Source organism: Gluconobacter sp. GP1 (assembly GCF_032913585.1).
GTDB lineage: Bacteria > Pseudomonadota > Alphaproteobacteria > Acetobacterales > Acetobacteraceae > Gluconobacter > Gluconobacter cerinus.
On the sequence record NZ_JASGXC010000003.1, the window covers coordinates 1 to 56,742 of the forward strand.

Annotated in this window: 54 protein-coding genes, 2 tRNA genes and 1 other RNA gene (1 of these 57 only partly in view); 26 read left to right on the plus strand and 31 right to left on the minus strand. The window is 57.7% G+C overall.

All coding sequences use genetic code 11. From position 1 onward, the window contains the following. Positions 1-107 precede the first annotated feature (107 nt). Complete coding sequence (gene clpB, locus R5H23_RS08180; protein ID WP_264649167.1) at positions 108-2,708, minus strand: ATP-dependent chaperone ClpB; 2,601 nt, start codon at positions 2,706-2,708, stop codon at positions 108-110. A gap of 89 nt (positions 2,709-2,797) precedes the next feature. Then, entirely contained in the window at positions 2,798-3,877 is a 1,080-nt protein-coding gene (locus tag R5H23_RS08185; protein WP_317215472.1) for an aldo/keto reductase, read from the minus strand. A 186-nt stretch (positions 3,878-4,063) separates the two neighbouring features. Between R5H23_RS08185 and R5H23_RS08190 the strand changes: the two genes are divergently transcribed. Continuing rightward, positions 4,064-6,265: a DPP IV N-terminal domain-containing protein gene (locus R5H23_RS08190; protein WP_317215099.1), complete on the plus strand. Its 2,202-nt coding sequence runs from the start codon at positions 4,064-4,066 to the stop codon at positions 6,263-6,265. On the opposite strand, the gene R5H23_RS08195 is transcribed toward R5H23_RS08190, so the two are convergent. The 4 genes from R5H23_RS08195 to R5H23_RS08210 form a co-directional block, all read right to left on the minus strand. Next, positions 6,262-6,822, minus strand: coding sequence for a hypothetical protein (locus R5H23_RS08195; RefSeq protein WP_317215100.1), 561 nt, complete (start codon positions 6,820-6,822; stop codon positions 6,262-6,264). The genes R5H23_RS08190 and R5H23_RS08195 overlap by 4 nt on opposite strands. 16 nt (positions 6,823-6,838) lie before the next feature. After that, a complete protein-coding gene (locus tag R5H23_RS08200; RefSeq protein ID WP_317215101.1) occupies positions 6,839-8,230 on the minus strand; it encodes a M20/M25/M40 family metallo-hydrolase in 1,392 nt (463 codons plus the stop codon). Between the two features lie 124 nt (positions 8,231-8,354). Further along, a complete protein-coding gene (gene grxB, locus R5H23_RS08205; RefSeq protein ID WP_317215102.1) occupies positions 8,355-9,011 on the minus strand; it encodes a glutaredoxin 2 in 657 nt (218 codons plus the stop codon). Positions 9,012-9,061: 50 nt separating this feature from the next. Beyond that, positions 9,062-9,646 carry a YqgE/AlgH family protein gene (locus tag R5H23_RS08210; protein WP_046900835.1) on the minus strand — a complete coding sequence of 195 codons (585 nt, stop codon included), beginning with the start codon at positions 9,644-9,646 and terminating at the stop codon, positions 9,062-9,064. 70 nt (positions 9,647-9,716) lie between these two features. Between R5H23_RS08210 and R5H23_RS08215 the strand changes: the two genes are divergently transcribed. Beyond that, positions 9,717-10,472 carry an SDR family NAD(P)-dependent oxidoreductase gene (locus R5H23_RS08215; protein ID WP_211503549.1) on the plus strand — a complete coding sequence of 252 codons (756 nt, stop codon included), beginning with the start codon at positions 9,717-9,719 and terminating at the stop codon, positions 10,470-10,472. Then, a complete protein-coding gene (locus tag R5H23_RS08220) occupies positions 10,462-11,340 on the plus strand; it encodes a PPK2 family polyphosphate kinase (RefSeq protein ID WP_211508819.1) in 879 nt (292 codons plus the stop codon). Before R5H23_RS08215 ends, R5H23_RS08220 begins: the two co-directional genes overlap by 11 nt. A 63-nt stretch (positions 11,341-11,403) precedes the next feature. On the opposite strand, the gene R5H23_RS08225 is transcribed toward R5H23_RS08220, so the two are convergent. Both R5H23_RS08225 and R5H23_RS08230 read right to left on the minus strand, forming a co-directional pair. Then, positions 11,404-13,227, minus strand: a complete 1,824-nt coding sequence (locus R5H23_RS08225; RefSeq protein ID WP_317215473.1) for a DEAD/DEAH box helicase — start codon at positions 13,225-13,227, stop codon at positions 11,404-11,406. Between the two features lie 124 nt (positions 13,228-13,351). Next, a complete protein-coding gene (locus tag R5H23_RS08230; protein ID WP_174694804.1) occupies positions 13,352-14,002 on the minus strand; it encodes a class I SAM-dependent methyltransferase in 651 nt (216 codons plus the stop codon). A gap of 85 nt (positions 14,003-14,087) precedes the next feature. On the opposite strand from R5H23_RS08230, the gene dapF reads away from it, so the two are divergent. Together dapF and R5H23_RS08240 are read left to right on the plus strand one after the other, a co-directional pair. Further along, a complete protein-coding gene (gene dapF / locus R5H23_RS08235; protein ID WP_211503550.1) occupies positions 14,088-14,861 on the plus strand; it encodes a diaminopimelate epimerase in 774 nt (257 codons plus the stop codon). After that, positions 14,858-16,063, plus strand: a complete 1,206-nt coding sequence (locus R5H23_RS08240) for a MiaB/RimO family radical SAM methylthiotransferase (protein ID WP_317215103.1) — start codon at positions 14,858-14,860, stop codon at positions 16,061-16,063. The genes dapF and R5H23_RS08240 overlap by 4 nt, the downstream gene beginning before the upstream one ends. On the opposite strand, the gene R5H23_RS08245 is transcribed toward R5H23_RS08240, so the two are convergent. Both R5H23_RS08245 and R5H23_RS08250 read right to left on the minus strand, forming a co-directional pair. Beyond that, entirely contained in the window at positions 16,060-16,245 is a 186-nt protein-coding gene (locus tag R5H23_RS08245) for a hypothetical protein (RefSeq protein WP_317215104.1), read from the minus strand. The two genes, R5H23_RS08240 and R5H23_RS08245, sit on opposite strands and share 4 nt — an antisense overlap. A gap of 205 nt (positions 16,246-16,450) precedes the next feature. Beyond that, positions 16,451-16,669, minus strand: coding sequence for a hypothetical protein (locus tag R5H23_RS08250; protein ID WP_317215105.1), 219 nt, complete (start codon positions 16,667-16,669; stop codon positions 16,451-16,453). Between the two features lie 213 nt (positions 16,670-16,882). Between R5H23_RS08250 and ftsY the strand changes: the two genes are divergently transcribed. Continuing rightward, positions 16,883-17,848: a signal recognition particle-docking protein FtsY gene (ftsY, locus tag R5H23_RS08255; RefSeq protein ID WP_046900830.1), complete on the plus strand. Its 966-nt coding sequence runs from the start codon at positions 16,883-16,885 to the stop codon at positions 17,846-17,848. 14 nt (positions 17,849-17,862) lie between these two features. On the opposite strand, the gene R5H23_RS08260 is transcribed toward ftsY, so the two are convergent. The 7 genes from R5H23_RS08260 to argC form a co-directional block, all read right to left on the minus strand. Then, positions 17,863-18,324 (minus strand): hypothetical protein, encoded by a 462-nt coding sequence (locus R5H23_RS08260; RefSeq protein WP_317215107.1) that lies wholly within the window; start codon positions 18,322-18,324, stop codon positions 17,863-17,865. After that, complete coding sequence (locus R5H23_RS08265) at positions 18,321-20,291, minus strand: protein kinase domain-containing protein (RefSeq protein WP_317215108.1); 1,971 nt, start codon at positions 20,289-20,291, stop codon at positions 18,321-18,323. Before R5H23_RS08265 ends, R5H23_RS08260 begins: the two co-directional genes overlap by 4 nt. Positions 20,292-20,381: 90 nt before the next feature. Continuing rightward, on the minus strand, positions 20,382-21,671 hold the full coding sequence (locus R5H23_RS08270) for an adenylosuccinate synthase (protein ID WP_046900827.1): 1,290 nt from the start codon (positions 21,669-21,671) through the stop codon (positions 20,382-20,384). 53 nt (positions 21,672-21,724) lie between these two features. Then, positions 21,725-22,864, minus strand: a complete 1,140-nt coding sequence (locus tag R5H23_RS08275) for an ATP phosphoribosyltransferase regulatory subunit (protein WP_317215109.1) — start codon at positions 22,862-22,864, stop codon at positions 21,725-21,727. Further along, positions 22,861-24,018: a phosphoserine transaminase gene (locus R5H23_RS08280; RefSeq protein ID WP_317215110.1), complete on the minus strand. Its 1,158-nt coding sequence runs from the start codon at positions 24,016-24,018 to the stop codon at positions 22,861-22,863. The genes R5H23_RS08275 and R5H23_RS08280 overlap by 4 nt, the downstream gene beginning before the upstream one ends. Positions 24,019-24,073: 55 nt before the next feature. Continuing rightward, positions 24,074-24,157, minus strand: a tRNA-Leu gene (locus R5H23_RS08285). A 75-nt stretch (positions 24,158-24,232) separates the two neighbouring features. Beyond that, positions 24,233-25,138, minus strand: coding sequence for an N-acetyl-gamma-glutamyl-phosphate reductase (gene argC, locus R5H23_RS08290; protein WP_046900824.1), 906 nt, complete (start codon positions 25,136-25,138; stop codon positions 24,233-24,235). Positions 25,139-25,325: 187 nt separating this feature from the next. Between argC and mazG the strand changes: the two genes are divergently transcribed. The 7 genes from mazG to R5H23_RS08325 all read left to right on the plus strand — a co-directional run bounded on the left by mazG (position 25,326) and on the right by R5H23_RS08325 (position 33,471). After that, on the plus strand, positions 25,326-26,111 hold the full coding sequence (gene mazG / locus R5H23_RS08295) for a nucleoside triphosphate pyrophosphohydrolase (RefSeq protein WP_046900823.1): 786 nt from the start codon (positions 25,326-25,328) through the stop codon (positions 26,109-26,111). A gap of 53 nt (positions 26,112-26,164) precedes the next feature. After that, a complete protein-coding gene (locus tag R5H23_RS08300) occupies positions 26,165-26,953 on the plus strand; it encodes an SDR family oxidoreductase (protein WP_317215111.1) in 789 nt (262 codons plus the stop codon). A 97-nt stretch (positions 26,954-27,050) separates the two neighbouring features. Continuing rightward, positions 27,051-29,480, plus strand: a complete 2,430-nt coding sequence (locus R5H23_RS08305) for a membrane-bound PQQ-dependent dehydrogenase, glucose/quinate/shikimate family (RefSeq protein WP_317215112.1) — start codon at positions 27,051-27,053, stop codon at positions 29,478-29,480. Positions 29,481-29,534: 54 nt separating this feature from the next. Then, positions 29,535-30,023 carry an OsmC family protein gene (locus R5H23_RS08310; RefSeq protein WP_211497392.1) on the plus strand — a complete coding sequence of 163 codons (489 nt, stop codon included), beginning with the start codon at positions 29,535-29,537 and terminating at the stop codon, positions 30,021-30,023. A 115-nt stretch (positions 30,024-30,138) separates the two neighbouring features. After that, entirely contained in the window at positions 30,139-31,182 is a 1,044-nt protein-coding gene (gene queA, locus R5H23_RS08315) for a tRNA preQ1(34) S-adenosylmethionine ribosyltransferase-isomerase QueA (RefSeq protein WP_317215113.1), read from the plus strand. Further along, entirely contained in the window at positions 31,179-32,345 is a 1,167-nt protein-coding gene (gene tgt / locus R5H23_RS08320; RefSeq protein WP_086633348.1) for a tRNA guanosine(34) transglycosylase Tgt, read from the plus strand. The genes queA and tgt overlap by 4 nt, the downstream gene beginning before the upstream one ends. Before the next feature lie 67 nt (positions 32,346-32,412). Continuing rightward, positions 32,413-33,471: a purine nucleoside permease gene (locus R5H23_RS08325; RefSeq protein WP_317215114.1), complete on the plus strand. Its 1,059-nt coding sequence runs from the start codon at positions 32,413-32,415 to the stop codon at positions 33,469-33,471. 48 nt (positions 33,472-33,519) lie between these two features. Here R5H23_RS08325 and R5H23_RS08330 read toward each other — a convergent pair whose 3' ends face one another. The 4 genes from R5H23_RS08330 to R5H23_RS08345 all read right to left on the minus strand — a co-directional run bounded on the left by R5H23_RS08330 (position 33,520) and on the right by R5H23_RS08345 (position 37,871). Beyond that, the gene (locus R5H23_RS08330; RefSeq protein WP_317215115.1) at positions 33,520-34,128 is read right to left on the minus strand and encodes a nitroreductase family protein; all 609 of its coding nucleotides are present in this window, start codon (positions 34,126-34,128) and stop codon (positions 33,520-33,522) included. Positions 34,129-34,254: 126 nt separating this feature from the next. Then, positions 34,255-35,346 (minus strand): purine nucleoside permease, encoded by a 1,092-nt coding sequence (locus tag R5H23_RS08335; RefSeq protein ID WP_317215116.1) that lies wholly within the window; start codon positions 35,344-35,346, stop codon positions 34,255-34,257. Then, positions 35,343-36,887, minus strand: a complete 1,545-nt coding sequence (locus R5H23_RS08340) for an adenosine deaminase (protein ID WP_317215117.1) — start codon at positions 36,885-36,887, stop codon at positions 35,343-35,345. Before R5H23_RS08340 ends, R5H23_RS08335 begins: the two co-directional genes overlap by 4 nt. A gap of 75 nt (positions 36,888-36,962) precedes the next feature. Continuing rightward, a complete protein-coding gene (locus tag R5H23_RS08345) occupies positions 36,963-37,871 on the minus strand; it encodes a PhzF family phenazine biosynthesis protein (protein ID WP_317215118.1) in 909 nt (302 codons plus the stop codon). 109 nt (positions 37,872-37,980) lie between these two features. On the opposite strand from R5H23_RS08345, the gene queG reads away from it, so the two are divergent. Both queG and R5H23_RS08355 read left to right on the plus strand, forming a co-directional pair. Further along, on the plus strand, positions 37,981-39,045 hold the full coding sequence (gene queG / locus R5H23_RS08350; protein WP_317215119.1) for a tRNA epoxyqueuosine(34) reductase QueG: 1,065 nt from the start codon (positions 37,981-37,983) through the stop codon (positions 39,043-39,045). Continuing rightward, positions 39,042-39,266, plus strand: coding sequence for a ribbon-helix-helix domain-containing protein (locus tag R5H23_RS08355; RefSeq protein ID WP_317215120.1), 225 nt, complete (start codon positions 39,042-39,044; stop codon positions 39,264-39,266). The genes queG and R5H23_RS08355 overlap by 4 nt, the downstream gene beginning before the upstream one ends. 5 nt (positions 39,267-39,271) lie before the next feature. Here R5H23_RS08355 and R5H23_RS08360 read toward each other — a convergent pair whose 3' ends face one another. Continuing rightward, positions 39,272-39,640, minus strand: a complete 369-nt coding sequence (locus tag R5H23_RS08360) for a hypothetical protein (protein ID WP_046900813.1) — start codon at positions 39,638-39,640, stop codon at positions 39,272-39,274. Positions 39,641-39,747: 107 nt separating this feature from the next. Here R5H23_RS08360 and R5H23_RS08365 point away from each other — a divergent pair, with 107 nt between their 5' ends. After that, positions 39,748-40,578 carry a TerB family tellurite resistance protein gene (locus R5H23_RS08365; protein ID WP_046900812.1) on the plus strand — a complete coding sequence of 277 codons (831 nt, stop codon included), beginning with the start codon at positions 39,748-39,750 and terminating at the stop codon, positions 40,576-40,578. Here R5H23_RS08365 and R5H23_RS08370 read toward each other — a convergent pair. Further along, positions 40,575-41,645: a YeiH family protein gene (locus R5H23_RS08370; RefSeq protein WP_317215121.1), complete on the minus strand. Its 1,071-nt coding sequence runs from the start codon at positions 41,643-41,645 to the stop codon at positions 40,575-40,577. The two genes, R5H23_RS08365 and R5H23_RS08370, sit on opposite strands and share 4 nt — an antisense overlap. A gap of 107 nt (positions 41,646-41,752) precedes the next feature. On the opposite strand from R5H23_RS08370, the gene R5H23_RS08375 reads away from it, so the two are divergent. Beyond that, entirely contained in the window at positions 41,753-42,637 is an 885-nt protein-coding gene (locus tag R5H23_RS08375) for a LysR substrate-binding domain-containing protein (RefSeq protein WP_317215122.1), read from the plus strand. An 81-nt stretch (positions 42,638-42,718) separates the two neighbouring features. Here the strand turns inward: R5H23_RS08375 and R5H23_RS08380 are convergent, their stop codons facing one another. The 4 genes from R5H23_RS08380 to R5H23_RS08395 all read right to left on the minus strand — a co-directional run bounded on the left by R5H23_RS08380 (position 42,719) and on the right by R5H23_RS08395 (position 47,734). Beyond that, positions 42,719-44,176, minus strand: coding sequence for a mannitol dehydrogenase family protein (locus tag R5H23_RS08380; RefSeq protein WP_211503571.1), 1,458 nt, complete (start codon positions 44,174-44,176; stop codon positions 42,719-42,721). A gap of 123 nt (positions 44,177-44,299) precedes the next feature. Next, the gene (locus R5H23_RS08385; RefSeq protein WP_249206657.1) at positions 44,300-45,370 is read right to left on the minus strand and encodes an FUSC family protein; all 1,071 of its coding nucleotides are present in this window, start codon (positions 45,368-45,370) and stop codon (positions 44,300-44,302) included. Between the two features lie 45 nt (positions 45,371-45,415). Next, complete coding sequence (locus R5H23_RS08390) at positions 45,416-46,168, minus strand: glycosyltransferase family 25 protein (RefSeq protein WP_317215123.1); 753 nt, start codon at positions 46,166-46,168, stop codon at positions 45,416-45,418. A 30-nt stretch (positions 46,169-46,198) separates the two neighbouring features. Next, positions 46,199-47,734: a Do family serine endopeptidase gene (locus tag R5H23_RS08395; protein ID WP_317215124.1), complete on the minus strand. Its 1,536-nt coding sequence runs from the start codon at positions 47,732-47,734 to the stop codon at positions 46,199-46,201. Positions 47,735-47,851: 117 nt separating this feature from the next. Between R5H23_RS08395 and R5H23_RS08400 the strand changes: the two genes are divergently transcribed. From R5H23_RS08400 to R5H23_RS08410, 3 genes are all read left to right on the plus strand, one after another. Then, positions 47,852-49,042, plus strand: coding sequence for an Mrp/NBP35 family ATP-binding protein (locus tag R5H23_RS08400; protein WP_317215125.1), 1,191 nt, complete (start codon positions 47,852-47,854; stop codon positions 49,040-49,042). After that, positions 49,039-49,197, plus strand: a complete 159-nt coding sequence (locus tag R5H23_RS08405; RefSeq protein WP_167386129.1) for a hypothetical protein — start codon at positions 49,039-49,041, stop codon at positions 49,195-49,197. The genes R5H23_RS08400 and R5H23_RS08405 overlap by 4 nt, the downstream gene beginning before the upstream one ends. Positions 49,198-49,265: 68 nt before the next feature. Then, positions 49,266-49,340: transfer RNA gene (locus R5H23_RS08410), tRNA-Thr, on the plus strand. A 479-nt stretch (positions 49,341-49,819) separates the two neighbouring features. Here the strand turns inward: R5H23_RS08410 and thyX are convergent. Further along, positions 49,820-50,731: an FAD-dependent thymidylate synthase gene (gene thyX / locus R5H23_RS08415; RefSeq protein ID WP_046900805.1), complete on the minus strand. Its 912-nt coding sequence runs from the start codon at positions 50,729-50,731 to the stop codon at positions 49,820-49,822. Between the two features lie 83 nt (positions 50,732-50,814). Here thyX and ssrA point away from each other — a divergent pair. From ssrA to R5H23_RS08430, 3 genes are all read left to right on the plus strand, one after another. Continuing rightward, positions 50,815-51,141: a transfer-messenger RNA gene (ssrA, locus tag R5H23_RS08420) on the plus strand. Between the two features lie 89 nt (positions 51,142-51,230). Next, positions 51,231-51,803, plus strand: coding sequence for an SspB family protein (locus R5H23_RS08425; protein ID WP_215767473.1), 573 nt, complete (start codon positions 51,231-51,233; stop codon positions 51,801-51,803). A gap of 100 nt (positions 51,804-51,903) precedes the next feature. Then, positions 51,904-52,296 carry a VOC family protein gene (locus tag R5H23_RS08430; RefSeq protein ID WP_046900803.1) on the plus strand — a complete coding sequence of 131 codons (393 nt, stop codon included), beginning with the start codon at positions 51,904-51,906 and terminating at the stop codon, positions 52,294-52,296. A 34-nt stretch (positions 52,297-52,330) separates the two neighbouring features. Here R5H23_RS08430 and R5H23_RS08435 read toward each other — a convergent pair whose 3' ends face one another. The 3 genes from R5H23_RS08435 to R5H23_RS08445 form a co-directional block, all read right to left on the minus strand. After that, complete coding sequence (locus R5H23_RS08435; protein WP_046900802.1) at positions 52,331-52,549, minus strand: hypothetical protein; 219 nt, start codon at positions 52,547-52,549, stop codon at positions 52,331-52,333. Positions 52,550-52,627: 78 nt separating this feature from the next. Further along, on the minus strand, positions 52,628-53,410 hold the full coding sequence (locus tag R5H23_RS08440; protein ID WP_317215126.1) for an ABC transporter ATP-binding protein: 783 nt from the start codon (positions 53,408-53,410) through the stop codon (positions 52,628-52,630). Position 53,411: 1 nt separating this feature from the next. Beyond that, complete coding sequence (locus R5H23_RS08445; protein ID WP_046900800.1) at positions 53,412-54,293, minus strand: ABC transporter permease; 882 nt, start codon at positions 54,291-54,293, stop codon at positions 53,412-53,414. A 209-nt stretch (positions 54,294-54,502) separates the two neighbouring features. Here R5H23_RS08445 and R5H23_RS08450 point away from each other — a divergent pair, with 209 nt between their 5' ends. The 3 genes in view from R5H23_RS08450 to R5H23_RS08460 are tightly spaced (at most 31 nt apart) and all read left to right on the plus strand, a layout consistent with a single transcriptional unit that may run on beyond the window. Further along, complete coding sequence (locus tag R5H23_RS08450) at positions 54,503-55,888, plus strand: lytic transglycosylase domain-containing protein (protein WP_317215127.1); 1,386 nt, start codon at positions 54,503-54,505, stop codon at positions 55,886-55,888. A gap of 31 nt (positions 55,889-55,919) precedes the next feature. Next, positions 55,920-56,465 (plus strand): peroxiredoxin, encoded by a 546-nt coding sequence (locus R5H23_RS08455; RefSeq protein WP_099211852.1) that lies wholly within the window; start codon positions 55,920-55,922, stop codon positions 56,463-56,465. A gap of 26 nt (positions 56,466-56,491) precedes the next feature. After that, positions 56,492-56,742, plus strand: the 5' end (the start) of a protein-coding gene (locus R5H23_RS08460; protein ID WP_099211850.1) for a DUF1643 domain-containing protein. Its footprint extends 358 nt past the window's final position; 251 of the gene's 609 nt are visible here — the first part of the coding sequence; the start codon lies at positions 56,492-56,494; its stop codon lies beyond the right edge, outside the window.

A 56,742-nucleotide genomic window follows, 5' to 3' on the forward strand; every position in this document is an offset into this window, starting at 1 on the left:
TTTCACCCTTACACACACTTTCCATTCACAAAGCAAAACTAAAAAAATCAAAAAAAACGCCAGAAAAATCTGGCGCTTTCTTCGAAAGTCCCGGTTTTCCGCGACAATCAGTCTGCGGAGGACGAACGACCATTAATCGTCAGCCCTTTATCGTCCGCAGAGACGGTGATGGTGTCGCCATCCCGGATGGTTCCATCCAGCAGAAGTCCTGCCAGAGGGTTCTGAAGGCTGCGCTGGATCACCCTCTTCAGCGGACGGGCGCCATACACTGGATCATATCCGGCTTCGGCCAGCCACTCGGTCCCCTTCTGATCCAGATCCAGTGTGATCTTGCGATCTTCCAGAAGCTGACGCAGGCGACCCAGCTGGATATCGACAATCCGTCCCATATCTGCGCGCTGCAGACGGGAGAACAGGATGATCTCATCCAGACGATTCAGGAATTCCGGCCGGAAGTGATTGCGCACCACCTGCATGACCTGCGCCTGCACCAGTTCCGGCGATTCACCGTCTTCCTGATTGGCGAGAACATCTGAACCAAGGTTACTCGTCAGAACGATGATCGTATTGCGGAAGTCCACAACACGGCCCTGCCCATCCGTCAGACGGCCATCATCGAGCACCTGAAGAAGGATGTTGAAGATGTCCTCATGGGCCTTCTCCACCTCATCAAACAGGATGACCTGATAAGGACGACGACGCACAGCTTCTGTCAGAACACCACCTTCGTCGTACCCGACATATCCCGGAGGTGCGCCAATCAGGCGCGACACTGCATGCTTCTCCATGAATTCACTCATGTCGATCCGCAGCAGAGCCTTCTCGTCATCGAACAGGAACTGGGCCAGAGCCTTCGTCAGCTCGGTCTTGCCCACACCCGTCGGACCAAGGAACAGGAACGACCCAATCGGACGGTTCGGATCCTGAAGTCCTGCTCGGGCACGACGCACAGCATTGGCGACGGCAACCAGAGCCTGCTCCTGCCCGACCACACGCTCACGCAGCGTATCTTCCATCCGCATGAGCTTGGCGCGCTCACCTTCGAGCATCCGATCTACGGGAATACCCGTCCAACGTGAGACAACCGATGCAATGCCCTGATCCGTGACGCTATCTGCAAACAGGCCAGATTTAGATGCTGCGTCTTCCTCTTCCTGCGCTTTGGCAATCTGAGCTTCCAGGTTTGGAATCAGGCCGTACATCAGCTCGGAAGCCTTCGCGAGATTTCCCTGACGCTGCGCCACATCCACATCAGAACGTGCTGTATCCAGCTGTTCCTTCAGCTTCTGAATGGCATTCACGCGATCCTTTTCGGCATGCCACTCGGCACCCATCGCATCGGACTGCTCCTCCAGATCAGCCAGTTCGGCCTCAAGAGCCTGCAGACGATCCTTGGACGCCGTGTCGTCTTCCTTACGGATGGCTTCACGCTCGATCTTCAACTGAATGATGCGGCGATCGAGTTCGTCCAGAGCTTCCGGCTTGCTGTCGATCTGCATCCGCAGACGGCTGGCAGCCTCGTCAATCAGATCAATGGCCTTATCCGGCAGGAAGCGATCCGTAATATAACGGTTGGAAAGCGTTGCAGCGGAGACGATGGCGTTATCCGTGATGCGCACACCGTGGTGAAGCTCGTACTTCTCCTTGATGCCACGCAGAATAGAGATCGTATCCGCAACAGATGGCTCACCGACGAAAACCGGCTGGAAACGACGGGCAAGCGCGGCGTCTTTCTCGATGTACTTGCGGTACTCATCGAGTGTCGTCGCACCAATGCAGTGCAGCGTCCCGCGAGCAAGTTCCGGTTTGATAAGGTTGGACGCATCCATCGCACCGTCGGAACGGCCAGCGCCCACCAGCGTGTGCATCTCGTCAATGAAGAGAATGACCTCGCCTTCGGCTGTCTCAACTTCTTTGAGAACTGCCTTCAGACGCTCTTCAAACTCACCACGGAACTTCGCACCTGCAATCAGAGCGCCCATGTCGAGAGACATCAGCCTCTTGTTTCGGAGCGCTTCTGGCACATCGCCATTAACGATACGCAGCGCCAGACCTTCAACGATTGCAGTCTTACCAACGCCTGGCTCACCGATCAGAACCGGATTGTTTTTGCTGCGGCGGGCCAGAACCTGAATCGTGCGTCGAATTTCCTCATCACGGCCAATTACCGGATCGAGCTTGCCAGCCTGTGCAATCGCCGTAACGTCACGTGCATACTTCTTCAGCGCATCAAACGTATTCTCGGCAGATGCGCTGGTCACTGTCCGCCCCTTGCGGATCTGTGCAACGGCACGTTCCAGCGCGGAGGCATCGGCCTTTCCTTCAACCAGTGCTTTACCCGCGGCTGATCCACTCGCAGCAATGGCCACGAGCAGACGATCCTGCGCAACATGGCTGTCACCTGCGGCTTTTGCAGCAGCTTCAGCGGAATCCAGCAGCCTTACGAAATCAGGCGTGGCTTGCGGCTGACCTGCACCGCCGCCCTGAACCTTCGGAAGCTTGGAAAGTGCTGCGTCATTGGCAGTCTGAACAACTTTTGGATCACCACCCGCAGCCCGGATAAGGCCGGATGCGGCACCCTGATCATCATCCAGCAGGGCCTTGAGCAGATGCTCCGGCGTCAACTGCTGATGGTAGTCTCGAAGGGCAATAGTCTGTGCGGCCTGGAGGAAACCCTGGCTCCGCTCAGTGAATTTCTGAATGTCCATTCTAATATGTCCTCTCATGCCCCGTATCGGCGGCATATGGTGTCTCGGTCGCCCCCGAAGGCGACGACCGGTGATGAATATTTAGGCACTCATTTTTTTGTTTCAAGGGCATCCCGATGACGTTTCGCTGGCCCGTGCAAGACCATATCGGCCTCCGACAGTCTGCCAAACGCATTCCGCTGCTGGTGCCAGTAAGGATAAATCAGATCCGGGGCACTGACATCGTCAAGCCGTGCGACTTGTGCCTTCGTCAGACGTAGCGATGCCGCAGCAAGATTATCCAGCAACTGGGTTTCCTTACGGGCTCCAATCACTACGGACGTCACACCCGGTTTGTGCAGCAACCACGCCAGCGCAACGCGTGCAGGCGAGACATCGTGTTCCTCTGCGATCTCCACCAACACTTCAACCGTATCGTAGAGTTTTTCGATATTGCGGACTTCCGGTTCTGGCCAACCCGAAATACGTCGGCTATCCGCAGGCGCCGTCTTCCCGCGACGATATTTGCCCGTCAGCAGCCCACAGGCCAGCGGGCTCCAGATCTGAACGCCCAGTCCTTGATCCACAGCGAGTGGCAGAAGCTCATATTCAGCATCCCGTGCTTCCAGAGAATAATAGATCTGTTCGGAGACCGGCGTAATGAGACGGTCCCGCTCCGCGGCAGACAGAAGCTTCATGGCCTGCCAGCCAGCAAAATTGGAAAGTCCCGCATAGCGGATCTTGCCCTGGTCCCGAAGCGCCTGAAGTGCCTCCAGCGTCTCTTCAACCGGCGTCAGACCATCCCATTCATGCAGATAATAGAGATCAATATGGTCTCGCCCTAAACGACGCAGGCTGTCATCACAGGCATTCAGAATATGATGCCGCGACAGGCCCTCTTCGTTCGGGCCTTTGCCCGTCGGAAACCGGACTTTGCTGGTCACAAGCAGTTCCCGGCTTCTGCCTTTCAGAACACGACCAAGGATTTCTTCGGCTTCTCCACCCGAATAACCATCGGCCGTATCAAACATGTTGACGCCATGCTCGACGCAGAGATCCACCATGCGTGTGGCCTCTGAGACGTCAACATTGCCGGTGGAAGCGAAATCGCCCTGCCCTCCGAACGTCACAGAGCCAAAATTGAGTGCGGAAATTTTCAGGCCAGAGCGACCTAGCTGACGATACTGCATATCCATCAGGTTCCTCTTCTGAGACAGACCATGACACACAACACCTCAACGGTGGATCAGTCCCGGTAAAATCGGCCCCGCTCTCATCATCGTGAGCACGGCGACTTCTCATGCTCGTGCACTCTGTTCAGGAACGACAGGTCAGTCCATGATTGATGTCAAAACTTTTCCTGTCCCGGAGCCGCCATGCCGTCATTCCGTCTCCGCAGAGCCCTGCTGTCCTGCGCGTTTCTGTCTTCCCTGCTTCCCGCCTTACCGGCCATGGCCTCCGAACCTGCATCATGCATGCTCGATCTTGCCAAAACACGGAACGGAACGCTGGGTCTGCCCACACGATCAGAAGTGACACCGGATGGACATTCGGTTCTCTTCCTGCGTTCTGGCCCGTTCGACACACGCCTGCATCTGTTCCGCTACGATCTACCTGACCATTCGCTGCACGAACTTGCAGCCCCGGAAGCGGGTCCAGAGCACTTGTCCGTTGAGGAGAAAGCCCGGCGAGAGCGGGCCCGCCAGTCCATGTCTGGCATCACCGACTATCAGATGAGCGAAGATGGCGGCACGATCCTGGCATCTCAGGGTGGACGCCTCATCCGCATTGCAGCTGATGACGGCCGGGTATCTTCCGTTGATGGCAACTGGATCGCGCCCCGCCTTTCCCCGGACGGACAGACCATTGCCGCAGTGCGGGACAATGACCTTTACGCGGTCAATCTGGTAACGGGCGCCGAAACACGGCTGACCACTACAGGCACAGAAACGCTGACCAATGGGTTGGCCGAATTTGCCGCAGCAGAAGAACTGGAGCGCCCGGATGGCGCCTGGTGGTCTCCGAACAGTCAGACCGTGCTTTTCGAAGAAGCTGATTCAGGCAACGTCGAAAAACATTACATCACCAATCCAGAGACGCCGCAGGCGGCTCCGGTCGAGTTCCGTTATCCGCGCGCCGGCACACCCAATGCACGAACACGTTTTGGTCTCACCAGCATCAAAGGCGGAGACGTTCGCTGGATTGGCTGGGATCATGAAGCATGGCCCTACATGGCGCGTGCGGTCTGGCGGAAGAACGGTGGCCTGTTCCTTGTTCTGCTCAACCGGGAACAGACGCAGGAACAGGTTCTGTCCGTTGATCCAGCCACAGGCAAAACAACGCTCCTCCTCGCAGAAAGCGACAAGGCGTGGCTCAATCTTGATCCGCGAGACGCCGGTGGCAGCCATGCCTTGCCCGTCGTGCTGAACGGCCAACAGGGTTTCCTTTGGGCCTCGGAGCGCGGAAAAACGTGGCAGCTTGAACATCACGCCGCAGATGGGTCCCTGAAGCGGGTGTTGACGCCCGATACCCTGCCGTATGTCGCGTTCAATGATTACGACGCAGACAGCAACAGCGTTGTCGTGACGGTACGCCCGAACCGAATTGATAACGAGGTCGTCCGGATTTCACTCGCAGACGGCAAAATCACTCCGGTCATCACGGAGCCAGGCATCCACAATGTCCATTTCACCAATGGCACCCATCGCCTGCTGGTCGATGCGTTTGCCGCCGCTGACGGAACTCGGCGCACTCTTCTGCGAGACGCAAAAGGGAAAATCCTGGCCAGCCTCCCGGGTATTGCGCAGCCCCCTCACCTTCCCGTCCACGTACAGTTCACAACGGCCGGGGACCGACAACTCGATGCCGCGATCATCCGGCCAGAGCATTTCCAGAAGGGCCATCACTATCCGGTCGTGCTGTCCGTCTATGGCGGCCCCGGCGTAAAGCTTGTGCACGATACACCGTCGAGCTTTCTGGAAGACCAGTGCCTCGCCAATCAGGGCTATGTCGTTGTCACGCTGGATGGACGCGGCACTCCGGGTCGGGATCATGACTTTGAGCGTGCCATCAAAGGCAACCTGATCGATGCTCCCCTTCAGGACCAGATCGATGGCTTGCAGGGGCTGGGCAAAACTTACCCTGAACTCGATCTGTCACGGGTGGGTGTTTATGGCTGGTCTTTCGGGGGCTACTTCACGGCAATGGCCACCATCCGCCGTCCGGACTTCTTCAAAGTCGGCGTTGCAGGTGCACCCCCTGTCGATTTCGCCGATTACGACACCGCCTATACCGAACGCTATCTGAACACCCCGCAGAACGACCCGGAAGGATATCGCAAAAGCAACGTCCTAACCTATGCGGATGGCCTGAAACGCCCCCTTCTGGTCATGCACGGCCTGACAGACGACAACGTGTACTTTGAAAATACTATGAAGCTGACACAGGCCCTTCTGAAAGCCGGAAAACCTTACGATCTCCTCCTGCTCCCCGGCACGCATATGCTGCCTGATCCGCTTTTACGCGCGCGCGTAAGCCAGCGTCGTGCAGAGTTCCTGGATGACGCTTTAAAGCCCTAAGGTTGATCTGCCTGGGCCGCATGATCCGAATGGTTCGGAGAGACAGCCCAGGCTTTCAACGCTGCCTGATATTGCCGCGATGCTTTGAGCCTGGGCATGTAGGTAATGGCGCGATGGCTGGAGAGTGGGAAGGTCTGCCCATTAAACGATCCTCGGGCGCCACAATGCCCAACCCGACAAGCACTGTCAGTATCCTGCAAAACAACATCTTTCCCAGTCCGGCGAAGCGTCAAGCGACAGGGCTTCTCGCCTGCCATGAAGGGTGGTTCCTGATACACCAGAGCCTCTCCCTCCATGCGGCCGATGCCTGACAGGGAACACATGTGCCCATTGAAGAACTGTGTTTCTATTCGAAGATACGCCGCCTCTGCGCTGACGGGCACAACCTCCAGAACATTGTCGCTCCAATAGGTATCACCCGACACGTCACCGTTTTGGAAATGCGTACTGTACCGCCCCGAAAGCTGATTTTGTTCAGGAGCGGGCCGCCCCATCGCGACATGAGCCATCGTCGCTCCCGCCAGAACCACGCCCAAACAGACAGCAACACTCCGCATCTACAAAGCTTTCCTCTTAGTGAGACAGCTCCGGAATCAAAACCAGAAGCGCGTCCATTGCGGGAGCAACGGCGGAAACCGGCGTCCGTTCATTCAGTCCATGCATGAAAGAGTCTGAATTCTTGATGAAAATCGGGCTGATGCCATAGCTGGGAACACCATGAGAGCGAAACCACATGCTGTCGCTCGCTCCGGATGACATGGCTGCAAAGACCGGCACATCCGGATAAACCGCATGAATAGCGGCATCAATCGCATGCACCACATCAGGCCGCATGGGAGACGCAGCCGTTTCAACAGACCCTTCTGTCGCGTCTTGAATCTTCATACCCGGGTCCTGCGCCGCGTCGCGCAGTTCAGCCATGATCGAAGCCCTGGAGTGCCCCGGAAAGATGCGACAATTGATATTAGCCGTCGCCCGCTGGGGAAGCGCATTGAGCGCATGACCACCTTCAATCATCGTGACCACACAGGTTGTGCCAATCCGCCCCACAAAGGATGGGTCAGCCGATAGCGTGGCAATGGCCTTTTCATCGGCTGGATTGGCTGCGAACGCCTTCATGGCAGCCGCAATATCAGGCTTCTGCCAGCGGGCCGCGTTGACAATGAAACTACGGCTCAGGTCATTCACTTCCGGTTTGAAGCGATGTTGCTGGATCCGCAGAAGATCGGCACTCAGCTCATCAATGGCATTGACGGATCTCGGCTCCGAAGAGTGACCACCGGGGTTCGTCACGGTCAGACGGAAATCAGCGTAGGTTTTTTCCGCACCTTCCCATGTGAAATAATCTGGCTTCCCCGTCTTTTCATCCAACGTGCCATTGGCCCCGTCCATGTTCAGAACAAGTTCGGCATTGGACAACTTGTCAGCGATGATGGCGCCAGTTGCCATCGTCGTCTCTTCATCTCCCGAGAACTCGATGATGATATCCCGGCGGGGCACGTACCCTTCTTTTTTCAGCTCCAGCAGAGCAGAAATAGCCAGTGTGTCATCCAGCTTCATGTCCGTTGAGCCACGGCCGAGCAGATAGCCATTTTCAATCTGTGGTTTGAAAGGATCGTGCGTCCAGTCAGACGCCTTGGCTTCAACCACATCCATATGGCCGGAAATCACCAGCGGCTTGAGAGAGGAATCACGGCCAGGCCAACGGGCAATCAGATACGCCGTATCCTTGTAGGGCGTGATCGTCACATCCGCAGGCGCAAAACCTCCCTTAACCAGAGCATCCCGGAAAAGGGCTGCGACCTGTGGTGTCTGGTTGGCTGGCCCCGCAACAGATCGCAGGGCGATGGCCTGCTCAGCAAGGTGCAGGGCTTGCGTTGCGGCGTCATGATGCTGGGGAGCTGCGGCAAGCGCGCTCCCGCTCATCAGGGCCAGTAACAATCCTGCGCCAATCGTATTCCGCATCGTCTTCTCCTGCATCAGATGCGAAATCGTAACCATACGGACAGTGGATGCCTAGCCGGTGCGTTGCAGGACATTTCCATCCATCTGGCGAGACGGTTTCAAGATATCCTGCAATGGCCTTTCCTCAGGCCGCAAACCCATCCAGCAGGCTCACACCAGATTTTTCAGACATGGCCTGACGGTAAGCCTCAACCCCGAGCGGGTAACGCAGTCCTTTGATGAGTGACATGCTGTGAAGCTGGGCAAACAGATGAATATCGTCTGTGGAAAGCGTGCCATTCACGGCTTCAGGAGACTGGATCAGAGGCTCGAGCTCTTCCAGCAATGCGTTCAGCTCTGCAATTTCCTTTGAGCCATCTGCCAGAATTTCCCAGAACGGGCCGGTAGATTCTTCCTTGCGGCGAATAAAGCCCGCCCGGGAAGACGTTGTCGCGAATTCAGGCAAAGGCGCGCAAACTGCACGCGGTAAGAAGAGGCGATACGTGGCCTTGCTGCTTGCACGCAGCCAATCTGCAATGTCCTTGCGAACCGGCCCGTTCAGAACCGGGGCGCCAACTCCATCAATATGGGAGACGATATCCATGCTCTCCGGCATGTATCGACCGTTCTCCTCCAGAATCGGGACAACCTTTCTCCCAACCATACTGATCGGGCCAGCTTCGTCGTCATTCAGGAAAATACGCTTCTCGAACGGGATGTTTTTCAGGCCAAAAATCATCATGGCCTTCACGCAGAACGGGCAGTGCTCATAAACGTGAAGGATACGGGTTGTCTGATTCATGATCTGAAAATCCTCATGTCTGTCAAAAGTCGTTGCTCCGCATAAATCGGTCAGGCTTCACCCATAGCGGAGGAGAGCAGCAGCGGATCAATGTTGATGGCCGCCAATGCCTTTCCCCATTTTTTTGAATGATCCATGCCAAAGACAATCTCATCACTGGCCGGCGCAACCAGCCATGAACTATCCCTCAGGATCTCTTCTTCAAGCTGACCCGGTGCCCAGGATGCATGGCCAATCGCCATCAATGCCCGCTTGGGGCCCTGCCCCGCAGCAAGCTCCCGCAGTACATCCAGACTGGCCGTCAACGTCGCCTGATCATTGACGCCCAGACTGCCCTCTCCGTTCCAGTCTGTCGAATGCAGAACAAACCCATGTGAATGATCGACGGGGCCACCCATACAGACGGCAATCCGGCGTTCAGGAGGGTTAGGCTCAATTCCGAGCTGCGCAAAAAGATCATCCAAACCCGGCTGGGCCAGACGACGGTTAATAATCAGCCCCATCGCCCCGTCTTCGGGGGAGTGAGCACAGAGATAGATCACGCTCTGGGCGAAGACTGTCTCCGCCAGTTGCGGCGCCGCAACCAGGAGCATGCCTGTCAGGTTGTCATTCTGTCCGGCGAGTGTTTTCTTCATTCTCTACAAATGGGTGCATCTCGTGCCTCTTTGCAAGCGTTCCCATGTCGAGAGTTTTATGGAGGTCTTCATGTCCCTTACCGTTCTCGTGACCGGTGCCACTGCCGGCTTCGGACACGCCATCGCCACACGCCTCGTACAGGATGGCCATCGCGTCATCGCCACAGGAAGACGGGCAGAACGTCTTGAGGCCCTGAAAGCCGAACTCGGGGACAATCTTCTCCCCTTCCCTCTGGACATGACGGACCGCGACGCACTCCGCGCACTGCCAGGCAGCCTGCCGGAAAACTGGCGAACCGTGGACGTTCTGGTCAACAACGCGGGCCTTGCACTCGGTATGGAGCCCGCACAGGAAGCCAAGATCGATAACTGGGAAACGATGATCGCCACCAACGTCTCTGGTCTGGTGGAAATGACCCACGCACTGCTGCCCGGAATGGTTGAGCGCAACTCCGGATATATCATCATGCTCGGAAGCACTGCGGGCCTCTACCCCTACACTGGCGGCAATGTTTATGGCGCCACCAAGGCGTTCGTGCGGCAGTTCAGCCAGAACCTGCGAACGGATCTTCTGGGCAAGCGCATCCGCGTTACGGATATTGAACCGGGCCTGTGTGGCGGAAGCGAATTCAGCTCTGTTCGCCTCAAGGACGACGACAAGGCAGCCGCTGTCTACAAAGACACCACGCCCCTGACACCGCAGGACATCGCAGAAACAGTCTCCTGGCTCGTGGGCCTGCCGTGGCACGTGAACGTCAACACAATGGAGATCATGCCTGTCTGTCAGGCTTCTGGTGGCCTTGCGGTGAACCGTCATGTCGGCTGAAAGCGGTATTCCCTCGCGCCTCACAATTACGGACGGCACGAAGTTCAAACTGACCGACTTCAGAACCGATGACCGGATTGGGCACGACAAGAAAAGTGCCCATACCCGCATTCGGGACTGCGTGGACCGGATGGCTATTCTGCAGGGGCGTCTGGCGGCCCACGGGTCCCACGGTATTCTGGTCGTGCTGCAAGGGATGGATACGGCAGGAAAGGATGGCGCTATCCGCCATGCGTTTTCCGGTCTGAACCCACAGGGCTTTCACGTCACATCCTTCAAGACACCCGCCGGCGCAGCAGAAAAGCGCGATGACCTCTGGCGTGTGCATCTGATGGCGCCAGCCCGGGGCGAAATCGCGGTTTTCAATCGCAGCCACTATGAGGATGTTCTGATCGCACGTGTCCATCCGGATATCGTCAAAGCACGCGGCCTCAACCCGGATGAGCCCGGTTTCTGGGACCGGAGACTGGCTGACATCCGGCACTTCGAAAGCTACCTGACGCACCAGAACGTCATCATTCTGAAGCTCTTTCTGCATATCTCTGCGGACGAGCAGAAAAAACGTATTCTCAAACGCCTGACCCAACCCGAGAAGCGCTGGAAATTTTCTCCATCGGATCTAGCCGAACGTGAGAAGTGGCCGGATTACACCAAAGCTTACGAGGCTGCCATTCAGGCAACGTCCACTCCGGAAGCCCCCTGGCACATCATCCCTGCTGATCATAAATGGGCAGCCCGCTTGATGGTCGCCGAGGCTCTGCTGGAAACCATGGAAAAACTTCACCTCAAAGTACCCGAAGAAAAGCTCTCCGACACATTGAGGGCTGCCCGTGATGCCCTTCTCGCAGAAGGGTCTTCCAGGACCTAATAAAGAAAAACCCCCGCCGGATCACTCCGGCGGGGGTTTTCAGTTCTGACGTGAAATCAGAAATCAGGAACGACGCTTGCGGCTCGCACCTTCACCTGATGAGCCACCAGCACCCGGCTTCGGACGACCGAAACCGGAACCGCCACGGCCCTTGTAACCACCACCAGAACCGCCACCGCGCGGGCCGCCCTTGAAGCCGCCACCAGCGCCACCGCCGGACCGACCAAAGCGCTTACCTTCGCCGGGGTTACGACCACGGGAACCATAGCTGCTGCCACCGGCAGGCTCAGCAGACGGCTCGATCGTCACTTCGTCAGGCTCCGCGCCAGCCACACAGGACTTGAAGCGCTCGACGCTCTCATCCGTGATCTGGAAATAGGTCTGATCCTGCTCGATGCGGATGCTGCCGATGTCACGCTTCTGAACGTTACCAAGACGGCAGATCAGCGGGATCAGCCACTTCGGATCAGCGCGCTCTGTACGACCGACGCTCATCTTGAACCATTCGCCCGACACGATGCGCTCTTCACGCGGTGCGCGCTCCGGACGATCGCCACGGCTCTGTGGAGCTTCAACGGACATCGCACGGATCTGCTCAACGTTCGGCAGGCGAGCACGGTACATCTGCACCAGCGCTGCTGCGAGCTTCTTCGCGTCGTAGGTTTCAGCCAGCTTCAGAACCAGCTCATCCGTCGTCTCTTCGGATGCGTTGGCAAGGATCGGATCATCCAGCAGGCGCTTCGTGTCCTGAGCGGCGATCGCGTCCGCCGTAGGAACGGCTTCCCATTCGGCCTTCACGCGTGCCATTTCCAGCAGGCGCTCAGCACGACGGCGCTGGTTCATCGGCACCATCAGCACACTGGTGCCCTTACGGCCCGCACGGCCGGTACGGCCAGAACGGTGCAGCAGGGTTTCAGAAGCCGTCGGGATGCTGGCGTGAATCACAAGGTTCAGCGCTGGCACGTCAATGCCACGGGCAGCAACGTCAGTCGCGACACAGACGCGGGCCTGACCGGAGCGGAGGCTCTCGATCGCACGGCTACGCTCGTTCTGACCCATTTCGCCGGAAATGGCGACAGAGGCGAAGCCACGCTCCAGAAGAGCAGCCTGCACCTGACCAACCATCATACGGGTGTTGCAGAACACCATGGCCGTCGGGCTTTCGTAGAAACGCAGAACGTTCACGAGGGAACGCTCGATTTCCTGCGGAGCCGTTACGACACAGCGATAGGTGATGTCAGAATGCTGCTTGGCGCCGGAAACCGTATCGATGCGCTTGGCATCTTTCTGGAAGCGCTTGGCAAGAGACGCGATTTCGCGCGCAATCGTTGCCGAGAACAGCAGGGTGCGACGCTCGGATGGGGACGCATCCAGAAGCTGCTCAAGCTCGTCACGGAAGCCCATGTCCAGCATCTCGTCAGCTTCGTCGAGAATGACGCAGCGCAGACCGGACAGGTCAAGGGAACCACGGGACTGATGATCACAAAGGCGGCCTGGCGTTCCCACAACAATGTGGGCGCCACGGCTGAGGTCGCGGGCTTCACGGCGGGCATCCGTGCCACCAATGCAGCTCGCGATACGAGCGCCGGTCTCGGCATAGAGCCACTCAAGTTCGGACTGGACCTGAAGGGCCAGTTCACGCGTCGGGGCAATAACCAGAGCCAGCGGCTGTGGCGACGGCGGGAGGCGATCAGCCTCACCAAGCAGCGTCGGCGCAATAGCCAGACCAAAAGCTACGGTCTTGCCTGAACCCGTCTGGGCGGAAACCAGAAGATCACGATCCTCCAGCCCTGGCTGCAGAACTGCTTCCTGAACGGGAGTGGGCTGTTCGTAGCCACGCGCCGTCAGGGCGCGCAGAAGGGCAGGATGAGTATCGGGGAAAGGCATATTTAATGAACACTCGGCAAACGTCACGCCGACGGCAAAAAGCGGCGGCTGGGATGCCGCTGCATAAAGACTTCCGAGCATAAATGCCAGAAGTAACGCATCCGAACCTGCGAATCAGGCAAAATCAGCCTCTGGGCTTCCGCCCGACAACCGCCCGAACCGTGTCACGCCATGCCGTCAGATCTTCCGGAGGAACGACTTCACCTGTGTCGAGTTCCCCAAAACCAGCCTTCGAAAGAAGAACACTGACAAGACGTGCGCGGTCTTCTGGCTCCAGAGCCTGCCACATTGCAACAGCTTTCTGCTGATGAAACTGATCTGAGAATGTGACAATCAGAGGAGCCCCTTCCTTCAGAACACGAAGGGCTTCCGTCAGGACTTTCAACGGCTGCGTCAGGTATGCCACCCCGTCACACAGCGTTATGGCGTCGATTGTGTCGTCTTCGAACGGCAGGATGGGGTCTGCGTTCAGATCCTGCACGATCCGTGTCGTCAGCACAGGATTGGTGTCCAGCGCAGCCTTGGACGCTCCCAGTCCGATGGCATCCTGAAACCGTGCCTCTTCTGGATAATGGCTGAGTGACCCCGCCATCAGATCCAGAACCGTGCCCCCAACGGGAAGAGATGTCTGGTAAAGTGCCGCAACTGCCGTGCGGGCCCCCATGTCCATCAGCGAATCCGGAAGACGCTGCGCATAGAAGATCGTATCCGGTTCATTATTGACGCGCGTAAACGCCGCTGCGTGAAAACCTTCAACCTGTTCCGTGCCGCTCATATCCATCTCCTCCTGACTGACCTGTCGAAATGAGGGTATGTTCCTCGTGCGTCAACCCGCAGGATGCTCTATGGGAGGCACCATCATGACCCTTTCTTTCACCAAGATGCACGGCCTGGGCAATGATTTCATCGTCATTGATGGCCGCGAAACCGACCCCGCCCTTGACGAAGCCACCATCCGGCACCTGTGCGACAGACGCTTCGGCATCGGCTGCGACCAGCTCGTCCTGCTCTCTGCCCCAACCTTGGAAGGTGCGGATGTTCTGGTCCGTTTCTTCAATGCTGATGGGTCGGAATCCGGCGCCTGCGGAAATGCATCGCGGTGTGTTGCCAGCCTCGTCGGTAACAATCCCGTTCTCCAGACCCGCGCTGGACTGCTCCTCACGTCACAGGATGGCGATCGCATTACGGTAAATATGGGTGCTCCCCGGACTGGCTGGCAGGACGTGCCGCTATCCAAGGATTGCGACACACTTCACCTGCCCCTGCATGATGCAGCCGCCTGCTCCATGGGAAATCCTCATGCGACCGTTTTCGGCGACGTATCGCGCGCAGAAGACCTCGGCCCCTCTCTCGAGAAGTCTCCGCTCTTCCCACAGCGCGCCAATATCGGATTTGCGGATCTCATCACGCCCGGCCACATGCGCCTGCGCGTCTGGGAACGCGGTGCGGGTTTGACGCTGGCTTGCGGCTCAGGAGCCTGCGCTGCCGTGGTGAACGCCGTACGCCGGGGCCTTGCAGACCGGACCTGCCTCGTGACCATGGACGGTGGAGACCTAGAAATCACCTGGCAGGAAAACGGAGACGTCCTGATGACCGGGCCGGCCACAACCGTTTTCCATGGCAAGCTTCCGTGACTGCCCCTTCTGTCCTGACATTCGGCTGCCGTCTCAACGCGCATGAGAGCGACGGCATGGCGCATCACGCCCGCGGGCAGGATGACACCATCATCGTCAATACATGCGCCGTCACGACCACAGCCGAGCGACAGGCGAGGCAGGCCATCCGCCGCGCTCACCGCGAGCGCCCGGATGCAAAAATAGTCGTGACAGGCTGCGCGTCGGAAATTGACGCCAAGCGCTGGATGGAGCTGCCCGGCGTGGTGCGGGTCGTGCCCAATGCCGACAAGCTCAAGCCCACCACATGGGGTGACAGCAAGCCCGGCCTTCCGCCATCACGGCATGCCCGTGCTCTGCTTCAGGTCCAGCAGGGATGCGATCATCGCTGCACGTTCTGCATCATTCCCTATGGCCGGGGAGACTCCCGCTCCACCCCCACAACGGAAGCTATTTCGAGAGCCCGCGCCCTAACTGAGGCAGGGCATCGTGAAATCGTTCTCACGGGTGTTGATATTGCTTCATGGCAAGGCACAGATGGCGAAGGTCTGGGCCGGATGTGCCGGACGCTCTTGCAGGACGTTCCCGCCATCGAACGTCTGCGCCTGTCGTCCATCGACCCTGTCATTCTTGATCCGGAAACGGGAGATCGGGACCTTTGGTGGCTTCTGGAAAACGAGCCCCGCCTGATGCCACATCTGCATCTGTCTCTTCAGGCTGGTTCCGACCTCATCCTCAAGCGCATGAAACGCCGACACACCACCACGCAGGTCGCGTCCATGCTCCAGAATGCTCGCACACTCCGGCCGAATATTGGTGTTGGTGCAGATCTCATCGCGGGCTTCCCGACAGAAACAGACACGCTTTTCAACGAAACACTCTCCTTCATCGAAGAGCAGGCTATCTCGTTCCTGCATGTCTTTCCCTACAGCGAACGTCCCGGCACACCCGCCGCCCGAATGCCCGCCGTACCGAACGGAGAACGGCAGGCCAGAGCAGCCCAGCTGAGAGCTGTTGGCGAGGCAAACCGCGATACGTTTCTTGAAAAATTTGTGGGTCAGACTGTGAACGTCCTGATCGAGACACCTGACCGAGGCCACTCGCCGGAATTTGCGCCCGTGCGCTTCGCAGCCGATGCCTCCTCCGCAGTCAGAGGGAGCATCATTCCCCTGTCGATCTACAGTGTCTCAGAAGGGCATCTTCTGGGACGCAGCCCTGCCTAAAAACCTGCGGTCAGGGCAAAGCGGGCAGAAACTGGCTCCAGCGAATGACATGTTGCGCCGCTCTGCGCAGCAGACCCCAGTGTCAGGCGATAGTTATACGCATATTGTGCCGCTTGCGCATGCGCATTGAAGACGTTCGCTCCAAGTTTCAGGTTTTTGGGAACGCGAGAGCCAGTATTCAAGCTGCGTTCCTGTGGAGCGCAGGCCAGTGGGTATCCTTCAAGCAGCAGTCCTGCAAACCGCCATACAAAGGCCTTTGATCTGCACAAGGATGCCAAACGAACAGACGAAACTTGGGGCGTTCATCACCTAGCCACCATCAATTCCATAACTTGCCCGATCAACGCCCGATAATGCGCCCTCGCAAAGGAGAAATCCGTGTTGAGCTCAGGCCAGACAAAGGGATTGTACCTCTACCCCTTCCCGACGACTGGCAAGCCGGGAAGACGTTACGTCCGCATCACCGTCGTAACTAAACTCGGACACAAAATCGGGGATAAAGGCAGCCGCCTGAACATTCAAATGAGGGATAGGTGTGATCCGTACACCGACTTCCCCGCTGACGTTGCGAGCGGAAATCGTCGGAGGGAAACCCTCTTCTGTCACTCAGGTAAGTTCGACCTTCTTCCAAAGACCCAACACCAGACATCCCTCTTAGCTTCACACCACGAAACCGGGGTGAAGAACCATACTTCCCTGCAGAAACTGGAACGCTTTCGGACTGTAACTGTGTGAAACAATCGCCCAGCAGCCCGTTTACCCGCAGGAAATCGACGCTACAGACTTGACGTTGGGCCTGACCTGTCCGAACTCCCGTAAATGGCTGGATTTTTCTCACGACTCAAACAGGGTCTTTCACGCTCGAGCTCACGTCTCGGAGCTGTGTTCACGCATCGCAAGCTGGACGATGCCGCTCTTGAAGAACTCGAAGACGAACTGATCGCGGCAGATCTGGGGCCTGTCGTGGCAGAGCGTGTCATCGAGAGCTTTCGCAGCTCCCGTTTTGGCAAGGACGTCACAAGTGACGAAATTCGCGATGCCCTGGCCGAAGAGATTGCTCGGGTTCTGGAGCCCGTTGCGATTCCGTTTGAACCTGATCCGAAGAAGAAGCCACATGTCGTTCTCGTGGTGGGCGTCAACGGTGTAGGCAAGACCACAACCATCGGCAAAATGGCCCGCCATTACAGCGAAGAAGGCAAATCCGTCATGCTCGTGGCGGGAGATACCTTCCGTGCTGCGGCTGTCGAACAGCTTCAGGTCTGGGGGCAACGCTCAGACGTGCCCGTTATCGCGGGAAAACATGGAGCAGATGCTGCGGGCCTCGCCTATGACGGTATCAAACGCGCAACGGAAGAGGGAAAAGACCTCCTCTTCATCGATACGGCTGGCCGCCTGCACAATAAGGGCGCGCTCATGGAAGAGCTGGCCAAGATCATCCGCGTCATGCAGAAATTCGACCCAACCGCGCCGCATTCGGTATTGCTGGTGCTGGATGCAACGACCGGTCAGAACGCCATTGAGCAGGTGCGCGTGTTCCGGGAACTGGTGAACGTGACAGGCCTGATCGTGACCAAACTGGACGGTTCTGCCCGTGGTGGAATTGTGGTCGCACTTGCAGAACAGTTCAAACTGCCCGTGCATATGGTCGGTGTCGGCGAACAGGCCGAAGACCTGCGCCCGTTCTCGGCTCAGGATTATGCGCGCGGTCTTGTGGGTGGAGCTACGGGAGATCTTGCCTCCCGGCTTGTCGAGAGCCCCTCAGAAGAAGAAACCCCGGAAGACTGAAGATACCGGCCCTTTCAGGCCTGCCTCTCACCGTCTGAAGTCAGCCATTCCTCTCGCAGGGCAGCGATCTTCTTTTCGATGGCCCTGCGCTCCCTGCGAACGTAATCCGCATACCAAAGTCTGGCACCAATGGCAGACGCTTCAGCGACCAGCCACGCCACGCCAACGGCCATCCAATCCATCACAAGCAGCATTGGCTGCATAATTTGCTGGGTACAGGCCTCCCAATCCCCATGTGACAACCATGCTTCCCTCAAGGGATGAACCATGACAGCCCCAAGATAAAACAGAACAATCATGATCCGCTGCCGATCAGCATCCGGATCGATGAATCGAAGCACGATCAGAGGCAGCAGCAGAACACCGCCCACAAGCAGACTGCCCGGCACATACGCCAAAAGAAGGCCAAGGATGAGGCCGTGCCACCATTTGAAACTCGCCTCTGTCACGCGCAAACGCACTGACTGGCGGGTCATTCACAAAACTCCAGCCAGATACTGGTCATCGCGACAGCAATCCCGATCAAGAGTGAGAAGAACTCTCCAGCATTGCGGGCCTGTTTTTCATGGACAGCTTTGCGGACAGGCTCCTCCTCGAGAACTTTCTCAAGGTGGGCAATCTCTGCTTCAGCCTGCCGAGCCAGCTTGCGATCATGCTGCAAGCCGGCAGGGTCAGTGACGTTATCAAGAAACTTCGTAAGATTTCCCGTTTCGGCCAGCTGAAAAAGCCGGGCACGACGCTTTGCTCTCGTCGTTTTGCTTCGCCATTGCTTAAGCTCGTTTTCCAGCAAGGAAAGCGCCCGCTTTGCCACAGCACTGAGGGGTGTCTTGTCGAAACGGCGCTGGGCCGCAGCCATCAATGTCAGATCCGAAAGCCAGGACGGAAGACCCGCTTTCTGGGACTGAGCAAGTGGGATGATTCCCTGGCGCGCGCAATGACTTTCCAGAAAGGTCCGCATCTGATCGTCCAGAAAGCCTGAACGCCCCAGGTCGTCGGCAGAGAGCTCCTGTTCAGAAACGTGCCGATCCAGCCATTGCAACAGACCCGCTGACAACGAGATCCGTTCTTTCAGGCAACGAGAAGACAGGCAGGGCTGATAGACATTCACATCGTAAGGTACACGACGGATCTGCTCCATTCCCTTTGCACCTGTTCGCCGGGCATCAGTCGCGAGATCATTGATCTGCTTTGCCTGCAATGCGGGCAGCGAAGGAACATCAAACACTTCTGGGCTCGTCATCAGGAAGCCCGCTATCCCACGGATATTGCGCTGCTCTTCAGGCGGGAACCGTCCGGCCTCGGCACACGCCAACATATGAGGAATGGCGGATGGCCAAAACCAGTGTCCGGCCCAGAACATTGGAGCGGCAGAGTCCAGAATGGCAATGGCCCGTGTCACAACCATTGTCGTCGGGTCTACGGCTTTGTTTCCGCTGGATGGCAAAAACGCAATTCCAGCCTGTTCGATCAGGCTGGACATGACCGACAGCTCCAGCTCTCGATGTAACCATTGGCTGACAATTTTTCGCTGAAGCAAAGACAGGAACTCATTGGGATATTTCCCGGCATACCATGCCAGTGCCTGTGGTGTTCTGACCTCCACACCGCCAATGACCAGAGGCGAGCGCGCGGGAATATCGGGCCGGATTGAAAACAGCTTGCTCGGCGCAATCGTTATAAGGTCATTGGGAGAGGGTCTGTTTTCGGGCCTGTCTGAAAGCATGGCCTTCAGAAGGGAGACCAGACCTGCGGGAACATTATGCCCCTGCATGTAGGCCTCAGCAGAACCCACCTCAAAACGTCGTTGCAGAATTTCGTTATCTGACATGCCCCTCAGAGGCAGTTCCCCGATGCAAAGGGAGAGAACCAGTACTCCCAATGAAAAGATGTCGCAGGCAATCGTCCCGCCACCCCGCGCCGTTGGATGACAGACTGCGGAAGACAAAGGCTCGAACAGGACAGGCTGCGCTTCTGCATTACAGGCAACCCCAAGCGGGCCAACGACCACCTGATGCAGCCCCTGCCCAACAAACAGATTATCTGGCCGGATCCCACGACAGGTCAGCCCCATGGAGGAGAGCTTCTCAAGAGCATCGGCAATAGGGCGTATAACCCCATCAATAATCTGGCTTTCAGACCAGACACCCAGATTGTCTTTCAGGGACGGTCCGGGAGGGTGCGGACATAGCACCCAGAGCGAGCCTGCATGATATTCATGGGCATGCAGGCCGATAACACTCTCATGTCGGAAAAACATAAGATCAGAGAAATGGGGAGATGGCATGGACGGTGCCAGCGCCAGCCAGGTTGAACCTGTGGCCGTAATATCCTGAGCCACCCAGGCAGGACAGCCGCTGAGGTCAGGTTGTTTCTGGCTCGTATTCACCAGGTAACGGTCTGCGATCAGCAGTTCGGGGCTGTCATCTCCCTGAGTGTAATCCATGTCCGTTCCATCAAATTCCTGTCTGACACTCTATGCCGGACAGGAATTGAGGCTTCGTTAACGGACCGGCAGTTTCACGTTCAGAAAAACTCAGTCTTCGAACGGGTCACGCATCAGGATCGTGTCATCACGCTCCGGGCTGGTGGACAGCAGCGTAACCGGAGCTTCAATCAGCTCCTCAATACGACGAACATACTTGATGGCCTGTGCCGGCAGTTCACCCCAAGAACGGGCGCCCGCTGTAGTTTCCTGCCAGCCCGGCATCGTCTCGTAAATCGGCTTTACGCGAGCCTGCGCACCCGGAGCGGATGGGAAGGTATCGATCTTCTTACCGTCCAGCTCATAGCCAACGCAGATCGAGATTTCTTCCAGACCGTCCAGCACGTCCAGCTTCGTCAGGGCAATACCCGTGACGCCACCCACACGCGCTGCACGACGCAGCATGACAGCATCGAACCAGCCACAACGACGCGGACGGCCAGTAACCGTGCCGAACTCATGACCACGCTCACCGATCGTGCGGCCAACGTCATCAAACAGCTCGCTCGGGAACGGACCTTCGCCCACGCGGGTTGTGTAGGCCTTGGCAATACCCAGAACGAAGCCGATGGAAGACGGGCTGACACCACTGCCAGACGCAGCAACCGCAGCAACAGTGTTGGAGCTCGTCACGAACGGATAGGTGCCGTGATCGACGTCCAGCATGACGGCCTGTGCACCTTCAAACAGGATACGACGACCAGCACGACGCGCTTCGTCCAGACGGTCCCAGACCGGGCATGCGAAAGACATCAGACGCGGTGTGAATTCCGTCAGGAAGTCCTTGAGTTCTTCCTTCGTGAAGGTCTCAGCACCCAGACCCGCCAGCAGCGTGTTGTGATGCAGAAGCACTTCGTCCAGCTTCCAGTCCAGCGTCTCCGGCTCGGCCAGATCACAGACGCGAATGGCACGGCGTGCAACCTTGTCTTCGTAAGCCGGGCCGATACCGCGGCCAGTCGTGCCGATCTTGCGATCACCGCGAGCAGCTTCACGCGCACGATCCAGCGCACCATGGACTGGCAGGATCAGCGGAGCATTCTCAGCAATCCACAGCGTTTCCGGCGTGACCTTCAGGCCCTGCGCCGTTACGCGGTCAATCTCGGACATCAGCGCCTTTGGATCAATGACAACGCCATTGCCGATCACGCCAATCTGGCCACGCACGAGACCCGATGGCAGCAGTGACAGCTTGTAGACCTGATCGCCGACAACCAGCGTATGACCGGCGTTGTGACCACCCTGGAAACGGACAACGATATCAGCGCGGCTGGCAAGCCAGTCCACGATCTTGCCTTTACCCTCGTCCCCCCACTGGGTTCCGATCACGGTGACGTTGGACATGAGCTGGCTTCCTCGACTTGGTATGCAGAGCAGAAATTAGAAAAAACTGGGGGTCAGAGCGCGTGCGCTGCGCCATTCCGCCAGACATGGGTGCAGCGCAGATAGAGCGCTTCGGCATCAGGCTCTGCATCTACTTCAAGTGCAGAAACCGTCGCAAAACCTTGAGCATGGAGGGCTGCCATAGCCTCATCCTCCAGCCGAACGGGCACATAGCACCGCGGACGGGACGGCGGCACAGGAGCCGCACGCAACAGCGCCTGCGGACGCAACGTCAAACCACAGGCTGGCTCCTGACCCGCAATATACCGTCCACCACGACCCAATTCTTCACGCGAGGTGGTGGAAAAGACCGTGATGCATAGCCCGGTATGATACTGCCATCCCCGAAAATCCACGGGATCTACCGTCAGACGCAAGGACGGTGCGCGCTCGCGAATAGCGGCAACGGAGGCAACCAGACGCTCGAAATGCGGACGGACGGAAGCCGGAAAGTCGAGAGAGGCGAGCAGATCAAGCGCGCGACTGGCAGGACCTGCAGCCTGAAGCATGACCGCGAGAGTGTCCGCGATTGAGCCGCCAAGTTCAGCAACAGACGCTGCATCCTTGCGGTTCAGCGCCTGAATCAGATCTTCCCGGTCCGCTTCAGGAATAGCAGTCTCGATCAGGCCCAGAGCCAGAGCTGGCATCGAGAGGTCGAAGGACACACCCTTGATGCCCAGTTCCTCAAGTGCTCTGGCGCCCAGCGCCACTACTTCAGCATCAGCCTGTGCAGAATCCGGGCCAATCAATTCGATACCAGCCTGGGAAACCTGACGGTCAGCTTCACGTCCTGGCGTGCCGATGACGATGCAGCTTCCGGAATAGGAGAGACGCAGCGGGCGCGGTGCATCCTGAAGGCGGACGCTGGCGATACGGGCAATCTGCGTCGTCATATCTGGCCGAAGGGCCATCATACGATGAGAGCTTGGGTCCATCAGACGGAACGTCTGAGTGGAGAGCGCACCGCCTGAACCATTCAGAAGGGAGGTTTCAAACTCCAGCATGGGCGGACGTACACGCTCATAACCATGCCGGGAAAAGGCTTCCATGACGCAGGCAATGCCCCGCGCCTCAGCTTCGGCTTCCCCCGGCAGAAGGTCGGAGAAGCCAGACGGCAGAAGGGCAGCGCTAGGGGTCTCGGAATACAGGCTCATGCAGCAAACTCCTCGCGCGTGCACTCATACGCCCAGTCCAGCCACGGAAGGAGAGCCTGAATATCCGCTGCATCAACGGTGGCTCCTCCCCAGATCCGCAAACCAGCAGGGGCGTCTCGATAAGACGCGAGGTCATAGCCTGCACCTTCCTGTGCGACCAGCCCGGTCAAGTGCTTGACGGCCTTGGCCCGGGATTCAGGCGACAGGGCCTCGAACCAAGGTGCTACGATTTTGAGGCAGATTGACGTGCAGGACCGCGTTGCAGGATCGAACGCAAGAAAGGACACCCAATCCGTCTTTTCCACCCATTCCGCTACGACGGCCAGACTGGCTTGCGAGCGTGCCTTGAGAGCAGGGAGACCACCCGCAGATTCTGCCCACCGCAAACCATCCAGCGCATCCTCGACGCACAGCATGGAAGGCGTGTTGATGGTATCTCCTTCGAACACAGCCTCCAGCAGGCCCTTCTTTCCCGTCAGACGGAAAATTTTGGGCAGCGGACGTGGGGAAGCCTCTGTCAGACGAGCGGCAGCACGAGGACTGATAGCCACCATGCCATGAGCAGCTTCACCGCCGAGGGCCTTCTGCCAGGACCAGGTGACAACATCCAGACGATCCCACGGAAGGTCCATGGCGAAAGCAGCGGATGTTGCATCACAGATGATCAAACCGTCATGCTCGACGGGAATAGCCTCTACATTCGGAATGCGAACGCCTGACGTTGTACCGTTCCAGGTCAGGACGACATCGCGGGACCAGTCTACAGCCGCCAGATCCGGAAGCTCTCCATAAGGCGCGTCCAGCACGCGAAGATCTTCGATTTTCAGAACGTCCCGCAGATCCTGCGCCCATGTTCCGGAAAAACTTTCAAAAGACAGCACATCCATGCCGCGCTCACCGGCGATGGCCCAGAGAATCATCTCAACCGCACCGGTGTCCGAAGCCGGAACAACAGCCAGACGCCAGTCTGCGGGAATGCCTAGGATATTTTTTGAGCGGGTGATGACTTCCTTCAGGCGCGCACGGCCTTCAGGGGCACGATGTGACCGTCCCAGCAGGGCCTGATCCAGAGCCGAGAGGGACCAGCCAGGGCGTTTTGCGCACGGACCAGAGGAAAAGAACGGGCGGGAAGGTCTGACAGTCGGCTTGGACATGCTCGTTCCGGGCTAAACGGTCCTCGGGTGCAGCCAGACTGGTGCGCCCGGTTTGTGGTGCGAGAGGGGGGATTCGAACCCCCATGCCTTTCGGCGGTCGATTTTGAGCCGACTGCGTCTACCGTTCCGCCACTCTCGCGCGAACGGCCCAGACCCTAGTGCATTCCTGAGCAAAGGACCAGACCGTGAAAAAAAAATCCCAAACCGTGGAAAATCAGAGACCCAGCATCAAAAGCAGATTCTGGATCGCAGCGCCAGAGGCTCCTTTACCCAGATTGTCGAGACGCGCGGTCAGAACCACTTTTTCTCCCTGCGCATTGCCGTGCACACGGAGCTCCATGTTGTCCGTATTGGCCAGCGCATCTGCCAGGAGTTTGGGTTCAGACGGCAGAACTCGGACATGGTCACACCCGCGATAAGCTTTTTCAAGCGTTGCCTCCAGATCGCGCGGCGTCGGATGGCCGGGCAAATCCGCAAGGTGAAGCGGGATGGACACAATCATGCCCTGCGGAAAGTGTCCTACGGACGGTACGAACACCGGCTGGCGCGTCAGGCCGGAGTAGTGCTGGATTTCTGGAAGATGTTTGTGTTCCAGCGTCAGCCCGTAAAGAAAGAATGCCGGGCCGCCATCCCGTTCATGCGCCTCGATCGCGGAGCGCCCTGCCCCGCTGTAACCCGAAACGGCATTGATGGAGATAGAGTGATCTGCTGGGACAAGTCCAGCGCGAACCAGCGGCCGTAAAAGTGCAATTGCACCCGTCGGATAACAGCCAGGATTCGCAACATGAGTCGCACCGCGGATCAGGGCGCCCTGATCTTCATCCAGTTCCGGCAGACCATAAACCCAGCCATCGGCAATCCGGTGCGCCGTACTGGCATCCAGAATACGGACGTTCAGACCCTCTGCCAGAGCAACGGTTTCACGCGCTGCATCGTCTGGCAGACAGAGAATGGCAATATCCGCCTGCGCCAGCAGGGCACGCCGTGCCTCAGCATCTTTTCGCAGAGCCGGATCAATCGATAGCAGTTCGAAACCGTAACTTTCCGGCAGGGCCTCGATACGCTGGCGGATGCCCAGCCCCGTGGTCCCTGCTTCTCCGTCGATAAAGATCCTGGCCATGTATTTAAAATCCGGTCTGCAAAAAATGTCCGGCCTGTCCAAGCAGCCGGGCTGGCCTTCTTATCGCGTTACCCTTGGTGCTGTCATCCCGTGAGAGCAGTTCGTGCGCTCTGTGCTTTCTGTCTGTGCAACGAAAGAGTATGCTTTTGGGTCAGGCCAGACGCCAGATCATTACCCAGGAGCTGTTATGACCCAGACCCACCCCGTCCGTCAGATTGACCGCCTTCTGGACATCATGAAGCGCCTGCGCGACCCGCAGAGCGGTTGCCCGTGGGACGTGGCACAGACACCCGAAACCATTGCGCCCTTCGCCATAGAAGAAGCGTATGAGGTGATGGATGCCATCGCCCGGGATGACAGTGATTCCTTGCCGGATGAACTCGGGGATCTGCTGCTACAAGTCGTGTTCCAAGCTCAAATGGCTGAAGAAAAGGGCCAATTTGACTTCGAAACCGTTGCTGGAAAGATCGCTGACAAGATGGTCCGCCGTCATCCCAACATCTTCAGCGATGTAGAACACGACGAAGACCTGTGGGAACGCACGAAAGAAACCGAGCGCCACGCCAAAGCAGAATATGGCGCACTCGCTGGTGTGGCCCAGCACCTGCCTGCCCTGGTCAGAGCCGCCAAGCTGTGCCGCCGTGCAGCGCGCGTCGGGTTCGACTGGGATGATGCGTCGGGCGTGCTGGAAAAGGTTCAGGAGGAGATCGGCGAACTTAAAGCCGAACTGGACGGAGATCGCGACCGGATCGAAGACGAACTTGGGGATGTCCTGTTCACTGTCGCCAGTCTGGCACGCAAGCTGGGCATTGACCCGGAAGCCGCATTACGTCGCAGCAACCGGAAGTTCACGCGCCGTTTCGAAGCCATGGAAGCCAGCCTGGCCTCTGAGGGTAAAACAATGGGCGAGCAAAATCTGGAAACGCTGGAAACGCTTTGGCAGACGGTCAAGAAACAGCCGGGGATGCGCTGATCGTTACCCGCTCCTCTTCCTCAATTCTACATTGCCCCTAAGGATACCTTGAGATGGACCTCCAGATTTCCGGCCGCAAAGCTCTTGTTCTCGGCGCCTCTTCCGGCTTGGGCAGAGGCGTTGCGGAGGCTCTGGCCGCAGAAGGGGTCCATATCCTTCTGGCTGCACGCGCCAGTGACAGACTGACAGAGGCTGCCATGGCCATTGCCAGTCAGCACGGCGTCCAGACGGCTACACTGCCGGTTGATCTGTCGGACAGCGCCTCCGTCGAAGAATTCGCTCAGGCCATCCGCACGCAGCACCCGGATATTTCCATTCTTGTAAACAATACTGGCGGCCCCTCCCCGTCAGGTGTCGAGGGCATCTCTGTAGACACATGGAAACAGCAGTTTGAAACCATGGTTCTGAGCCTGTTCAGGATTACGGATGCGGTACTGCCCGGTATGAAGGAGCGCCGGTGGGGGCGCATCCTTACCATCGCGTCGGCTGTTGTGGTTGAGCCGAATATCAGGCTTGGCGTCTCCGTCACATTACGCTCGGCACTCGCGGGCTGGTCCAAAACGCTTGCGACGGAAGTGGCTCCCGATGGGGTGACGGTTAACATGCTTCTGCCCGGCCATATTACAACGGATCGAACCCACTTCCTGGCAGAGGCCGAAGCCCGCAAGACGGGCAAAACGCAGGAGGCCGTTCAGGCAGAAAAGGCCCGCAATATCCCCGTTGGACGTTACGGGACTGTTGAAGAGTTCGGCGCGACCGCGGCTTTTCTCGCCAGTACGGGTGCTGCCTATATAACCGGCAGCATGATCCGTATTGATGGTGGCGCACTGAAGTCGATCTGAAGCAGTCGGGCGCAAAAGAACGTCCTATTTTCTTTTTTAGGAAACTGCACTCCCCCATGCGGGATTAATCCTTTCGGTTACCCCAAAGGAAAAATCCATGCCGCCCACGCCTCGACGCAGTTCGTTCCTGCCCCTTGTGACTGGCATCTTACTCGTTCTGCTCGGCCTGGGTCTGGCCTTGCCCGGTTTCTGGCTGATTGGGCTGGGAGGCTCTTTCTACTACGCCGTCGCAGGCGTACTCATGGTGGCGTCCGGCATTCTGATGATCCGGCTTCACCCCGGTGCTTCCGCAGTTTATGCCGCTCTCCTGCTTTATACGCTTATCTGGGCATTAGGGCGCGTAGGCCTTGATGGCTGGCGCCTTCTCCCGCCTCTCGCCCTGCCCGCAGGAATGGGCCTGTGGGTGTTCAGCCCCTGGATTACAGGGCGACTACTCCAAGGCACAGAGCGTCGCTCCTTCGGCAAACCCGTTGTGGCAGGCGGCATGGCATTCTGCGCGGCACTGTTTGTCTTTGTGTTCGCCTGCGGCTGGCACATTACTGAATCGCACGACCAGCAGTTCAATCCGTTCCCCGGTGAGACCGGTGCGACCCTTCCGGGCGCAGACCAGCAGACTGCCAATGACTGGCAGTTCTATGGCGGCACTCCGGCCGGAGACCGCTTTGCCATGCCCACCCAGATCAATGCCGCCAACGCTCATGATCTGAAAGTGGCGTGGGTCTATCACAGCAAGGATCTCCCGCGCGCTGACGAAAACTCCCGCGGACGGGAATTCAGCTTTGAAGCAACCCCCATCAAGATCGGCAACCGGCTGTTTTTCTGCACGCCCCACCGAGATGTCGTGGCGCTTGATGCAACATCCGGAAAGGAAATCTGGCGATATTCGCCGGGTGGGGAATTCGGCAAGAACATCTATCAGGCGTGCCGTGGCGTTTCCTACGTCAATGCGCCGGGAACGGATTGCGCCCATCGCATTGTCTCAACAAATTCCAGCTCCCCTCCAACCCTGTTTGAGGTCGATGCAGACACGGGGAAACTCTGCGAAAGCTTTGGCGATCATGGCGTTGTGGATCTCCGGGGTGAGATGGGAGCTATTCCACCCGGCTTTCACTTCATCACCTCCCCACCCATGGTGTTACATAACCGCATCATGACGAGTGGCTGGGTCTATGATGATCAGACGGTTGGCGAGCCCTCCGGCGTTATTCGTGGCTTCGATGCCATTACGGGTCAACTGGCCTGGGCCTGGGACATGGGCCGCACACCAACCAACAAACCTCTGGATCCGGGCGAAGTCTTTACCCGTGGCACCGCCAATGGCTGGGGCGTCTATACGGCCGATGCCGCACTGAACATGGTGTACGTCCCGCTTGGAATTGCCACGCCTGACTATTTCGGTGGCAAGCGCCGGAGCTTTGACGAGAAGTATGACAGCTCTCTCGTAGCGCTAGACATCACAACTGGCGAAGAGCGCTGGCATTTCCAGACCGTTCATCATGATCTGTGGGATTTTGACCTCCCCGTCGGCCCATCTCTGGTGGATCTGCCAGATGCCCACGGCACCCTGACGCCCGCACTGGTACAAACGACCAAGCAGGGCGAACTCTTCGTGCTGGACCGCCGTACCGGTGCGCCATTCTATCGCGTTCAGGAAACGCCGGTACCTGCCGGGGACACACCGGGCGAGCACTATTCGCCGACGCAGCCACTCTCCGTCGACATGCCCAATCTGCGCCGCCCTAATCTGACGGAAGACGATATGTGGGGCGCAACCCCGTATGATCAGATGTTCTGCCGCATTGCCTTCCGCTCCATGCGGGACAAGGGCCTTTTCACACCACCGAGCCAGCAGGGCACCGTGGGCTTTCCAGCGTTTGATGGCGTGGCAGACTGGTATGGCGGCACCGTCGATCCGACGCACGGTGTCATGTATATCAACACCACGTTCATTCCATTCCTGATGACGCTGGTGCCGCAGGAAAAAGCTCTTGCCAAAGGGCTCTACAAATCCTGGCATGACTGGGCACAGCCTTACCCAGAACCTGTTTTCACGAACAATCCCCAGCATGGCCTGCCCTTCGCGGCCGTCGTGAAGCCTTGGCTTGGCCCGTTTGGTGCCCCTTGCCTCGCACCGCCCTGGGGCAAAATGCAGGCCATTGATCTTGTTCACCGTCGGGTCATCTGGGAGCGGGCTCTGGGCACAACGAAGAATGTTGGCCCGACGAACATGCTGCGGATGCCCGTTGGCCTGCCCACCAGCGTCTTCTCCATGGGCGGCAGCGTAACCACGCCGAATGGTTTGGTTTTCATGGGCGCTCTGGCCGATCAAAGCTTCCATGTTCTTGATGGGCATGACGGCCATACGCTCTTCAAGACGGAACTGGATGCCGGCGGCAATGCCACGCCGCTGACCTATATGGGCGAAGACGGCCGACAATATGTCGTGCTGGCTGTGGGTGGCCACGGTGGGCTAAAAACGCGCAACAGCGATGAAGTCGTGGCCTTTGCATTACCCAAAGCCCCATGAACATACTGTCTTCCTGCCATCAGGGCAGGAAGACAGCAGGAGGCAGGATCAAACATGGCCGGAAAACAGCACACTTATTCCGTGAAGGTTGTCTGGACTGGCAATACGGGAACCGGCACATCCTCTGCCCGCAGCTACACGCGCGATTACGATATTATGGCGCCTGGCAAACCCACGATTGAAGGATCATCTGATCCGTCCTTTCGCGGAGATCCTGCCCGATGGAATCCTGAAGATCTGCTTCTGGCATCCCTGTCAGCCTGTCACAAACTCTGGTTTCTGGGGCTCTGTGCACAAGCAGGCATTGTCGTTACGGCATACGAAGACCAGGCTACCGGCGAAATGGAAGAAGAACGCACCGGTGCAGGGCAGTTTACGTCCGTAACGCTTCATCCCCGTGTAACCCTGTCCGCCACGTCAGACGCCGAGAAAGCACTGGACCTGCATCACAAGGCGCACGACATGTGCTTCATCGCACGATCGGTCAATTTCCCGGTCATGAACGAGCCTGTTATCGTTCATGAGGGCGAACAGGACGCCTGAAACGCATCCACCTCGACGGGTCGAAGCCAAAAAAAATCGCCTTTTGACTGAAAAGATACGCCGGGCTGGCTGCTCCGGCGTTTTCATGTTGGCTGAACCTGCTAGAGAGCATCCCATGACGGATGAACTCGCCACGTTCGACTTCGAACTGCCCCGCGACCATATTGCGACCGAACCCGCCAGACCGCGTGACAGCGCAAAGCTGCTGCATGTGCGGTCCGGAGAAGCGCCCGATCTGCGGATCATACGCGATCTGCCTGGCCTGCTGCGGGAAGGTGATCTGCTGATTGCGAACAATACGGCCGTCATCCGTGCCCAGCTTTCCGCCACGCGCGGTGAGGCAAAAATCGGCATTACGCTGGACCGGATTCTGGCTGACGGAAGCTGGCATGCGCTCGCCCGTAACTCTCGCAAGCTGAAGCCGAACGATACGCTGAACTTTGGCGATGATCCGGTCACGGCATCCGTTGTGGAAAATGAAGGCGATGGTGCCGTCAGCATCCGCTTTTCCGTCGAAGGGGATGCGTTCGATGCATTCCTTGAGCGCGTGGGAGCATTGGCCCTGCCGCCTTATATCGACCGTCCTTTCGGGCCGACCGCGCAGGATGACAGCGATTACCGGACGATCTTTTCCGAGCATCGCGGGGCTGTGGCGGCTCCCACTGCTGGTCTGCATTTCACGCCAGACCTTTTGGCCGCGCTCGACGCGAAAGGCATCCAGCGCCGAACACTGACGCTGCATGTCGGCGCTGGCACGTTCCTGCCCGTTCGATCCTCCATTGCCGAGCATCGCATGCATGCGGAATGGGGCGAGATCGACGCGGAAACGGCGCAGGCCATCAACGAAACACGCGCCCGCGGTGGCCGTGTTGTTGCTGTCGGCACCACATCTCTCCGCCTGCTGGAAAGTGCAGCGCAGGAAGACGGTACGGTTCAGCCCTGGCGGGGCGAGACGTCCATTTTCATCAAGCCGGGCTATCGCTTCAAGGCGGTGGACCTGCTCATGACCAATTTTCATCTGCCGCGCTCGACGCTCTTCATGCTGGTCTGCGCGTTCAGCGGCACCGACACCATGCGTGAGGCCTATGCCTACGCCATCGCCAACGGACTGAGGTTCTATTCCTACGGCGATGCCTGCCTTCTGGAGCGAGCACCATGACCGAACAGGCCACAAAGATGACGTGGGTTCCGGAAGCAACCTGCGGACAGGCCCGCGCCGGCCATCTGCATACCCGTCACGGCACCGTCCCGACCCCGACCTTCATGCCGGTTGGCACCGTTGGCACCGTGAAGGGCATGACCATGGATGCCGTTCGCTCCACGGGCGCAGGCATCGTGCTGGGCAACACCTACCATCTGATGCTGCGCCCGACGGCGGACCGCGTGCAAAAGCTGGGTGGGCTGCACAAGATGATGGACTGGTCCGGCCCGATCCTGACAGATTCTGGCGGATTCCAGGTTATGTCCTTGGGTGCACTGCGCAAGCTCGATCAGGACGGCGTGACGTTCCAGTCCCATATTGATGGCAGCAAGCATCGCCTGTCTCCTGAGATCTCGACGGAGATCCAGTACAAGCTGGACGCCACGATCAGCATGGCGTTCGATGAGTGCCCGGCCCTCCCCGCCACGCCAGAAGCACTCCGCAAATCCATGGAACTCTCCATGCGCTGGGCGGCACGCTCCCGTGAGGCATTCGTGGCACGTGAGGGCTATGGCCAATTCGGCATCGTGCAAGGCGGCACCGAGCGCGACCTGCGCGAATATTCCATCAAGGCGCTGACGGAGATCGGCTTTGAAGGCTATGCGATTGGTGGTCTGGCGGTGGGTGAAGGTCAGGAACTTATGTTCTCGACCCTTGATTTCACAACGCCCATGCTTCCGCAGGACAAGGCGCGCTACCTGATGGGCGTTGGTACGCCGGACGATCTGCTGGGGTCGGTCATGCGTGGTGTGGACATGTTCGACTGCGTGATGCCCTCGCGCGCCGGTCGCACGGCCCGCGCCTATACGGAGCGCGGCTATATCAACCTGCGCAACGCCCGTTTTGCTGAAGACACGCGCCCGCTGACACCGCATGACGACAGCCCGATGGCTGGCCGTTACACCCGCGCCTATCTGCATCACCTGTTCCGTGCTGGTGAGATGCTCGGCCCGATGCTGCTGACATGGCACAATCTGGCCTACTACCAGCGTCTGATGCGGCAGATCCGGGCCGCCATCGTGGATGGTACGCTGAACGAACTGGCGATCAAACTGCGCGAGGATTGGTCCAAGGGAGACTGGACCGAAGATGAATGGCCCATGCCCTCTCTCGCTTTGTAAGTTTTCATTCTGATCCTGTTCCAATAATGTGTTTCCCCAACGACCTTCGGCTTTGGGGAATACGGATTTGAAACGCTTTAATGCAGGCTTGGCTCTTGCCGGACTTCTCTGTGCGGGCAGCGCTCTGGCTGCGCCCCATAAGGAAGAAATCAAGGTTCTTGTTGTCGCCAACTGGGAAGTCGGCGCGGACAAGGGCGATGAGCCTGGCGAATATCAGGACTGGGTGGAGCGTCTTCATCTTGATGAAGAACGCCCCATTCGTGGCTTACAGGAAAAGCTCCGCCGCAATGCAGATGGCGTTTACGGCATCGCCCTGAAGAGCGGCAGCATTGACCTTCACGCGCTTGCGCTCGATCCGCATTATGATCTGACGCACACCTACTGGATTTTTACCGGCATTTCTGGCGTGAACCCGAACGTCGCGTCTGTTGGGAGTGTGGCCTGGGCACGCTGGGTTGTCGATGGAGACGCATTGCGGGAAATCGATGACCGCACCGTTCCAAAAAGCTGGCCGTATGGTTTGTATGCCATCGGGGCGGACAAGCCGGACACGCTGCCAGCCAACGCAAACCATTATGGCTCTGTCACGGATGTGGCGGAACTCAGCAAGGCGTATCCACTCAATCAGGGTCTGGCGAACTGGGCCTTCAACCTGAGCAAAAACACTCCAATGGCAGACGATCCCGCCATTGCCGAGCGCCGGAAGGCCTGGAAAGGCTTCCCCAACGCCCAGAAGCCGCCGATGCTCATCATGGGTGAGACGCTTGGGGCGCTTCGTTACTGGCACGGCCCGTCCCGCAACGAGTGGGCGGAAAAATGGGTCAAGCTGTGGACGAAGGATCAGGGTCAGTTCGTCATGACCAATGAGGAAAGCCAGACCTATCAGCTTGATATGCGGACATTGGCCCGTCTTGGATATGTCGATCTGAACCGCGTCATGGTTCTGCGCTCAGGGAGCAATTTTGACATGCCCCCTCCAGGCGTACCGATCACCGAAAGCATCGGGGACGAAGCGCCCGGCCAGAAGCTCGCATTCGATAACAACGAGCGTGCCGGTGAGCCGGTTGTCCATGAACTGATCGCGCATTGGGCGACGTACCGGACGCATATCCCGGGCCAGAATTAAGGCCGTCAGGCTCTGGACAGTGCAACAGCACCATCCAGAGCCGATTTATCAGAACCGGTTTTCGATCATGATTTCGGAAACCGGGAGCGCCCCGCCCGATGACTTCGGAGCAGACGCGGCCTTTCCGATCGCCACGAACATGACGATCTCATGGTCCTCTGGCAGATTGATAAGCTTGCCGACGGCATCGAAGTCAAAACCATCCATCGGGCAGGTTCCATATCCCATGCTCTCGGCCACCAGCATGATGGCAGCAGCCGCCATGCCACAGGACCGCATCCCCTCATCCCGCTGTACCTGCTCGCGACCCCGGTAATACTGGTCAATGGCGCCGACCATGTACTCCCGCACGGCGTCAGGGGCATTTTCCCAGTAGCGCTCCGGCGACTTTTCCCATGCCTTGATGTCCGCACACAGGACGATCAAGGCAGAGGCATCAGTCACCTGAGCCTGATCCCACGAGACGGCACGAACCTGCTTGCGCAACTCCGGGTCCTTGAGAGCCACAAAGCGCCAGTTCTGGATATTGAAGGCCGTCGGCATCCGGCGCGCCAGACCAAGAATGGTTTCGAGGTCTTTCTCCGGCATGATGTGCGCGGCATCGAAATGCTTGGTCGCACGGCGCTGAAGAATGGCGGAAGAAACGTCGAGAGTCATGGGAATCCAATCAATCGAAGCTAAAGCGTTCTGTTCACGACAAACTATGTCTTAAGCGCATACACGCAAAAAATGCCCGCCAGTTCAATCTGGCGAGCATTTTCCTTTCAACACAGGAGCAGGTCGTTATTCTGCACCGGGCATGGTTTTCTCGTACTTGTCCCAATGCGTGGCCAACTCGCGTACCACGACACTGCCGACCGTGTAGGCGGCCTCAACAGATGGAATAAACGCCGAATAGCTGCCTTCGTGCGCTTCTTCGGCCAGCAATTCCGCCGCCGTCTGGCCCGGATACTGCATGTCAAAATTGCTGGTCGTCCGAAGGATCAGAGCACGCTGGGGATCTACTCGACCAGCCTTAGCCTGTGCGGCAAGCGCCTGACAGAACGCAACATCCTCTTCCGCTGTCGTGGCCAATGTTCCCTGATTGTCGGTCCAGTAACGCACCCAGCGCTCGGCCCAGGCATTCATCTTCTCGCCAACCCAGAAGGTCTCACCGGAAATGGTATCGCCGACCATGACAGACGGAGCCTTCAGGGCTTCTGGATAACCCTTGTAACGCGCGCGGGACGCCTGAAGACCCGGCGTGTCGGGTAGGGTCATATTCTTCGTCAGGCTATAGGCCCACTGCACGAACTGCGGGTTAAACGTGTAAACCATGTCCCCGCTGACAGAATGCAAAGGCGGACGCGGCTTCTCATCCGGGAGACTGCCCTGAACCGGCGTAAACCCATCCGGCCAGGATTTCGGAATTTCCCGCGGATCAATCAGATGCGATAGACCGCCATTAATCACGCGCGGTGCCCAAATGGCAGAGCCGACCGTGCCAAACTTCGGATCAACGCCACCAATTCCGGCCAACACGAAATAGGCGTGTTTCAGGTCAAACCGCGGATCAAGGACGAGCGCCGTAATAGCCGATGCCATGTGCTCCGGCCCTTCCCCGGACGCAATACCCAGAACATGCAGTTCCGGGTTGTAGTGCATGACATCATGGTCCGTACCGGGCGCAGGAATTTCCTGCGAGAGCGGGAGCTTCTCAACCCAGTTCTGGTACTCGCCCGGCGTGTCGCCCGTGTCCTTGCCAAGTTCAAAGGTCGTCACCACAACCACGCGCACAGGAATAGGCCGCGTTTTAGCAGATGCGCTGGAGACGCTGCCTGAAACTGCGAGGACAGACAGGGCAGTCGCCCCAAGAAGGGTTTTCAGGCGGGTCATTGATAAAGGCTTTCGTGTGGAGCAGAGGTTTCAAAAGCGGCAAACCGCGATTCAAGCTGCCACTGAAGGCGTGCTTTCTCGCTGGTTTTCAGCAGATCGGCACAGGGGCCACTCTCAGGCTGAGATGAAGACGCGGTCTGACAGGCGGAAACAGGCTTGCCGACCTGATGGTTGTCCCAAAGGCTCTGTCCCGGAATAAACGCATATTCCAGACCCGTCCGGGACATCTGTTTCAGGTCCGCATAGCTCAGATTGTAGGTTTGAGCGGCCCGGACATATTCCTGCGTCAGATCACCACGGGAGACGCCTTCGTCATCCGTTGAGAGCGCAACGGGAACCCCGGCCCGGCGGTAGAGCGGCAGCGGGTGTTCAGCGCCCTTCACGTTCAGGATCTCGTCATTACTCGTCAGGTTGATTTCCACCATGATGTGCTTCTTAGCCATCTCAGCCAGCAGCCCGGTAACATCATCTTCCGATGCGATATCGACGCCATGGCCGATACGCTTGGCACCAGCGATTTCTATGGCTTCCCGAATGTGATGCTTCAGGCCTTCAGGCGGAACCAACTTGCCAGTGAGTTCACCGGCATGAAGGCTGAGGTTCACACCCGGATAGACCTGCGACAGGAACTGGAACATCCGCATATGCAGGGTGTAATCCCGCATGGCGATGGCATCATCTTCCGGTGCAACAATATTAAGACCGACAAATCGGGGATCGGCCTTAACGACCGCATATCCGGCATCAAGCTGGGCATAAACTGCCTGGGACGGCAGCGTCCGAAGAACCTGGAAAAGGTAATGCACACTCACGCTGCAACCCGGATGAGCCTCGGGCGTGCCGCATTTCAGAACCGTTTGTGCCTGCTTGTCCATGGCATCCGTTTCCTGACGGGCCTGCGTCACAAGCGCAGAAATCTCCGGCTCCAGCGCTTTATGAGCAGCGGCAAAATCGTCACCATTCATCGGATGTTTGAAGCCAGCACGGATCATCGCGGGAAGAGCCGGTGAAATCATGGGCTCGATATAGGTGATATGATCGTGGGCGGCACGATCCATGGCCTCTGCCAACATATCGCCCTGATGCGCCGCATCGATCGACCCAAAGTGCCTGAAAGCTGCGAAGAAGTGGTCATGCCCTGAGCGGTCAGCCGGCGATGGCGTGAAATCCCGCATGGACATGGCATCAATCAGGCGACTTTCAGCATCCGGATTTCCAGCCAGAGCCGTTGCCGGCATCTCACCCTCTTTCGGGTGCGGACACGCATGACTGAGGATCTCAAGGCTTTTGAGAGAGACGCACAAGCCATCCTGGGCCGCCCAGTTCAGCATGTTCTCTGCGTAGATCGCCCCTACGAGATGATTGTGCAGATCTGCGCCTTTGGGAAAGGCCCGCAGAAACAGACCAAGCCGAACCGGATCATTTCGAAGCGTGTTGTAAGTCTGCTCAACAGCAGACGGAGCTTCGGCCCTTGCCAGAGGAGACAGGGCCGTCAGGGAGAGGGCAGCCGCTACAAGAACGGAAGGGAGGGTGCATCGCATGGTGGCACGATGCCGACTGCCCACGCCCCTGACAAGACATTTTCAGACCGTTATAAACTCTGCAACAGACCGTTCTCAGACTTCGCTTTCCAAACTGAAAAATCCATCCATGACAGGGACGCAGGAACCGGCGACGTAAGCCTTGCCCGCTTCTGTTCTGGCGTCCAAAAGGCTTGGCCGCCCCATGTCCACCCCCTGCGTGAAGGTCAGGGACAGATCGGCTCCATTCTCCAGCGCAGACAGGAACGCGACGGCCGCGACTGTGGCGCTCCCCGTCGCGGGATCCTCGGCAATACCATCCAGCGGCGAGAACATCCGCCCCTGAATGTCGCTGCCTTTTTCAAAGGCGCTTTCCCCTGCATTGCGCGTGTAGGCATACACGGAACTGATGCCGTTTGAGGCGAGGAGCTGGCGATGCGCGGCAAGTTCTCCATGGGCGCGACGCAGAGCGTCACGGGATGCAAGCTCAACAATCAGGAACGGCAGCCCGACCGAAACAACCTGTGGCGCGTGATGATCCGTACGAATATCTGCGGGTTCGAGCCCCAGACACGCAGCCGCATTTTCAGGAATCATCCGGCTCCGGCGTGTCATGGCTTCCGGCGCCATAAGTTCCGCCCGAACGACACGTCCGTTCTCACGCTCCAGCCGCACAGGAACCAGACCGGCTTTTTCTTCGAACAAAAGCGTTTCCGGCAGCTCCCGTCCCTGCGCTTCGGCCTGTCTGGCCAAGGCGAAAGCCGTACCGATATTCGGATGACCGGCGAATGGCAGCTCTCCACCCGGCGTGAAAATACGGACATGCGCCGTATGATCCGCCTCTACAGCAGGGAGCACGAAAGTTGTCTCGGAATAGCCAAACTCAATGGCAAGCTTCTGCATCTGTTCGGTGGAAAGCCCCGCCGCATCCAGCACGACAGCCAGAGGGTTGCCCCCAAAAAGCTGGTCCGTGAAAACATCCAGGGTGACATAGGAACGACGCATAACCGGTTCTCTCATGGGAGAATGAAGACATCCCATCATGTCTGATTGGCCCCTTGGGGGAAAGATGGCGTAAACTGCTGATTCTGCTTTTCCTCCATCTGCTGAGCGCATGACATCTTGCCCTACTCCTTCCCGCCCCGGACGTTCCCTTGAGGAACGGATTGAGGACCATGCCCGGCATCTGGGGTTTGATGCCGTAGGTTTCTGCGCGGCAGAGCTTGGCCCGGACGTGGAAGCCGGGCTGCGCGCTTTTGTTGCACAGGGCCATCACGGGACGATGGAATGGATGGAGACACGCATCGAACAGCGCAGCCACCCACAGGCCCTCTGGCCCGAAGCCCGCAGCGTCATTTCCCTCGCTCTCTCTTACGCACCAGCCGAAGACCCGGACGCGACGCTACGTCAGCCGGATCGGGGCAATATCTCCGTCTATGCCCGTAATCGGGACTACCATGACGTCATAAAAGGAATGCTGAAGCATCTGGCGCAGTTCGTCGTGAAGCTGGGCGATGAGACTACGCAGGTGAAGGTCTTCGTCGATACGGCCCCGGTTTCGGAACGCGCTCTGGCGGAAAAGGCGCATCTGGGCTGGCAGGGCAAGCATACCTGTCTGGTCTCCCGCACTCACGGTTCTTGGCTTTTGCTGGGAGAAATCTACACGACGCTGGATTTAAGCCCGTCCGAGCCAAAAGGCGGAAGCTGCGGCACCTGCACGAGCTGCCTGACTGTCTGCCCGACAGATGCTTTCCTTGGCCCCTATCGTATGGATGCCCGGCGCTGCATTTCGTATCTGACAATCGAACACAAAGGGCCGATCCCGCACGACCTGCGGGAAAAAATGGGCAACCACATCTATGGCTGCGACGACTGCATTTCCGCCTGCCCGTGGAACCGCTTCGCCGAGGCGTCCCACCACATCAAGCTTCAGGCCCGACCGGAATTGATCGAGCCAAAACTTGCAGACCTTGCGGCCCTGAATGATGCGGCTTTCCGCACGCTTTTTTCGGGATCGCCCGTCAAGCGGATTGGACGCAACCGATTTGTCCGTAATGTTCTGATCGCAATCGGCAATTCAAACGACCCGAGCCTCGTCCCTTCTGCACGGGCTCTGGAATCCGACCCTGATCCCGATATTGCCGAAACTGCCCGCTGGGCGCTGGAACGCCTGACATGAGTGACCTCGTCAAACGCAGCCTTTCGCTCTCAGGACATCGGACGTCCGTCGCGCTTGAACCAGAATTCTGGGCAGTCCTGGATCAGATGGCTACGGAGCGGGCCTTGAGCTTTGCGGCCCTCGTTGCGTCGATTGACGCCAAACGCACACCAGACCGCCCACTGGCCTCAGCACTCCGTGTTGCAGCCCTTATGGATGCGCGAAAAACGACCGAAGACTGATCGGGTCACTTCGCGTTCGGAGGAAGATCCATCCAGTCAGGGTGCTTTCTCTGGATCCAGTTCAGAGCTTTCTCCATCAAACGACGGAAGAACGGAATATCTTCGGAAAGCAGCAGAATGCCTACAGGAATCATCCACACACCCAGAACGGGTAAGAACGCCATGCAGCCTCCGAGCATGAACAGAATACCGGCCGGTATACGAATCCATTTACGCTCTGGCTCCCGTAGCCAGCTCAGGGTCTTCTGCATCCATTCAGGAAGTTTGCGAATCAGGGCCTGCATCTTCTCCTCATAATCGTCGGCCGACGAAGGCTGAGCGACAGGGAGATGCTGCGTCTGATCGGACATAACTGGGGTGACCTTGTTTTTCATGATGCTCCTTCAACACCCGAAGCCTCCGGGAGATCCAGTTCTTTCTGTGGAAGGTACATGTCCGATCTGTCATTTGCCGGTTTCCGGGACCATGCTAGATTGTCGATATGGCTATCTGGGGCAAAATGTTCGGTGGTGTTGCTGGCTTCGCAGTCGGCGGCCCGTTCGGGGCACTGATGGGAGCAGCCCTTGGGCATGCCGCCGACAGTGGCTCTCTGCTTAATCCTTCCACCGGGGGGTGGAGCGAACGCTTTCCTGCACGGGGTCGTCCTGACCCGAACAGTGCAGCGTTTTTTGGAGCTGCAAAAATTGCAGCCGCCATGGGCAAAAAAGACCAGCTTTACGCCATTGGCCTTGTGGCGCTGTGCGCAAAGCTGGCGAAAGTTGACGGGCCGGTCAATCGCTCCGAAATCAACGCGTTCAAAACCTGCTTCCAGTTTCCACCCGACAATACGCGTGAAGTTGGCATGTTGTTCGACCGCGCACGGGAGCGAACGGACGATTTTGAAATGTATGCCCGCGAGATGGGCTCAGCTTACGGAGACGACAAGGCCCCGCTGGAGAACCTGATGGTGGCCCTTTTCCGGATTGCCCGTGCAGATGCCGGAGCATCCAGGGAGCTTCATCCGAAAGAAATTGATTTTCTTCAGCGTGTCCATCGTGCGTTTGGTCTGTCATCCGGAGCATGGACGCGCGCAGAAAGCGGTGACAGCCGTGCTGCCAGCACTGGCGAGCCAGACGCCTATCGCGTTCTCGGCATCACGCGTACAGCGTCTGACAAGGAAGTCCGCGTTCGGTGGCGAACGCTTATCCGCGAGTATCATCCGGATGTTATTGCCCAGAAACCCATGACGGATCTGGAGCGCAAGCGTGCGCAGGAACGCGTGGCCCGGATCAATGCGGCATGGGACCGCATCAAGCGGGACCGTCAGCTTTAACCGAAGTGAAGACATACCAGCATACCGTAGCTGATGGCGCCCAGTCCCAGCAGTGACAGGATGACGGCTCCTGTCACCCTCAAGCCAGCGTTCGCAACGCTGCGGGCATCAACACCGAGGCCCAGAGCCGCCATGGACGTTACCGTCAGAATTGTTGCGATGTGACTGATTGGGGCGCCAAGTGACGACGGAATTAGCCCAAGTGAGCGGCCGGCTATCAACGCGAGAAAACCCAGAATAAACCACGGCACAAACTGGAAAATTCCGCCTTTCCTGATTGCTGCATTTATATTTCCTGACGTCTCATTTTTACGTTCGGAAAAGAAAACGGGAGAGGCCAGTCCAAGCCCGAAACACACGGGCCCAAGCATCAGAACACGCACCAGTTTGACGATCATGCCTGTCTGCACAGCAATGGTACCGAGCGGGGCCGTGGCAGCGACGACCTGCGGCACAGCATAGACCGTAAGTCCAGCGAATGCGCCGAACATGCTGCCACTCATACCTGAGAATAAGCCAAGACATGGCAGTCCCAACACCGTGAGAACGCCGAACACTGCGGTGAAGGCAATCGCCGCGGCAACGTCTTTTCCGTCTGCTCGAATAACAGGCGCCACGGCTGCAATTGCGGAGTTGCCACAGATCGAGTTGCCGCAGGCAATGAGCAGCGCCATGCGGGGTGGAAGCCCCATAAACCGCCCGATACCAAAGCTCATGACGAGTGATGTCGCTACGAGCACCATAATGCCAATAATCAGGACAGGCCCAACGGCCAGCAGGTTTGCCGCACTTACTGACGCTCCGAGCAGAACAACAGATATTTCCAGAAAATAGCGCGCAGTGAAAGCAATGCCGCCTTGGTATCTATCCCCCGGCAACCAGAGGCTGCGCACGGCCATTCCGGTCAAAATCGCCAAGACGAGGGCCTCCAGCCATGCCTTGCCGAAAAGAACCTGCTCACCAGCTTCTAGCAATGATGCAGCAGCACTCACTGCAAGGCACAATCCTATTCCCGGCAGGGTGCGATAAGCGGGCTGAAATTTCGGAACAGCGAGACATCGGGGCATGATCGTTTTCTCCTGCCCTTCAGATATCCGCTCATAAATCATCAATAAAACAAATTGATTAAGTCATTTAGTTCGTTAAAAACGATTAATTGCTATCGAGGACGATCATGACGCTAGAGCAGTTACGCATTTTCGTTGGCGTCGCCGAACGCGAACATATGACGGCCGCCGCACGAGCGCTAAACGTCACGCAGTCCACGGCCTCAGCCGCAATTTCTGCCCTTGAAGAACGGCATGGTATCAAGCTGTTTCACCGCGTGGGGCGAGGCATCGCTTTAACGGATGCCGGCCAGATTTTTCTGGAAGAAGCCCGCAATGTTCTTGCAAGCGCAGCTTCGGCGCAAAACACACTTGATGAACTCAGCGGACTCAACCGCGGCAGTCTTCGGGTTGTCGCCAGCCAGACCATCGCAGCCTACTGGCTGCCACCATTACTGGTCGCTTTTCGCGCCACCTTTCCCAACATCACCATTGCGCTTGAAATCGGCAATACGACGCAGGCCGCAACGCATGTGCGAGAGGGACAATCGGATCTTGGAATTGTCGAAGGCGACGTGGATGACCCCACACTCGCGCAGTGGCCACTCGCGGAAGATCGCCTGCAACTCGTACAGGCTGAACCTTTCGGAACGCAAAATGTGGATGCTGGCTGGCTGCAAAATGCGACCTGGATCATGCGGGAGCGTGGCTCGGGCACACGCTCATCGCTTGATGCCAGTTTGCGGGCTGTCGGCGTAAAACCTGAGGCCCTGAAGGAAGGTCTGGTTCTGCCATCAAACGAAAGCGTAAGAACAGCTGTTGAGGCAGGCGCCGGACTGGCTGCTCTCTCTTCCCTTGTAGTTGCCCCATCCCTCGCCAGCGGAAAACTTCATGCTGCTCCGTTTGATCTTGGGCCCCGCACCTTCTTCGGTTTGCGACACAAAGAACGCTATCGCAGCAAAGCCGCTGATGCTCTTTTGCAGATCATCTCGGCGCAGAAAAACGGCACCTAGAAACGGGTGGGCACCAGCCCATAAAAAAACCGCTTCCCCCCTGAAGAGAAGCGGTTAAAAAATCTATCAGGCTGCCCGGTTTCAGGCTGGCAGTGCAGCCTTGACGCCCTTCTCGCGAATGATCTTGCGCAGCGCGATAACCTTCTCATCAAGCGTCGCATTATCAAGGTCACGCCAGGCGTCAAAAGCGGGAAGTTTCAGAGCGCTCTCAAAGTCGTCTGCTTTCGCGAGTGCCTTCTGCTGATCACCGAAGGTTGGCTCAAACGGCTCGTAGGTTCCACCCTTCTCGCTCTTCCCACGCAGCATCTCAAGGTAGGCTGCCATGCCAAACGCAATTCGGGATAGATCCCGCTTGCCCTCAAGAGCCTGACGCACCGTTTCCGTCCAGAAGACCTGAATTTTCGAGGACCCATCCCCTGAAATTCGCAGGGTCTGGTCAGCCATCGCCGGGTTGGAGAAGCGGCTGATCACGCTGTCACGATATCCCTCCAGCGTCATGCCCGGCGGGGCTTCCAGGGTCGGAATGACATCCTTGTTGAGGAAGTTTTCCAGATTACCACGCAGATCGGCGTCACGAACAGCTTCATCAACATTCTCATACCCGACCAGAACAGCAGGGAAGCAGAGCATGATGTGGCCAGCATTCAGCATGCGGATCTTCACATGTTCGTAGTCCGTCACATCATCGACGAACTGGACGCCGGCCTTCTCCAGTGCCGGGCGTCCGTCAGCAAAGCTGTCTTCCAGCACCCACTGATGGAAATCCTCAGCAACGAGCGGAAGATCATCGCTCAGGCCACTGGCCTCATTCAGGCGCTTGGCAATTTCTGAAGACACCGTCGGTGTGATGCGATCCACCATTCCGTTGGGGAATGTGGCGTTTTCTTCAATCCACTTGGCCAGTTCCGGATCACGCGCCTTTGCATAACCCAGGAACGCCTTACGGGCGACATTACCGTTGTGCCGCAGATTATCGCAGGACATGATCGTAAAGGCCTTACCCCCGGCATCCCGGCGGCGGCGCAGTCCTTCGACAACATATCCGAAGATCGTGGACGGCGCTTCCGGCGTCTTCAGATCCTGCTGAACAGCCGCATTCTCGAGATCGAACGCACCCGTCGATTCATTGATGTTGTAGCCACCTTCCGTGATCGTCATGGAAACAATCCGGATGGCAGGGTCTGAGAGGTGCTTCAGTACGGCTTCCGGATCTGCCGGAGCCAGCAGATAGTCCCGCAATGCGCCCATGACGCGGACAGTGCTTTTACCGGACGGTGCGGTTTCCGTCAGGGAGAAGAGGCAGTCCTGCTTTTTGAATTCTTCAGCTTTTTTCTTTGAGCGATCACCGCCCGTCAGACCGACGCCAATGATGCCCCAGTTGGGATCATCCTTGAGAATTTGCTCAACATAGAATGCCTCGTGAGCACGAAAGAAATTGCCCACACCAAAATGCACGATCCCTGGCTTTATCCCGTTGATGTCGTAGGGCGGAGCCTGCACACCGGCGGGAAGAGACTTGAGGGTTTCGTGCGTAATCATGGATTTCTCCGTTCCTAATGACCAGCCTCTGACGGGGGCCGGCTTTCCGGGCAGATGCACCGAGCTCTCCAGAAAACGCGGGAGATCACGACCGGGTTTCGAAAAAACGCCATCAACTGGCGCCTAGAGCCCTTTGGCAGCACTGGCATCGTCCCGCATGAGAACGCCTACAGCGCGCTCCAGATCATCCTTGAACAAAGACATGACGAAGCGCATTTCAGGCCGCGTCTGTTCTTCCAGCCGTGGAAGAAGTTCGAGAATGTCCTTGTCTTCCGGCTGATGCGGATGACGGTCCTGCTTGCGAACAAACCTTTGTTCACAGCTATGAGCCAATGCTCTCAGCGTGTGGCTGAGGCTTTTGTAGAGTGGAACAAGGCCTGTATTCCCTGCTGCACGGCCTGTCGCGATTGCTCGAGCCACCAGCATCGTATCGTTCAGGAGCCGCCGCATCAACCTTGGAAGTGCCGCAAGCACAGGATCGCGCTTCTCCAGATCACTGAAACGCTCGCGTCTGGCCTCTTCCACTGCGCCTTCAAGTTCGATCAGGAGGGCCACACAGGCTTCGTTCCGCGTTTCAATTTCCCGCCAGCCCGTTTTCTGATCCAGTGCGCCTTCCAGCAGTCCGTCCAAACGTCGCAGGATGCGGCTGGATGTGTGGAAAGCCTGCTTTCGGGCACTGCTGTGCAATACCACGAAGGACACCACCAGAGAGACGACCACACCAATCATGATAGCCGTCAGCCGCGTCACCATTGGCAGGAACGGGCTGCCTTCGCTGGGAAACAGATACACAATAATCAGGGTGATACAGGCAAACCGCAGATTGGTCTGAACGGCTGCGAGAAAGGCCAACGGCGCGAGAACGATCCAGAAAGGCAGCCACCGCAGACCCGTCCACATTTCCAGCAAGACCGCCACGATCCCCGCGACAGCGCCTAGCAGCGTGCCGGTAATCTGATCGCGGGCCGTCGCCATTGTCTGCGTTATGCTGGACTGCGTAACAATCAGCGCAGTCACGAGCGCCCAGATTGTTTCCTGAAGATGAAGCGTCATGCCCACAACCCAGGCTGTGACGATCGAAACCAGAACGCGAATGGTCTGGCGCGTGGCGGGTCGCAGAACCTCTCGCCAACTGCTTCCCTTCGGCGGGACCATCAGCCAGGCCTGTGTGATTTTTTTTAGAGCACTCATCATGTCATGAGCGCTTTAAGAGCTTCCCGGTTCTTCCGTCCACCCGTTTCAGAGCGAGATCAGATGTCCGCCCCTTTCAAACGAAGAGCTGGACCAGTCATTCCCCGGAATGGCGATTGGTGGGAGGCACACGTAGGACCTGACGTCTTGCAGAACCATGCTGATGGCAACATCAATGCCGACGTTCGTCCATCGTATGCGGGTAAATTCCCGGCAAACGGGAGATGTAAAATACCGCAGAGCGTAATACCCGTCCTTTATCGGAAAGATATTTTCCATAAAGAATTTTGCGCAAGGAGGCGTGATGACGTAGCAGCAACAGCCTGCGAAAGCGCTGAGTTGCGGGTAACAGAACGCATGCCCTTGTGAAAACTTTGGCTGCTCTTCATCAAAAATGATTGTCGCCTTCATGGAGCCCGGAACAAACGCCACCTCCAATGGCCAATCCGTGTTGAACCCGAGAGCCAGAAAATCATAATCAGGATTGGTGGTCAGCGCCCGCTCTCGGTCTTTCCAGAAATCTGGAGACAAATGAACGTCATCCTCCATGACCATAATGGGCTCCCCGATGTCCCGGCACAGCTGCCATAGCCTCAGATGCGACATCGCGACGGCAAGTGCCGTATCGTCATAATCGGCGTCATTTAAAACGATACCGGCATCAATACACGCCTGCTTGCTGACATCATTTTTATCTGTCGCAGGGAAAACAGTAATCTGGTCGAGGAACGGCGCATTTATGGCATTGAACTGCGCAAGCCGGTCTGGCCTGGAAGCAAGACTGATGACGTAATTCTTCATCGCCCCTCACACCCTAAGAAGCTGAGCGGATCAGTTCCCCAGAAAAGGAACTGGTACCCAGCGTAGCCCGTCATCATCCTGCACCAACAGCAGAACTTCTTTCTTCTTCTGTTCCAGCGCGCGGCTCACCGCTTTGGCAAACGCATCCGGCGTGTCGATCTGATCCTGCCCAACCTGCGTAATCACATTCCCAACGACAATCCCGCGAGATGTGGCCGGGCTGGACGGTTCAACCCGATCCACCAGCACACCGCGCTGATCGTCCGTCAGAGCATATTGGGTGCGCATTTCCGCATCGATGGAACGTACCGCCAGACCCAGCTCGCCAAATGCCGCTTTCGTATGCGTTGGCTGATGCGTGTCGGACGGTGGCATATCTGGCGCGTTTGGCGACTGTGCCAGCGTGATCGGAAGCGTCTTGATGCTGCCCTTATGCCAGACGGTCAGCTCTGTCTTTGTTCCAGGCAAAATGGACGCAATGATGCGCGGCATGGTCTGCCCCGTCACATCCTGACTGCCCACACGAGTGATGATGTCGCCAACCTGAAGGCCAGCCTGCGCTGCCGGACTTTTCGGCCCCACTTCAGATACCAGAGCGCCCTTGCCGACGGTGCCGTCCGCCTGGTGGAAATCAAGGTCCTCAGCGATGTCGTAGGAGACATTCTGGAACTTCAGTCCCATCCACCCGCGTGACACATGACCTGTCTTGCGAAGCTGATCAATAATGCCGCGCGCGTCATCCGCCGGGATGGCAAAGCCGATCCCGATAGAATCACCCCCGGCCCCACCATAGATCAAGGTGTTGATGCCAATGACTTCGCCCGAAAGATTAAAGAGCGGGCCGCCAGAATTTCCACGGTTAATGGCTGCATCCGTCTGGATATAGTCATCATACAGGCCGTGTTCGACATTCCGTCCGCGGGAGGAGATGATACCTGCCGTGACTGTTCCGTTCAGGCCGAACGGATTGCCAATGGCCACCACCCAGTCTCCGATCCTGGCGGCATCGCTGTGTCCTAACGGAACAGCTGGCAGCGGATGCTTCGGTTTGACTTCCAGAACAGCCAGATCAACCTGACTGTCACGCCCCACAATCTTAGCCGGCAGCTCCGTACCATCCTGAAGTGTCACGGAGACCTGATCTGCGCCTTCAATGACATGATTGTTCGTCACGATGATGCCTGCCGGATCGACAATAAAGCCTGATCCCAGAGCCTGCATCCGCCGCGGCGGGCGGTTCGGTGCCGGCTTATGCGCCATGTAGTCGTGAAAGAATTTTTCCAGCGGTGAGCCCTGCGGGAACTGCGGCACCTGCGGCCCATCCGGACCACTGGAGTCCGGCCCCTTGTCTTCATCCTTACCGGGCTTGAGCACAGCAGACGTCGAAACGTTCACCACGGACGGAAGAAGGCGATTTGCCAGATCCGCAAAGCTGGACGGAACGGAGCGCGGGGCTGGTACGGGTGCCGGAGAGGGCTGCGGGGCGGTCTGGGCCTGTACCGTCGTAACGGACAGCGCCAGGGAAACGGCGCAGGACAGGGCAAGGCTGGCGGTCAATCTGCTCATGGTGACACGCTAACGCAGAAGACAGTCATTCGTCACCATCCTGTAGTTCAGGAGGGGCGTATGCTACGCTGTTTCTCCTTCCTGACAGGCCATTCCCCCAGAAAAAAGAGTCTTGGCATGACCGATCATCTCCCCCCGACCAGTTCTTCTGACGAATCACATGCCAATGCCGAGAAACGCATTTCCGAGATTCTGAACAACGAACAAACTGGCCTTGGATCGAATGTATTGTCCTTTGCGTCGCTGGAAGGTGTTTCAGTTCGCGATGGACATGCGCACGTGACCCTTGCCACCTCGCGGGACAACGTGTCGCGCATGGAGCCGATCAGACCTCAGGTTGAAGCAGAGATCGCGCGCATTCCAGGCCTGACGGGAGCAACAATTTCCCTGACAGCCCATCGCGCTACCACGCCACCACCGGCCAACGCACCAGCTCCCACAGCGGGGGGCGGTCACCGGCCGTTCAATCTGGGCGGCAAACGGCAGAATGCGTCCAGCCGTCATGCTCCAGAGACGCTTCTACCGGGCGTAAAAGCCGTCGTCGCTGTTGCGTCCGGCAAGGGAGGCGTTGGCAAGTCCACAACCGCAGTAAACCTTGCAGCCGGACTGGCCAAACTCGGTGTCCGGACCGGACTGCTGGATGCAGACATCTACGGCCCGTCCCTGCCGCGGATGCTCGGCCGCAACACACGCCCCGAAGTCATCGAAGGCCGGATCATCCCCATTGAAGCCTGGGGGCTGAAAAGTATGTCCATCGGCTATCTGGTGGACGAGCATCAGGCCATGATCTGGCGTGGCCCCATGGTCATGGGCGCTCTTACCCAGTTCCTTGGAGAAGTGGACTGGGGAGATCTGGACGTCCTTGTCATAGATATGCCGCCCGGAACCGGTGATGCCCAACTGACACTGGCCCAGAAGCTTGGAGCCAAGATGGCCAGGGGTGGGGCTGTTATTGTCTCCACGCCTCAGGACATTGCGCTGCTGGATGCGCGCCGTGGCGTTTCCATGTTCGAACGGATGGAAACTCCCATCCTCGGCGTTGTGGAGAACATGTCCTATTTCTGTTGCCCCAATTGTAATCACCGCACTGAGCTTTTCGGCCACGGTGGCGCCAGAGAAGAGGCCGAACGTCTTGGCGTGCCTTTCCTTGGCGAAATTCCCCTGCTGGCTGACATCCGGGCCAGCGGCGATCAGGGCACGCCCATTATCCTCTCGGCACCTGACAGCGAAGCTGCCCGTGCCTACACGGCACTCGCCACGACTATTGCCGAGGCCCTCAGCCACTCTGATGAAAAGGCTTCCTCATGACCCGTCTTCTCCTGCTGGGAACAGCACTACTTCTGTCGGCTTGTGCTAAGCCGCCTGTAGTCCATCATGGGCTTTCTTCAGACGGCTACGGCTTCACGAATAACTCCTCCCATCTCCCCCCGCCACCGAGCCTCATGACCCCTGCGACACGATAAAATTACAGAATCGACACTCAGGAGCTTGACCAAAGGGGTCTCGGCGTGGAAAAAGCCGGGCTGTGGATGCCGGGTTAGCACAGTGGTAGTGCAGCGGTTTTGTAAACCGAAGGTCGGGGGTTCAAATCCCTCACCCGGCACCACGATTTTTCCCAGAAACTCAAGCGTTCTACGCGATTCTCCAAAAAGAATCGTGCACGCCGTCGACCCCCTCTTTGGGGGCTCAACCCCTGTGGATAAGTTTGTTGATTAAGATCTACGAAATGTGAGTCCGACGTGATTCCACATTCGTTCTCCGTAGAATCCGTTCAGAAACAGCGATTCCGGAAAACAGGAAATCCACCGACCATTTTACTCACCGAAATACGAACTCAATTTTCGGCGGTGGGGTCAATTTTATAGCAGTGTTCAGTCAGACCCTTTTTACAAAGGGCCATATGCTTATGTGCCGGTGCAGGCCAGAAAATGTGGATGCACACGGACGCAAGAATGAGCAGCCCTGCGAGAATCGCCCAAGGCCAGATCCGTGGTAACTGCGGCTCTATTTCAGCCGAAGTTTCACTTTGCACGGAAGGAGCTTCTCGCAGGAGCTTGTCAAAATCGTTCACGATTTTCGGTTATCTCAGGCTTCTGGTTCGAGAATGTCGTTCATCTCGATCCATTCGCGCTTGGAAAGCCCGGACGTTTCCTGTGTCACGGCCTCTCCCGCCAGACGGCGGCGCACCACGTTCAGCATCCCCGCTGAGAACGTGAAGGCTCCGCGACGATATTCTTCGAATGCAGCAGCCGTTGCCGGCACCCAGGCATGCAGGAGCTCAATCATCTTTTCTGCATAAACACGAATCTCGTACTGCGCATGCGGATCTGCGCGCAGGGCGAGGAAGTGCATCAGATTGTGCAGATCGATCTTCCAGTACCACTGGGTATAGGTGTTCAGCGTCAGGTTCATGCGCGCCAGTTCACGGGCCAGGCCAGTGCCCTCCGGGTCCAGCATCGATTCATAATCATCGTAGCACTGGCTGGCATCACGACGCAGAATCTCAAGCACGCGCTCCGCCGTTTCCGGATCAAGAGCTTCGCTGCGTCCCTGACGGTTCGAGGCGCTCTGCGATGCAACCTGATCCAGAGCTGGCAGATAGAACTCACGATCGAGAATCGAATAGCGCGCGGAATATTCGTTCACGCTCGCCATGCGATGACGAATCCACTGCCGTGCCACGAAAACCGGAAGCTTAACGTGGAACTTGATCTCGCACATCTCGAACGGCGTCGAATGCCGATGACGCATCAGATAGCGGATCAGTCCGGCATCTTCAGACACCTTCTTGGTGCCACGCCCATAAGACACCCGGGCAGCCTGAACGACGGCTCCATCATCGCCCATATAATCGACGACGCGCAGGAAACCATGATCCAGCACCTCGATGGGCGTGAAAAGAAGTTTCTCCATCGCCGGAACGGTCGGGCGGGAGGTCAGCTGGGGCTCGTTGCGCTGAGCTTCGATCTCAGCGCGCTGTTCGGATGTCAGTGCCATAGGCCGCGGCTCTAGCATGACGAAACATCTCCCGCCACCGCAAGAGACGAGTCCGGGCGGCATCATCATGCGCTTCGTCTTTTCCCCTTGCAGGACGGCAACAGCACTCCTATGTTCAGCAGTGCAAGGGGTTCGTCCCCGGCTATGGCGATAAACGGTAAGTGAAATAAGTGTTGTGGACCCGGGGGCAGTGCCCGGCGTCTCCACCAGGAAAAATCTCTCGCAAGAGGGATCTGTGGGGACGAAACAGGCTCGACGCGCATGGTAAAGACTTATCTTTTGCCCGGTATTGTACCACCGTCATCGGGCTAAACTTACAAGTGCCAATGATAACTCTGAGGTGCTCGCTGTCGCTGCATAAGCGATAAGCGCGGTTCGGGAGGGCACCGGGCAACAGAAGCCCTCCCACCTCATTTTTCCTTTTGTGCAAAACGTCTTGCCATTCTGGCTGGTCTGTCGCATCCCTGACCTGATTGACTGAAACATCAGGCCTGCGACCATGAGCGACGACGATCACACCGGCCAGGACGGCCTTGAGCACGACCTGCCCGAAAGCCTTCTTCCCTATGACGACTGGGTGGAAGACGCCTATCGTGAAGTCATGCTGCGCGCCATTGAGCACGTTGCGGCTGAGGGACTTCCCGGTGCTCACCATTTCTATCTGACCTTCCGCACCAATCGTCCGGATGTCATCATTCCGTCCCGTCTCCGCGCCCAGTATCCGGAAGAAATGACGATCGTTCTTCAGCACCAGTTCTGGGATCTGGCGCTGGATCGCGAAAAGAATGTCATTTCCGTTGGTCTGTCGTTCGGGGGCGTTGGCAGCATCCTCGTCATCCCGGTCGCCGCCATTACGGCCTTTGCCGATCCACATATCCGGATGGCGCTGCGCTTCGTCAGCAGCATGGTCGATGACGACGACGACATCGAGATCCCTGAAGGTGCGGTAGAACCAGATGATATCGATCCGGCACACCACCCCGAGGTGACGATCGAAGAGCCTCCTCAGGAAGAGAAGAAAGATGCCGAGGTCGTCAGCCTGGCGGCATTCCGCAAGCGCCCACCAACCTGAGCTATTCTTTTCCGCCCGAACAGGGCACCGAGGCCTGACGGTTTCTGCGTCCTGATGATAATATCAGGACTATCGGGCGCCGTTTTCTTGAGGGACCATCATGCGCTTTACCGTTGATCGCCTTGACCACATCGTTCTGACCGTACGGGACAGAACTGTTTCGGCATCCTGGTACCAGCGGGTTCTGGGCATGGATATTGAGGAATACGGCCGTAATAACCGTGTTGCTCTCTGCTTCGGCGGCCAGAAGATCAATCTTCGCCCTGAAGGATCAGAAGGTTGGGAAACGGCCGAAGGCGCTCAGCCCGGCACATCCGACCTTTGCTTCACAACAGCTATCTCAAGTGACGATGTAGTGCGGCATCTCGAAAAATGCGGTGTTGTCGTTGTGGAAGGTCCGGTTTCGCGCCTGGGCGCACTGGGACCGATCACTTCGGTATATTGCCGGGACCCGGACGGCAACCTTGTGGAAATTGCCTCTTACCAAGGCTAACAGGCGGGTGTTGACCCGCCTGCCCTGCCGGCTTTTACCAATTTTTGGAGATCATCCAGAATTCTTCGGATGTCAGGGTAATCGCATTGCAATCTTTGGTTTCAGCTGCAGCCGTGGCGAGGGCTTCGATACGCTCGATCATGAGCGTCTTACGCTGATGAGCTTCTGACTGCTCCTTGACGGTAGCAAGTGTCTGAAGGGCAGACTTTGCAGCTTTGGCAACGCGGGCTGCATCAATAGCGGCATAAGACATGATTAGTCTCCATGGTGATGGTCAAACTCGAAGTTGATCCTACCGCACCCTTGAGACCAGACCAAATAACAGCTGACCTCAGGCCAGTGAGGCCTCATATGCCTCAAGCACAGTGTCCGTCGGACCATCCATGCGGATCTGCCCCTCTTCCATCCAGAGGATGCGCGTACACCACTGCTTGAGCACAGGCAGGGAATGCGATGTCACGACAAGAATTTCAGCGGCATCAACCATGCCTGCCATCCGTTCCTTCGCCTTTTCCTGAAAGCGCTGGTCCCCTGCCATGAACCATTCGTCCATCAGCAGAATGCGCGGACGGGGAACCGTAGCCAGAGCAAATCCAAGCCGAATGCTCATCCCGGACGAGTAGAGTCGAACGGGCAGATCAAAAAACGGTCCTAGCTCCGCAAAGGCTTCGACGTCGGCTTCCAAAGCAGGAAGCTGCCCTTTGGGCAAACCAATGCGACATGCAAAGAGATTGAGGTTTTCGCGCCCACTTAACTCCGGGTTCATGCCAGACTGCGGATCAATGAGCGCATGACTGTCGCCCTCGATATCCAGATAGCCATCATCTGTTTCATAGATCCCGGCCAGCACACGCAGGAGCGTTGTTTTACCAGCGCCGTTATGGCCGATCAGGCCGATGCGCTCACCTCCATTGATGTGAAATGTCAGCCCTGACAGCGCCTGCACGAGCACGGCGTCCGAGGCGACTGCACCGAGACGCATTCTTCCGCCGACAGATGCAGGCTTCGTGACGGTGGCCTTGGCACGCGCCAGCAGGGTTTTCTTCAGAGAGCGAGAAGCCCCGTGCAGAACCGGGAACGACAGGGAGAGATTCTCAAGGCGGATATGCGTCATGTCAGATCCAGAATACCAGCCGTGAGCGCACACGGACGAAAGCCCATATCGCGATAACCCAGAAGACCGCACTCGTCAGCAGAGCCACAAGCCAGACGCCGATCGAAGGAATGTGTCCTAACAACGGAGCACGAACGACTTCCAGCAGAGCATAAAACGGATTGTACAGAAGATACCGCGCTTTCCCCGCCAGCTGCTGCGGCTGCCAAATGACAGGCGTTACGTAGAACACGATCTGAAGGAGCGCCCCAATAATCGGTGGCACATCCCGAAACCTCGCACAGAGCGAGCCCAGCAGCATACAGGCCGCAAATCCGTCCAGTCCCCATAGCAGGAGTGAAGGAAGCGCCAACAACGCCGTAGACCCCGGCCAGACATGGTAGATCGCGAAAACACCCACAGGCACTATGATGTTGTGAGCAAAGACGATCGCATTACGGACCACAACCCGAATGGCCTGAAGCAGCAAAGGAAGACGACTGGAGCGTATGATGCTTTCTGCATCCAGAAAACTGGTGCAGGATTCCTGAAGAAGGCTTGATAACCCCGTTTGCCAGAGCGTCAGGGAGAGAGCCAAAAACGGCAGGTAAACCTTCATATCCTGATGAAAGAGACGACTGTACAGAACGCCCATGGATGCAACCATAATGGCGGATGTAATGGTCAGCCAGAAGGGACCCAACGCTGATCCGCGATAGCGAAGCTTGATATCCAACCACCCCAGCATAACGCCCAGACGCCAGAGCTTGCAGGCTCCGCGAAAATCATCCCAGGCCCGGGCAGCGGGGCTCCCGCGACGCTGGTCGAACTTCAGCGGGCTCAGATCATGCTTCGGTAGCCGTTGCATCTCTGGCTCTTTGGGGGCCGGGGAAGATGAGTTCATCTGGTTCGCCTAGCCGATAGACTCTGTTCCCGCAAGCAGTCTTCCCCTTGATGAAGAAGCACCCTTTCACCATCTCTCGTCGAACAGCTTCGAAGCGAAAAAGTAGGCGACAAACGTAAACCTTTCGTCATTTTTCCTAGTTTTGCCGTAATCCCTGTGTATTGTCTGGGGGTTGCGACAGTTCTTCCCTTGTCAGGTACCCTGCCCCGATGCCCAGACCCGCCGTGCCGTTCCAGACCACTCTTCGCCCGTTGACCGCTCTCCGTTCCGGTCTGGCACTTGGTCTGATCGGCCTTCTCGCGGCCTGCGCCGGTACACCCGACATGAGTTCGACTTCTCAGGTTCCCGTCTCTCAGGAAGCCGCGAAATATCGCGCTCACGCGAAATCCTATTACGCTCCGCCGGGCCCACCCAGCGATCCGTGGGGGCCATACATTCAGGAAGCCTCTGCTCGGTTTGATATTCCAGAAGCGTGGATCCGGGCGGTCATGCAGCAGGAGTCCGGCGGCCACCTTTACGACCATAATGGCAATTTCATCACCTCCACGCCGGGTGCCATGGGCCTGTTACAGCTTATGCCGCCAACTTATGATGACATGCGCCAACAATACGGCCTCGGCGACGACCCGTTTGATCCGCACGATAATATTCTCGCAGGCACGGCATATCTTCGGCAGATGTACGAAATCTATGGTTCTCCAGGATTTCTCGCCGCCTACAACGATGGCCCTGGAAGCCTAGACAGCTATCTGCGTCGCGGACGTCCACTGCCGCGCGAGACACGCCGCTATGTGGCAGCAATCGGTCCACGCATCGCAGGCGTGACCCCTCATAACCGGTCGGCCGCAGACCTTTTGGTCTCCCAGCATGATCCAAACGCCCAGATTCAGGTCGCAGAAAACACTGCCCCCACCACGCCTGCCAGTCAGTCGATCCGGGCAGCCTGGTCTCACAAAGATTCATCAGCAGACAGTTCGTCTGACGATAGCTCGTCTTCAGATGAGACCGTGTCCGAAACACAAGTCGCTCCCGCAGCGCCTGTGGTTGTAGCCTCTGCCGCACCGGTAGAACCAAACAGTGTCAGCGCGGCGTGGGCAGCGCGGGGTATCACATCATCAGCTCCCACTGTGCAGAAAGTGGCCTATCACCCACCAGTCGCAAACAGCATGGATACCGAGCTGGCCGACAGCCAGGTCACGGCGCAGGAAATTCCGATGGGGCACCATTTGCAGCCCCAGCCGATCATGGCCGTCATGCCTGCTTCACGACAGCAGTACCGACTGTCTTCCCCTGCACCGACAATGCATCACGCCACTATTGCCGCATCACAGGAAACGAGTGGCCCCAAAACATGGGCCATTCAGGTCGGCGCGTTTGCAAATTCCGGACAGGCGACTTCAGCCGCGTCTCAGGCTCACAGTCAGGGCGGAGCAGTTGTCGCGTCTGCGAGAACACAGGTTGCCAGCGTCAAAACAGGCAAAGGACACCTCTATCGTGCCCGCCTGACCGGCCTGACACATGAAAATGCTCTTGCGGCCTGTCACCGTCTGCCGCACGGTTCACCATGCGTCGTGGTTCCGCCCGGCGCATTCTAAACCGTTACTTTCAGGGAACAGAGCACATCCTATGCGTCGCTTTCTGCCAATTTCTGCTTTCTGTGCCCTTGCCATGATTGGCACCCTCCCTTCTCCAGCTCACGCTGCTCTGGAAACAGGAGCCCATGCTCCAGACTTCACTGCCAAGGCGAGCATGGCAGGACATGAGTTCAGCTACCATCTGGCCGAGGCCTTAAAAACGGGTCCGGTCGTCCTTTACTTTTACCCTGCCGCCTTCACCAAAGGCTGCACCATCGAGGCGCATGAATTCGCCGAGGCTGTTCCCGAATTCAAGGCGATGGGCGCAACGGTTATCGGGATCTCCATGGACCCGATCGACAAGTTGACCCGTTTCTCCGTCAGTGAATGCCGGAGCGCATTCCCCGTTGCTGCAGATCCTGACGGGACCATCACCAATTCCTACAAGGCCAAGATGCCTCTTCTGCATATGGCCAGCCGCACCTCTTACGTGATTGCGCCGGATGGGCATGTTGCCCTCTCCTATGCATCCATGTCCCCGGATGGCCATGTCGAGCGCACACTGGCTGCCGTCAAGGCGCTTCAGGCTGCCCACTAAGCTTACCAAATATCGGAATATCTTCTATGTCGCGCCCTTCCCGCTCCACACCGTTCCAGAGCGGAGGGGAGCCTGCTGACCTTTTTGGACAGCATCATGTTGGTGATTCACGGCCACTTCGGCTTTCGGAAGACGTCATCAGTACAGCCCTCTACGACGGCCCGGGCGACTGTTACCGTTACACCTTGAAGCGCGTATGGGACGAGACGAAGCCCATGGTCATGTGGCTGATGATGAACCCGTCAGTCGCCACAGAACTCGGGGACGACCGAACGGT

Excerpts from the sequence above, each read along its gene's own strand:
- clpB (WP_264649167.1), bottom strand. The coding sequence starts at position 2,708 with ATGGACATTCAGAAATTCACTGAGCGGAGCCAGGGTTTCCTCCAGGCC.
- R5H23_RS08185 (WP_317215472.1), bottom strand. The coding sequence starts at position 3,877 with ATGCAGTATCGTCAGCTAGGTCGCTCTGGCCTGAAAATTTCCGCACTC.
- R5H23_RS08190 (WP_317215099.1), top strand. The coding sequence starts at position 4,064 with ATGCCGTCATTCCGTCTCCGCAGAGCCCTGCTGTCCTGCGCGTTTCTG.
- R5H23_RS08195 (WP_317215100.1), bottom strand. The coding sequence starts at position 6,822 with ATGCGGAGTGTTGCTGTCTGTTTGGGCGTGGTTCTGGCGGGAGCGACG.
- R5H23_RS08200 (WP_317215101.1), bottom strand. The coding sequence starts at position 8,230 with ATGCGGAATACGATTGGCGCAGGATTGTTACTGGCCCTGATGAGCGGG.
- grxB (WP_317215102.1), bottom strand. The coding sequence starts at position 9,011 with ATGAATCAGACAACCCGTATCCTTCACGTTTATGAGCACTGCCCGTTC.
- R5H23_RS08210 (WP_046900835.1), bottom strand. The coding sequence starts at position 9,646 with ATGAAGAAAACACTCGCCGGACAGAATGACAACCTGACAGGCATGCTC.
- R5H23_RS08215 (WP_211503549.1), top strand. The coding sequence starts at position 9,717 with ATGTCCCTTACCGTTCTCGTGACCGGTGCCACTGCCGGCTTCGGACAC.
- R5H23_RS08220 (WP_211508819.1), top strand. The coding sequence starts at position 10,462 with ATGTCGGCTGAAAGCGGTATTCCCTCGCGCCTCACAATTACGGACGGC.
- R5H23_RS08225 (WP_317215473.1), bottom strand. The coding sequence starts at position 13,227 with ATGCCTTTCCCCGATACTCATCCTGCCCTTCTGCGCGCCCTGACGGCG.
- R5H23_RS08230 (WP_174694804.1), bottom strand. The coding sequence starts at position 14,002 with ATGAGCGGCACGGAACAGGTTGAAGGTTTTCACGCAGCGGCGTTTACG.
- dapF (WP_211503550.1), top strand. The coding sequence starts at position 14,088 with ATGACCCTTTCTTTCACCAAGATGCACGGCCTGGGCAATGATTTCATC.
- ftsY (WP_046900830.1), top strand. The coding sequence starts at position 16,883 with ATGGCTGGATTTTTCTCACGACTCAAACAGGGTCTTTCACGCTCGAGC.
- R5H23_RS08260 (WP_317215107.1), bottom strand. The coding sequence starts at position 18,324 with ATGACCCGCCAGTCAGTGCGTTTGCGCGTGACAGAGGCGAGTTTCAAA.
- R5H23_RS08265 (WP_317215108.1), bottom strand. The coding sequence starts at position 20,291 with ATGGATTACACTCAGGGAGATGACAGCCCCGAACTGCTGATCGCAGAC.
- R5H23_RS08270 (WP_046900827.1), bottom strand. The coding sequence starts at position 21,671 with ATGTCCAACGTCACCGTGATCGGAACCCAGTGGGGGGACGAGGGTAAA.
- R5H23_RS08275 (WP_317215109.1), bottom strand. The coding sequence starts at position 22,864 with ATGAGCCTGTATTCCGAGACCCCTAGCGCTGCCCTTCTGCCGTCTGGC.
- R5H23_RS08280 (WP_317215110.1), bottom strand. The coding sequence starts at position 24,018 with ATGTCCAAGCCGACTGTCAGACCTTCCCGCCCGTTCTTTTCCTCTGGT.
- argC (WP_046900824.1), bottom strand. The coding sequence starts at position 25,138 with ATGGCCAGGATCTTTATCGACGGAGAAGCAGGGACCACGGGGCTGGGC.
- mazG (WP_046900823.1), top strand. The coding sequence starts at position 25,326 with ATGACCCAGACCCACCCCGTCCGTCAGATTGACCGCCTTCTGGACATC.
- R5H23_RS08300 (WP_317215111.1), top strand. The coding sequence starts at position 26,165 with ATGGACCTCCAGATTTCCGGCCGCAAAGCTCTTGTTCTCGGCGCCTCT.
- R5H23_RS08305 (WP_317215112.1), top strand. The coding sequence starts at position 27,051 with ATGCCGCCCACGCCTCGACGCAGTTCGTTCCTGCCCCTTGTGACTGGC.
- R5H23_RS08310 (WP_211497392.1), top strand. The coding sequence starts at position 29,535 with ATGGCCGGAAAACAGCACACTTATTCCGTGAAGGTTGTCTGGACTGGC.
- queA (WP_317215113.1), top strand. The coding sequence starts at position 30,139 with ATGACGGATGAACTCGCCACGTTCGACTTCGAACTGCCCCGCGACCAT.
- tgt (WP_086633348.1), top strand. The coding sequence starts at position 31,179 with ATGACCGAACAGGCCACAAAGATGACGTGGGTTCCGGAAGCAACCTGC.
- R5H23_RS08330 (WP_317215115.1), bottom strand. The coding sequence starts at position 34,128 with ATGACTCTCGACGTTTCTTCCGCCATTCTTCAGCGCCGTGCGACCAAG.
- R5H23_RS08335 (WP_317215116.1), bottom strand. The coding sequence starts at position 35,346 with ATGACCCGCCTGAAAACCCTTCTTGGGGCGACTGCCCTGTCTGTCCTC.
- R5H23_RS08340 (WP_317215117.1), bottom strand. The coding sequence starts at position 36,887 with ATGCGATGCACCCTCCCTTCCGTTCTTGTAGCGGCTGCCCTCTCCCTG.
- R5H23_RS08345 (WP_317215118.1), bottom strand. The coding sequence starts at position 37,871 with ATGCGTCGTTCCTATGTCACCCTGGATGTTTTCACGGACCAGCTTTTT.
- queG (WP_317215119.1), top strand. The coding sequence starts at position 37,981 with ATGACATCTTGCCCTACTCCTTCCCGCCCCGGACGTTCCCTTGAGGAA.
- R5H23_RS08355 (WP_317215120.1), top strand. The coding sequence starts at position 39,042 with ATGAGTGACCTCGTCAAACGCAGCCTTTCGCTCTCAGGACATCGGACG.
- R5H23_RS08360 (WP_046900813.1), bottom strand. The coding sequence starts at position 39,640 with ATGAAAAACAAGGTCACCCCAGTTATGTCCGATCAGACGCAGCATCTC.
- R5H23_RS08365 (WP_046900812.1), top strand. The coding sequence starts at position 39,748 with ATGGCTATCTGGGGCAAAATGTTCGGTGGTGTTGCTGGCTTCGCAGTC.
- R5H23_RS08370 (WP_317215121.1), bottom strand. The coding sequence starts at position 41,645 with ATGCCCCGATGTCTCGCTGTTCCGAAATTTCAGCCCGCTTATCGCACC.
- R5H23_RS08375 (WP_317215122.1), top strand. The coding sequence starts at position 41,753 with ATGACGCTAGAGCAGTTACGCATTTTCGTTGGCGTCGCCGAACGCGAA.
- R5H23_RS08380 (WP_211503571.1), bottom strand. The coding sequence starts at position 44,176 with ATGATTACGCACGAAACCCTCAAGTCTCTTCCCGCCGGTGTGCAGGCT.
- R5H23_RS08385 (WP_249206657.1), bottom strand. The coding sequence starts at position 45,370 with ATGATGAGTGCTCTAAAAAAAATCACACAGGCCTGGCTGATGGTCCCG.
- R5H23_RS08390 (WP_317215123.1), bottom strand. The coding sequence starts at position 46,168 with ATGAAGAATTACGTCATCAGTCTTGCTTCCAGGCCAGACCGGCTTGCG.
- R5H23_RS08395 (WP_317215124.1), bottom strand. The coding sequence starts at position 47,734 with ATGAGCAGATTGACCGCCAGCCTTGCCCTGTCCTGCGCCGTTTCCCTG.
- R5H23_RS08400 (WP_317215125.1), top strand. The coding sequence starts at position 47,852 with ATGACCGATCATCTCCCCCCGACCAGTTCTTCTGACGAATCACATGCC.
- R5H23_RS08405 (WP_167386129.1), top strand. The coding sequence starts at position 49,039 with ATGACCCGTCTTCTCCTGCTGGGAACAGCACTACTTCTGTCGGCTTGT.
- thyX (WP_046900805.1), bottom strand. The coding sequence starts at position 50,731 with ATGGCACTGACATCCGAACAGCGCGCTGAGATCGAAGCTCAGCGCAAC.
- R5H23_RS08425 (WP_215767473.1), top strand. The coding sequence starts at position 51,231 with ATGAGCGACGACGATCACACCGGCCAGGACGGCCTTGAGCACGACCTG.
- R5H23_RS08430 (WP_046900803.1), top strand. The coding sequence starts at position 51,904 with ATGCGCTTTACCGTTGATCGCCTTGACCACATCGTTCTGACCGTACGG.
- R5H23_RS08435 (WP_046900802.1), bottom strand. The coding sequence starts at position 52,549 with ATGTCTTATGCCGCTATTGATGCAGCCCGCGTTGCCAAAGCTGCAAAG.
- R5H23_RS08440 (WP_317215126.1), bottom strand. The coding sequence starts at position 53,410 with ATGACGCATATCCGCCTTGAGAATCTCTCCCTGTCGTTCCCGGTTCTG.
- R5H23_RS08445 (WP_046900800.1), bottom strand. The coding sequence starts at position 54,293 with ATGAACTCATCTTCCCCGGCCCCCAAAGAGCCAGAGATGCAACGGCTA.
- R5H23_RS08450 (WP_317215127.1), top strand. The coding sequence starts at position 54,503 with ATGCCCAGACCCGCCGTGCCGTTCCAGACCACTCTTCGCCCGTTGACC.
- R5H23_RS08455 (WP_099211852.1), top strand. The coding sequence starts at position 55,920 with ATGCGTCGCTTTCTGCCAATTTCTGCTTTCTGTGCCCTTGCCATGATT.